Source organism: uncultured Tateyamaria sp. (assembly GCF_947487805.1).
Taxonomy (GTDB): Bacteria; Pseudomonadota; Alphaproteobacteria; order Rhodobacterales; family Rhodobacteraceae; genus Tateyamaria.
In genome coordinates, this window is record NZ_CANKXW010000009.1 from 1 (window position 1) to 55,579 (window position 55,579).

56 protein-coding genes and 2 pseudogenes (1 of these 58 cut by a window edge) are annotated in these 55,579 nt (G+C 63.1%); 28 read left to right on the top strand and 30 right to left on the bottom strand.

Features of this window, described 5'->3' with window-relative positions:
• Positions 1 to 169: 169 nt before the first annotated feature.
• A pseudogene (locus tag Q0949_RS17735) lies at positions 170 to 324 on the top strand (transposase); the annotation flags it as partial.
• On the opposite strand, the gene Q0949_RS17740 reads toward Q0949_RS17735, so the two are convergent.
• The 8 genes and pseudogenes from Q0949_RS17740 to Q0949_RS17775 all read right to left on the bottom strand — a co-directional run bounded on the left by Q0949_RS17740 (position 282) and on the right by Q0949_RS17775 (position 6,179).
• Positions 282 to 542 (bottom strand): hypothetical protein, encoded by a 261-nt coding sequence (locus tag Q0949_RS17740; protein WP_299375432.1) that lies wholly within the window; start codon positions 540 to 542, stop codon positions 282 to 284. The pseudogene Q0949_RS17735 and the gene Q0949_RS17740 overlap by 43 nt on opposite strands.
• 31 nt (positions 543 to 573) lie before the next feature.
• The gene (locus tag Q0949_RS17745) at positions 574 to 834 is read right to left on the bottom strand and encodes a hypothetical protein (RefSeq protein ID WP_299375435.1); all 261 of its coding nucleotides are present in this window, start codon (positions 832 to 834) and stop codon (positions 574 to 576) included.
• Positions 835 to 883: 49 nt separating this feature from the next.
• Positions 884 to 2,005: an alanine/ornithine racemase family PLP-dependent enzyme gene (locus tag Q0949_RS17750; protein ID WP_299375439.1), complete on the bottom strand. Its 1,122-nt coding sequence runs from the start codon at positions 2,003 to 2,005 to the stop codon at positions 884 to 886.
• A complete protein-coding gene (locus Q0949_RS17755) occupies positions 2,002 to 3,192 on the bottom strand; it encodes a DUF1611 domain-containing protein (RefSeq protein ID WP_299375442.1) in 1,191 nt (396 codons plus the stop codon). The genes Q0949_RS17750 and Q0949_RS17755 overlap by 4 nt, the downstream gene beginning before the upstream one ends.
• Positions 3,193 to 3,261: 69 nt before the next feature.
• Entirely contained in the window at positions 3,262 to 4,014 is a 753-nt protein-coding gene (locus Q0949_RS17760) for a hypothetical protein (protein ID WP_299375445.1), read from the bottom strand.
• A gap of 64 nt (positions 4,015 to 4,078) precedes the next feature.
• Positions 4,079 to 4,432 (bottom strand): hypothetical protein, encoded by a 354-nt coding sequence (locus Q0949_RS17765; RefSeq protein WP_299375448.1) that lies wholly within the window; start codon positions 4,430 to 4,432, stop codon positions 4,079 to 4,081.
• A 389-nt stretch (positions 4,433 to 4,821) separates the two neighbouring features.
• Positions 4,822 to 5,160 (bottom strand): annotated as a pseudogene (locus tag Q0949_RS17770) (2OG-Fe(II) oxygenase); the annotation flags it as partial.
• A gap of 158 nt (positions 5,161 to 5,318) precedes the next feature.
• Positions 5,319 to 6,179 carry a LysR family transcriptional regulator gene (locus tag Q0949_RS17775; RefSeq protein ID WP_299375451.1) on the bottom strand — a complete coding sequence of 287 codons (861 nt, stop codon included), beginning with the start codon at positions 6,177 to 6,179 and terminating at the stop codon, positions 5,319 to 5,321.
• Between the two features lie 163 nt (positions 6,180 to 6,342).
• Between Q0949_RS17775 and Q0949_RS17780 the strand changes: the two genes are divergently transcribed.
• Genes Q0949_RS17780 through atzF form a run of 5 tightly spaced genes read left to right on the top strand, consistent with a single transcriptional unit; the run spans position 6,343 to position 13,295 of the window.
• Positions 6,343 to 7,965 (top strand): ABC transporter substrate-binding protein, encoded by a 1,623-nt coding sequence (locus tag Q0949_RS17780; RefSeq protein ID WP_299375454.1) that lies wholly within the window; start codon positions 6,343 to 6,345, stop codon positions 7,963 to 7,965.
• Between the two features lie 17 nt (positions 7,966 to 7,982).
• A complete protein-coding gene (locus tag Q0949_RS17785) occupies positions 7,983 to 8,984 on the top strand; it encodes an ABC transporter permease (RefSeq protein ID WP_299375457.1) in 1,002 nt (333 codons plus the stop codon).
• Positions 8,984 to 9,865, top strand: a complete 882-nt coding sequence (locus tag Q0949_RS17790; RefSeq protein WP_299375460.1) for an ABC transporter permease — start codon at positions 8,984 to 8,986, stop codon at positions 9,863 to 9,865. Before Q0949_RS17785 ends, Q0949_RS17790 begins: the two co-directional genes overlap by 1 nt.
• 3 nt (positions 9,866 to 9,868) lie before the next feature.
• Positions 9,869 to 11,497 carry an ABC transporter ATP-binding protein gene (locus tag Q0949_RS17795; protein ID WP_299375463.1) on the top strand — a complete coding sequence of 543 codons (1,629 nt, stop codon included), beginning with the start codon at positions 9,869 to 9,871 and terminating at the stop codon, positions 11,495 to 11,497.
• A gap of 19 nt (positions 11,498 to 11,516) precedes the next feature.
• On the top strand, positions 11,517 to 13,295 hold the full coding sequence (gene atzF, locus Q0949_RS17800) for an allophanate hydrolase (RefSeq protein WP_299375466.1): 1,779 nt from the start codon (positions 11,517 to 11,519) through the stop codon (positions 13,293 to 13,295).
• A gap of 52 nt (positions 13,296 to 13,347) precedes the next feature.
• Here atzF and Q0949_RS17805 read toward each other — a convergent pair whose 3' ends face one another.
• Complete coding sequence (locus tag Q0949_RS17805; protein ID WP_299375469.1) at positions 13,348 to 13,944, bottom strand: hypothetical protein; 597 nt, start codon at positions 13,942 to 13,944, stop codon at positions 13,348 to 13,350.
• Between the two features lie 77 nt (positions 13,945 to 14,021).
• Between Q0949_RS17805 and Q0949_RS17810 the strand changes: the two genes are divergently transcribed.
• Positions 14,022 to 14,546 (top strand): Crp/Fnr family transcriptional regulator, encoded by a 525-nt coding sequence (locus Q0949_RS17810; RefSeq protein ID WP_299375472.1) that lies wholly within the window; start codon positions 14,022 to 14,024, stop codon positions 14,544 to 14,546.
• 58 nt (positions 14,547 to 14,604) lie between these two features.
• Here the strand turns inward: Q0949_RS17810 and Q0949_RS17815 are convergent, their stop codons facing one another.
• Positions 14,605 to 15,351 (bottom strand): hypothetical protein, encoded by a 747-nt coding sequence (locus tag Q0949_RS17815; RefSeq protein ID WP_299375475.1) that lies wholly within the window; start codon positions 15,349 to 15,351, stop codon positions 14,605 to 14,607.
• Between the two features lie 120 nt (positions 15,352 to 15,471).
• Here Q0949_RS17815 and Q0949_RS17820 point away from each other — a divergent pair, with 120 nt between their 5' ends.
• The 4 genes from Q0949_RS17820 to Q0949_RS17835 all read left to right on the top strand — a co-directional run bounded on the left by Q0949_RS17820 (position 15,472) and on the right by Q0949_RS17835 (position 17,674).
• Positions 15,472 to 16,035 carry a MarR family winged helix-turn-helix transcriptional regulator gene (locus Q0949_RS17820; protein WP_299375478.1) on the top strand — a complete coding sequence of 188 codons (564 nt, stop codon included), beginning with the start codon at positions 15,472 to 15,474 and terminating at the stop codon, positions 16,033 to 16,035.
• 203 nt (positions 16,036 to 16,238) lie between these two features.
• Positions 16,239 to 16,610, top strand: coding sequence for a hypothetical protein (locus Q0949_RS17825; RefSeq protein ID WP_299375481.1), 372 nt, complete (start codon positions 16,239 to 16,241; stop codon positions 16,608 to 16,610).
• Entirely contained in the window at positions 16,607 to 17,173 is a 567-nt protein-coding gene (locus Q0949_RS17830; protein ID WP_299375484.1) for a TetR/AcrR family transcriptional regulator, read from the top strand. Before Q0949_RS17825 ends, Q0949_RS17830 begins: the two co-directional genes overlap by 4 nt.
• A gap of 78 nt (positions 17,174 to 17,251) precedes the next feature.
• Complete coding sequence (locus Q0949_RS17835; protein ID WP_299375486.1) at positions 17,252 to 17,674, top strand: hypothetical protein; 423 nt, start codon at positions 17,252 to 17,254, stop codon at positions 17,672 to 17,674.
• A gap of 94 nt (positions 17,675 to 17,768) precedes the next feature.
• Here Q0949_RS17835 and Q0949_RS17840 read toward each other — a convergent pair whose 3' ends face one another.
• The 3 genes from Q0949_RS17840 to Q0949_RS17850 all read right to left on the bottom strand — a co-directional run bounded on the left by Q0949_RS17840 (position 17,769) and on the right by Q0949_RS17850 (position 20,299).
• The gene (locus tag Q0949_RS17840; RefSeq protein WP_299375489.1) at positions 17,769 to 18,614 is read right to left on the bottom strand and encodes an enoyl-CoA hydratase/isomerase family protein; all 846 of its coding nucleotides are present in this window, start codon (positions 18,612 to 18,614) and stop codon (positions 17,769 to 17,771) included.
• A gap of 92 nt (positions 18,615 to 18,706) precedes the next feature.
• A complete protein-coding gene (locus Q0949_RS17845) occupies positions 18,707 to 19,495 on the bottom strand; it encodes an SDR family NAD(P)-dependent oxidoreductase (protein WP_299375492.1) in 789 nt (262 codons plus the stop codon).
• Positions 19,496 to 19,519: 24 nt separating this feature from the next.
• The gene (locus Q0949_RS17850; protein WP_299375495.1) at positions 19,520 to 20,299 is read right to left on the bottom strand and encodes a CmcJ/NvfI family oxidoreductase; all 780 of its coding nucleotides are present in this window, start codon (positions 20,297 to 20,299) and stop codon (positions 19,520 to 19,522) included.
• Positions 20,300 to 20,395: 96 nt separating this feature from the next.
• On the opposite strand from Q0949_RS17850, the gene Q0949_RS17855 reads away from it, so the two are divergent.
• The 6 genes from Q0949_RS17855 to Q0949_RS17880 all read left to right on the top strand — a co-directional run bounded on the left by Q0949_RS17855 (position 20,396) and on the right by Q0949_RS17880 (position 27,531).
• Positions 20,396 to 21,307: a LysR family transcriptional regulator gene (locus tag Q0949_RS17855; RefSeq protein ID WP_299375498.1), complete on the top strand. Its 912-nt coding sequence runs from the start codon at positions 20,396 to 20,398 to the stop codon at positions 21,305 to 21,307.
• A gap of 118 nt (positions 21,308 to 21,425) precedes the next feature.
• A complete protein-coding gene (locus tag Q0949_RS17860; RefSeq protein ID WP_299375501.1) occupies positions 21,426 to 22,328 on the top strand; it encodes a 2OG-Fe(II) oxygenase in 903 nt (300 codons plus the stop codon).
• A 120-nt stretch (positions 22,329 to 22,448) separates the two neighbouring features.
• Positions 22,449 to 23,954 carry a trimethylamine methyltransferase family protein gene (locus Q0949_RS17865; RefSeq protein ID WP_299375503.1) on the top strand — a complete coding sequence of 502 codons (1,506 nt, stop codon included), beginning with the start codon at positions 22,449 to 22,451 and terminating at the stop codon, positions 23,952 to 23,954.
• A gap of 7 nt (positions 23,955 to 23,961) precedes the next feature.
• Positions 23,962 to 24,405 carry an SRPBCC family protein gene (locus Q0949_RS17870; RefSeq protein WP_299375506.1) on the top strand — a complete coding sequence of 148 codons (444 nt, stop codon included), beginning with the start codon at positions 23,962 to 23,964 and terminating at the stop codon, positions 24,403 to 24,405.
• Complete coding sequence (locus Q0949_RS17875) at positions 24,398 to 25,102, top strand: hypothetical protein (RefSeq protein ID WP_299375508.1); 705 nt, start codon at positions 24,398 to 24,400, stop codon at positions 25,100 to 25,102. The genes Q0949_RS17870 and Q0949_RS17875 overlap by 8 nt, the downstream gene beginning before the upstream one ends.
• Positions 25,102 to 27,531, top strand: a complete 2,430-nt coding sequence (locus tag Q0949_RS17880) for an FAD-dependent oxidoreductase (RefSeq protein ID WP_299375511.1) — start codon at positions 25,102 to 25,104, stop codon at positions 27,529 to 27,531. Before Q0949_RS17875 ends, Q0949_RS17880 begins: the two co-directional genes overlap by 1 nt.
• A 7-nt stretch (positions 27,532 to 27,538) precedes the next feature.
• Here the strand turns inward: Q0949_RS17880 and Q0949_RS17885 are convergent, their stop codons facing one another.
• Positions 27,539 to 28,462: a LysR family transcriptional regulator gene (locus tag Q0949_RS17885; RefSeq protein WP_299375514.1), complete on the bottom strand. Its 924-nt coding sequence runs from the start codon at positions 28,460 to 28,462 to the stop codon at positions 27,539 to 27,541.
• A gap of 97 nt (positions 28,463 to 28,559) precedes the next feature.
• Between Q0949_RS17885 and Q0949_RS17890 the strand changes: the two genes are divergently transcribed.
• Positions 28,560 to 29,840: an aminotransferase class III-fold pyridoxal phosphate-dependent enzyme gene (locus tag Q0949_RS17890; RefSeq protein WP_299375517.1), complete on the top strand. Its 1,281-nt coding sequence runs from the start codon at positions 28,560 to 28,562 to the stop codon at positions 29,838 to 29,840.
• Positions 29,841 to 29,895: 55 nt separating this feature from the next.
• Here Q0949_RS17890 and Q0949_RS17895 read toward each other — a convergent pair whose 3' ends face one another.
• From Q0949_RS17895 to Q0949_RS17905, 3 genes are all read right to left on the bottom strand, one after another.
• The gene (locus Q0949_RS17895) at positions 29,896 to 31,332 is read right to left on the bottom strand and encodes an NAD-dependent succinate-semialdehyde dehydrogenase (RefSeq protein ID WP_299375519.1); all 1,437 of its coding nucleotides are present in this window, start codon (positions 31,330 to 31,332) and stop codon (positions 29,896 to 29,898) included.
• 106 nt (positions 31,333 to 31,438) lie between these two features.
• Positions 31,439 to 32,392 (bottom strand): LysR substrate-binding domain-containing protein, encoded by a 954-nt coding sequence (locus Q0949_RS17900; protein ID WP_299375521.1) that lies wholly within the window; start codon positions 32,390 to 32,392, stop codon positions 31,439 to 31,441.
• Positions 32,393 to 32,396: 4 nt separating this feature from the next.
• Positions 32,397 to 33,164, bottom strand: coding sequence for an aspartate dehydrogenase (locus Q0949_RS17905; protein ID WP_299375523.1), 768 nt, complete (start codon positions 33,162 to 33,164; stop codon positions 32,397 to 32,399).
• A 155-nt stretch (positions 33,165 to 33,319) separates the two neighbouring features.
• Here Q0949_RS17905 and Q0949_RS17910 point away from each other — a divergent pair, with 155 nt between their 5' ends.
• The 6 genes from Q0949_RS17910 (at position 33,320) to Q0949_RS17935 (ending at position 38,223) form a co-directional block, all read left to right on the top strand.
• On the top strand, positions 33,320 to 34,273 hold the full coding sequence (locus tag Q0949_RS17910) for a dihydrodipicolinate synthase family protein (protein WP_299375524.1): 954 nt from the start codon (positions 33,320 to 33,322) through the stop codon (positions 34,271 to 34,273).
• Between the two features lie 126 nt (positions 34,274 to 34,399).
• Complete coding sequence (locus tag Q0949_RS17915) at positions 34,400 to 34,942, top strand: 3-hydroxyanthranilate 3,4-dioxygenase (RefSeq protein WP_299375527.1); 543 nt, start codon at positions 34,400 to 34,402, stop codon at positions 34,940 to 34,942.
• A gap of 28 nt (positions 34,943 to 34,970) precedes the next feature.
• On the top strand, positions 34,971 to 35,957 hold the full coding sequence (locus Q0949_RS17920; protein ID WP_299375529.1) for a TRAP transporter substrate-binding protein: 987 nt from the start codon (positions 34,971 to 34,973) through the stop codon (positions 35,955 to 35,957).
• A gap of 68 nt (positions 35,958 to 36,025) precedes the next feature.
• Positions 36,026 to 36,565, top strand: a complete 540-nt coding sequence (locus tag Q0949_RS17925; protein WP_299375532.1) for a TRAP transporter small permease subunit — start codon at positions 36,026 to 36,028, stop codon at positions 36,563 to 36,565.
• Positions 36,562 to 37,821 carry a TRAP transporter large permease gene (locus tag Q0949_RS17930; protein ID WP_299375535.1) on the top strand — a complete coding sequence of 420 codons (1,260 nt, stop codon included), beginning with the start codon at positions 36,562 to 36,564 and terminating at the stop codon, positions 37,819 to 37,821. The genes Q0949_RS17925 and Q0949_RS17930 overlap by 4 nt, the downstream gene beginning before the upstream one ends.
• A 9-nt stretch (positions 37,822 to 37,830) precedes the next feature.
• Positions 37,831 to 38,223, top strand: a complete 393-nt coding sequence (locus Q0949_RS17935) for a hypothetical protein (RefSeq protein ID WP_299375537.1) — start codon at positions 37,831 to 37,833, stop codon at positions 38,221 to 38,223.
• A gap of 162 nt (positions 38,224 to 38,385) precedes the next feature.
• Here the strand turns inward: Q0949_RS17935 and glnT are convergent, their stop codons facing one another.
• The 11 genes from glnT to Q0949_RS17990 form a co-directional block, all read right to left on the bottom strand.
• On the bottom strand, positions 38,386 to 39,720 hold the full coding sequence (gene glnT, locus Q0949_RS17940) for a type III glutamate--ammonia ligase (protein ID WP_299375540.1): 1,335 nt from the start codon (positions 39,718 to 39,720) through the stop codon (positions 38,386 to 38,388).
• Positions 39,721 to 39,786: 66 nt separating this feature from the next.
• Positions 39,787 to 41,130 (bottom strand): FMN-binding glutamate synthase family protein, encoded by a 1,344-nt coding sequence (locus tag Q0949_RS17945; protein WP_299375543.1) that lies wholly within the window; start codon positions 41,128 to 41,130, stop codon positions 39,787 to 39,789.
• A gap of 10 nt (positions 41,131 to 41,140) precedes the next feature.
• Complete coding sequence (locus tag Q0949_RS17950) at positions 41,141 to 41,818, bottom strand: GXGXG domain-containing protein (RefSeq protein ID WP_299375545.1); 678 nt, start codon at positions 41,816 to 41,818, stop codon at positions 41,141 to 41,143.
• Between the two features lies 1 nt (position 41,819).
• Complete coding sequence (locus Q0949_RS17955; RefSeq protein ID WP_299375548.1) at positions 41,820 to 42,743, bottom strand: glutamine amidotransferase family protein; 924 nt, start codon at positions 42,741 to 42,743, stop codon at positions 41,820 to 41,822.
• Between the two features lie 103 nt (positions 42,744 to 42,846).
• Entirely contained in the window at positions 42,847 to 43,476 is a 630-nt protein-coding gene (locus Q0949_RS17960; protein WP_299375551.1) for an XRE family transcriptional regulator, read from the bottom strand.
• Between the two features lie 97 nt (positions 43,477 to 43,573).
• Positions 43,574 to 44,851, bottom strand: a complete 1,278-nt coding sequence (locus tag Q0949_RS17965) for an NADH:flavin oxidoreductase/NADH oxidase family protein (RefSeq protein ID WP_299375554.1) — start codon at positions 44,849 to 44,851, stop codon at positions 43,574 to 43,576.
• A gap of 82 nt (positions 44,852 to 44,933) precedes the next feature.
• Positions 44,934 to 45,569, bottom strand: a complete 636-nt coding sequence (locus tag Q0949_RS17970; RefSeq protein ID WP_299375557.1) for an aspartate/glutamate racemase family protein — start codon at positions 45,567 to 45,569, stop codon at positions 44,934 to 44,936.
• Complete coding sequence (locus Q0949_RS17975) at positions 45,566 to 46,405, bottom strand: ABC transporter permease (RefSeq protein WP_299375560.1); 840 nt, start codon at positions 46,403 to 46,405, stop codon at positions 45,566 to 45,568. Before Q0949_RS17975 ends, Q0949_RS17970 begins: the two co-directional genes overlap by 4 nt.
• Positions 46,406 to 47,227, bottom strand: a complete 822-nt coding sequence (locus tag Q0949_RS17980) for an ABC transporter permease (RefSeq protein WP_299376033.1) — start codon at positions 47,225 to 47,227, stop codon at positions 46,406 to 46,408. It abuts the gene before it with no gap.
• Positions 47,228 to 47,317: 90 nt separating this feature from the next.
• Complete coding sequence (locus tag Q0949_RS17985) at positions 47,318 to 48,577, bottom strand: PotD/PotF family extracellular solute-binding protein (protein WP_299375563.1); 1,260 nt, start codon at positions 48,575 to 48,577, stop codon at positions 47,318 to 47,320.
• 24 nt (positions 48,578 to 48,601) lie between these two features.
• Complete coding sequence (locus Q0949_RS17990; protein WP_299375566.1) at positions 48,602 to 49,588, bottom strand: ABC transporter ATP-binding protein; 987 nt, start codon at positions 49,586 to 49,588, stop codon at positions 48,602 to 48,604.
• A gap of 233 nt (positions 49,589 to 49,821) precedes the next feature.
• On the opposite strand from Q0949_RS17990, the gene Q0949_RS17995 reads away from it, so the two are divergent.
• The 4 genes from Q0949_RS17995 (at position 49,822) to Q0949_RS18010 (ending at position 52,829) form a co-directional block, all read left to right on the top strand.
• Positions 49,822 to 50,520 (top strand): GntR family transcriptional regulator, encoded by a 699-nt coding sequence (locus Q0949_RS17995; protein ID WP_299375614.1) that lies wholly within the window; start codon positions 49,822 to 49,824, stop codon positions 50,518 to 50,520.
• Positions 50,517 to 51,347 (top strand): GNAT family N-acetyltransferase, encoded by an 831-nt coding sequence (locus Q0949_RS18000; RefSeq protein WP_299375636.1) that lies wholly within the window; start codon positions 50,517 to 50,519, stop codon positions 51,345 to 51,347. Before Q0949_RS17995 ends, Q0949_RS18000 begins: the two co-directional genes overlap by 4 nt.
• A 71-nt stretch (positions 51,348 to 51,418) precedes the next feature.
• Entirely contained in the window at positions 51,419 to 52,201 is a 783-nt protein-coding gene (locus Q0949_RS18005; RefSeq protein ID WP_299375639.1) for an AraC family transcriptional regulator, read from the top strand.
• Between the two features lie 103 nt (positions 52,202 to 52,304).
• Positions 52,305 to 52,829: a YbhB/YbcL family Raf kinase inhibitor-like protein gene (locus tag Q0949_RS18010; protein WP_299375642.1), complete on the top strand. Its 525-nt coding sequence runs from the start codon at positions 52,305 to 52,307 to the stop codon at positions 52,827 to 52,829.
• An 18-nt stretch (positions 52,830 to 52,847) separates the two neighbouring features.
• Here the strand turns inward: Q0949_RS18010 and Q0949_RS18015 are convergent, their stop codons facing one another.
• Positions 52,848 to 54,086, bottom strand: coding sequence for an L-rhamnose isomerase (locus tag Q0949_RS18015; RefSeq protein WP_299375645.1), 1,239 nt, complete (start codon positions 54,084 to 54,086; stop codon positions 52,848 to 52,850).
• Between the two features lie 9 nt (positions 54,087 to 54,095).
• Positions 54,096 to 55,579 carry the 3' portion of a bifunctional rhamnulose-1-phosphate aldolase/short-chain dehydrogenase gene (locus Q0949_RS18020; protein WP_299375647.1) on the bottom strand. 619 nt of this gene lie beyond the right edge of the window, so 1,484 of the gene's 2,103 nt are visible here — the last part of the coding sequence; its start codon lies beyond the right edge, outside the window; its stop codon occupies positions 54,096 to 54,098.

Here is a 55,579-nt window from a genome sequence, read left to right on the forward strand (position 1 = left end):
TTTCAGTCCCATAGTTCGTCTCCTTTGTTGCAGTAAATGCTATCAAAGGAGCGGCATCAAACCGCGACAGGTCCAGTACAGTCCGCGATCTGTGAATCTAACCTCTGACCTGCTCCCCTTGGAGTCCTCGAATTTTGGTCAGCCTGTTCTCCAACTGAGGAGACAGACGATGAAGAGAAGCCGTTTCAGCGCAGTACAGATCATTGGCATTCTGAAGGAGCACCAGGCTGGGCTGGGGCGAAGGAGCTGTGCCGCAAGCATGGGATCAGCGATGCGACCTTCTACAAGTGGCGATCCAAGTATGGCGGCATGGAAGTGTCCGAGCCACTGTTTGGGTCTTCGCTAATCACATAGGCATCAGCACCGGCGCATTCCTCGGAAAGTGCTTCCCGTTCGGCTCTGTTTTGGGCTTCTGCTGCTGTTGAATACTGAAATTGCTTGCCACTCTTCAGGTTTGCTTGCCCGTGACGCCCGGGCGTCTGTTCCACATATGTCTGACAGATATAGTGAACTTTTGCTGTACTCTTGTCTGCGTCCGTCATGGGAAATCCCTCGAGGTGTGTGCAGTTACTCTCAGGTTGGAACGTTTGGGCGAACAGTATTTTTTCGCTTTTTGGCGGCTTTGGATGAACCTGATCTAGACCCGCACGACGGCATCGCCTGTGTTTTGGCTTCTCGTTCGAGGCGCGCCTTGCGCAGACGGTTGTTCTTGGTTTGCCGTTGTTCCGCCTCTGCTTCTACCATTTTTTTAACGATGCGGGTGGTCTTGTCCATCGGGGTTTCGGCACTGGGACCTTGTGCTTTGAAAACGCTTGCTTTTGTTAGCTTTGCCAAGTGTCAATCTCCTCTTTGATTTTGTAGCGGCGCGTAGGACTGTCGTCGTTCAAACCAAAGCCAAGCGGTTGTTTGGTCGTCGGGCATCGCGCGGTTTTGGCCTGGGTAGGTCATTGTGTGTGTTTATCTGAGTGTCTGGCGCTGCCATGGCGCGCATCAACGCGCTGTAATTCATCTGAAACCGCATTTCTGACCCCACGCGGAGCGTCGGATCTTTCGTTCCAATGACAAGATGATCGCTTGTTGCACCGACAAAAGTATGTCCCGGTGGCATTGTCAGCCCAGTCGCGTCCGTGTCTTGATGCCCAAGCGCAAAGATCAGGCGCATGGTTCCTGTGGTGTCAGAAACGAGGTGAATCCTTGCGAGGGCTGGGTCGGTTTGATCGACCAGTGGACCGACAGACTTGGCATCCGTCTCGATCACTTCAGCGACGAGCGTGACTGCATCACGGTAAAGACCATCGATACGATTCCCAGTGACTGGATCAACACCCAGCAGTATTGCCTCCCCAATACGTAGATCGTTGATGCGACCCGTAGAAGAGCCATTGAGAGCCCAGGGCAGAGTTGTGGAGTTGCCGCCAGATACTGTCTGAAGGTACGGGCCACATTGCTCTTCAACATCATTGGCAAGATCAGACAGGACCTGCATCTTTGCTGGTGTTGGGGCAATGCCACTCAGACAGGCAAAGTTGGCCCCAATTCCCTTCAGCGCCACCCCGGGTAACGCCACGACGCGCTGCGCCATGCAGGCAACTTCTTGTGGCATGATCCCTTCGCGCAGATCACCCATTTCGACCGTCAGGATAATACCGTGGACCGTCTTGTATCGAAGGGCCGCTGCTGCAAGCGCCGAGATCACAACCATCTCGGTGTTGTAGCTTGCCTCGCAGATTTGCACGACTACATCGGCTTGGCTCAGCATTGGTGTTCTGATCAACGTGATCGGACAAGTCATTCCCGCCTGACGCAGCCGCTGCACGTTACTCAAACGCGCATCAGCTAGGCCTGCTGCACCACCGTTGAACATCGCGCGCGCGATCGCCGGATGTCCACACACGGCTTTGCTCACTGCGGTCACCTGGATGTTGCGCGTTTTCAAGCGCTCAACAACCACTCGCGTGTTGTGACGTATCTTCCACAAATCAACATCAACGCGGGGACAGTTCAAACCGCGACCTTGGGTATGTCTTGCTGCAGGCTGGGATAGGCCGTAACAACCATCGCCAGTAAATGTGCCTGTGGTCGGCTGAGCGCGTCAGTGACGGGCAGCCCAAGTATTTCGCTTTGTGCCGCAATCGTGCTTGTGATCTCGGCTTCGGACATCCCCTCATGATTGAGCGTCATGCCAATGACCTTGGTGTCAGAGAAGGCTTCAATCAGTGCAATCTCACTTACTGGGGTGGGCATCGGCATGTCGGGAAAGTCACAGCGATGGGCGCGTTTCGGAGCATGCTGCAGAATGACGGCGTCCGGTTGGCTACCGCGCATGATAAAGGCTGATGTGCAGAAAGCCGGATGGCTGAGGGCACCTTGGCCTTCGATCAAGATCACGTCCGGCTGCTCTGCCTCTGAGGCCGCTACAATCGCGCCCTCAAGTTCGCCGCAGCAGAATTGAGGCGGTACGGCGTCCATCGCCACACCATATTTTGCGCCCTGCATCAGGCCGGTCTGGCCTGTACCTACCAGCACGGTCTTGATGCCTTTTGCGTTCAGGGCACGGGCCAGGACCGTCGCGGTGGTCCGCTTCCCGATGGCGCAATCCGTCCCAAGCACGGCGATGCGCAGCGCATGGACAAGAGCGACGCTGCCATCGAACAGGCGCATGTCCTTGCTAAGTTTGGGTTTGCGGATGTCGCGGATGCTGAGCCCTTTTGCAGTTGCCGCTTGCACAATTTCGGTATCTTCACTCAGATATTCATGCAGGCCGCTGACGATGTTCATGCCACGCGCGATCGCATCCAGTACGACTGCACGATCAACAGTCGAAAGCCGCCCTGTAGAGGGGGCCATTCCATAGATGAAAGTGTCAGGACTGGGAGTTGCCTGGGCGACAGCGGCTTCCAGATTCCCGAAGATGGGTATGTCGTTGATCTTGTCATCAAGAACCAGTCCGGCGTTCTCGCCCCTGTGGGTGCTATCGATGACCGAGACAATCCTGTAGGCCTCAGAATGACGCACAAGGCCATTGGCGGTCTTGCCATCAATTTTGGCAAAGTTGCCCTCGCAATAAACAACTGCTGTCGGCAGTGCGGCGACCTGAGACAATTGTGTCGGCGTGTCACCGGTCAAGGGCGGTACTTGCGCTCCTCCCACTGGGTGACGAATGGTATTTGCCGTCGGATGTTCGGATTTCACGCTGTTATCCTTTTGTGATCAACTTGCCTTCGCCAGTGGGTCTGGCGACCGGGATATTGTGTGATGGGTCTAGTTCTTCAGAACGCAAAGCCCCTTGGACTTTTGGAAGTTCCGGTTGCATTCCCACCGGTTTCCAGATCTGTCGAGATGGGCGTTTTCGGGGATATCGACTGCGTCGCAACCGGAACCGGAGGCTTTGTATCCCCTCTGGCACTTCCATCCCTCGCCGTAGGCTGCATCATCAAAATATGCGAAGTCTGGAATAACGACGGCCTCACAGCGACCATCCTGTTGAAAGAACCCACGTTCACATGTCCAGGGTTGGCCATAACCTGCCGTGTTCAGATAGCCGTTGATCGGAACAGCAATGGCAGTACAAAGGTCATCCACCTGCTCATATCCGCGGTCACATTCCCATCCGGGCCCATAGGTCTTGTCCACCAGATAGCCGTTTTGTGGCACGACGATCTCTTGGCAAGTATCACCAACTTTCAGAAATCCACGCAGGCAGTGCCAGCGTTCGCCAGAAGGGTCGAGGAAACCATCATCCGGCACAACCACGGCGACACAGTCCGTCCCATCGACCATGCGATAGCCATGTAGGCACTCCCATCCGGAACCATAAGTGCGGTTCGTTTCAAATGCATTTTCCGGTGCCACAACGGCTGTGCAAGTGGCGCCGGTAGGCCGATACCCGACGTTGCATTCCCAGCCGTCACCATAGCTCCTCGCGCTGGCGTTTTCCGGCAAGGTTTGGGAAAGCACGGGCATAGCCAAAAGAACCGAGGCGAAAATGGGCCATACGAAAATGACCCAAAGCATTCGGGCGTCCGCCCACATAGGGGTCCCGCAAACTGCTTGTGACGATTGCGGCGAAGCTTTTGAACTATGATCCATCTAGCTCAAGCCCCGCAAGACACGCGTCTGCGAGGTCACGGTCTGGCGTATCTGAACCGGGGTGGGTCGCCCAACCGGTTTCCATCATTGCATTGCGGCGGCTAAAGCCAGAGAGTTCCTGGAGAGTTGCGAGCTTCGCAGTGCGTTCTGGATCAGCGGCTGAAACGTCGAGACACACCGGCACCATCGCCAAAGTCACTTCATCACTTGCCAAGTTCTGTGCCATGGATTGGGCACTGCCACTTGTTGTCCAACCACCCCAGGTGAAGCCGAGGATAGATACCGCTATCGCACCACCCAAAGCACCGTAGATGCTGGGTTTCGTCCAGTCAGGAAAAGTCATTTTTGTTCCTTTGACGGAGAAAGCGCCGCCTCACTGTTTGTTGCGCTGACAAGACATTTTGTCAGAGCCGGGTCGAAGCCGTTTTGCTGACAGCGCCCTGTCCATGCCCAGTCGCAAATCGCGAAGTTTCCTGCCACCAATGCGCTTGACGCTTGCACACGGACGATGCGGTCGCGCGCCAACAGATTTGGCAACCCTCCCAGGTGTCAAAGCCCTGTTCAGGCATATGACAATCGAATTTTGATGATAGACAATTGCAGTTGGTTCTGGCAGGCCACGCGCCTTTGCCGAAGAAGACCACAACTTTGTCTAGGTTAGATAGTCGTTCAGCGCCTCAATTACAATGCTCGCTGACGTGGTCTCTGAACCAACACTACCGATGACTTTCGTCACTTTGGGCTTTTTGTGCCGCCTTCAGCGACATGGGGGGCATGCGCCAGGACGCTCAGCGAACGCCGAATGCCCCGTTTGATCGGCGTCACCTGATGCAGCACAATGCTCGGAAACACACTCACTGATCCCGGCGCCGAATGGGCCAAGGGGATGCGAGCACTTGGCCTGATTTCCAAGTCACCTCCGGGATAGGTGTCCGGATTGCTCAATTGAAGCACGAGTGTGAGCTTTCTTTTGTCGGCAGTATCGCGCAGATCATCGGTCAGCTTCCGATATCCGTGGACCTTCCCGCTCTTTGTCCGTGCTTCGCGGACCAGTTCCGTCTCTCTTTGGTTCCAAAATTACCAGGTAAAGCGTCTCCAAATCTACGGGCACCTCAAACCCATGAAAAAGCAAGATGTGCACAGTGTGGCATTACCAAAACAAGCGTTGACACTTCTGGATGAACTTCGCCGGACCGATGCCATGACGTCTGGCGCCGGAGGCCCGCAAGCTAGAGCGCAGTCGCGACCTGATTTGCGAATTTAAGCGCCGCGACGGGCAATGTCCTGCCACGCAAGTGGCCGAGAAAAAGTTCGCCACCTGCAACATCCCTGCCCGACAGCGGTACGAACGCCATATCCGGCCGGGCAAGTGCGTTCAGCCCCACCGGAATCTGGAACCCGATACCCTGCCCATAGGCTGCGAAGTGCCGCACCATGTCGAAGCTGTCGGTCTCGAGAACGGGTTCGAGCTTTCGACCCAGCCGTGCGGATGCCTGATCCAGCAGAACCCGCACCCCGAACTGTGAAGCAGGCAGGGCGAGATCATATTCCAGACACTCGCGGAGGCGCAGACTCTTCCTGCCCGCGAGTGGATGCGACGCGGACATCACCGCCATGACCGGTTGGTGCACGGCATGCAGGACTTCGAAATTCACCATATGCGCAGGTTCGAAAACCAGGGCGAGGTCACTGTCGAAATTGACCAGATCCCGTTCGGCCTGAATACGATCACGGACGTTCACGGTGAACGTCACATCGGGAAACTCTGCGCGATACTTTGAAATCTCGCGCGGCAGAAAGTATGGCAGCAAGGCTTGCGAGCAGGCGATCCTGACATGGCCCCGGCGGATGCCCGAAAGATCAGCGACGTGGCTGTGAACACGTGCCAAATCCTGCCGTTGAAGTCGGATGTGGTGAAGAAGGAGTTCCCCGGCCGGGTTCAGGCGCATGCCACGCGGCAGGCGCTCAAAGACTTCTGAGCCAAATTCCTCTTCGAATGCCTGAATGCGTCTGTTCAGGGCGGAGGCCGTGATGTTGGTATCTTCCGCGGCTTTGCGGATCGAACCCGAGCGATGCACCGCTTCGATCATGTCGTAGATCACAAGATGTCGCATGATGTCACACCGGCCCAAGCGAGGGAAACTTCGAAGTGATGCAAAAAATGCATCGGTATGCTTCATTCTTAACATTTGTTTGCATCGCTTGAAAGCGGCAGTTTGGCGCAAATCCCTTCTCGCTCGCAAAGGACTTGCCATGACAGACGCTTCCCGCAGAACTTTCCTGAAACTCTCTGGCGGCACGCTTGGTGCGGCCATGTTGCCCTTCCTCAAGGTGATGCCAGCGCAGGCCCAATCAAGCAGCAGGATCGTTGTGGTGTCAGGGCAGACCATCAACAGCCTTGATCTGCATCGCACCGGGACAAACCGGGCTTCCTATCAGGTTGCGGTGAACTGTTATGACCGCTTGGTCAGCTTTGGCACCAAGGACGCGCCGGGCGGCGGCCTGTCCTATGATTACGACGTGATCGAACCCGAATTGGCCGAAAGCTGGACGATTTCGGATGACGGCCTGACCATGACCTTCAAAATCAAATCCGACGCGACCTTTTGGGACGGGCGCAAGGTGACAGCCGCTGATGTGAAGTGGTCGTTTGACCGTGCGGTATCCGCTGGCGGCTTTCCGACGGTCCAGATGAAAGCGGGCGGCCTGGTGCGCCCTGACCAATTCGAAGCGGTCGATGACGAGACATTTGTCATCACACTCGACAAGCCCTCGAAGCTGACTTTGCCGGACCTTGCCGTGCCGGTGCCGTTCATCATCAATTCCGAAGTGGCCAAGGCCAACGCGACCGACGAAGACCCGTGGGCGATGGAATACCTCCACACGACGCCGGCGGGGTCGGGCGCCTTCAAGGTTGTGCGTTGGGACCAGGGCCAGCAACTGGTTTACGAACGCAATGACGCGTGGGTTGGCGGCCCCTTGCCGAGCTTTGAGCAAGTAATCGTCCGTGAGGTGCCCAGCCCGGCCACCCGCCGTGCGCTGGTCGAACGCGGTGACGTGCAGATGTCGTTCAACATTCCGAACAAGGATGCCTCGGAACTGGACGCGATGGACGGCGTGGATGTCTATTCCACACCGATCGAAAACTGCATCCACTGCCTCTGCCCGAACTTCAATTTCGAACCGTTTCAGGACGCCAACGTGCGCAAGGCGCTTGCCTATGCCATCCCGTACGAGGCCATCTTCCAGACCGCCGCTTATGGTCGGGGTGCGCCGATGTGGGGTGGAGAGGCCGAGATCGCCGATATCGCCTGGCCCCGCAAATCGCCCTACATGACCGACATGACCAAGGCCAAGGAGCACATGGCGGCGTCCGGTTTTGCCTCCGGCTTTGAAGTGCCTTTGTCGATCAGCCTTGGTCTGGCCGACTGGATGGAGCCAACGGCGCTGCTCATGCAGGAGGCCTTTGCCGAGATCGGGATCAAGACCGAGATCGAGAAGATCCCCGGCGCGAACTGGCGGTCCGCGGCCTTGGTCGAGAAACGCCTGCCGTTGCATCTTGAGAACTTTGGTGGCTGGCTGAATACGCCGGATTACTACTTCTTCTGGGCGTACAAACACGGGCACCTGTTCAACTCGTCGAACTACCTGAACGAGGAAATAGAACAGCTTGTGGACAGCACGCTCCACATCCCGATGGACGACCCGGCCTATGCGCCCAACATCAAGCGGATGTTTGAAATCGCGTTTGAAGACCTGCCGCGCATCCCGCTTTGGCAGCCTGCTCTCAACGTCGCGATGAATGGCGCTGCGGGGTATGAGTTCTGGTTCCACCGCCAGCTCGATGTGCGTCCGCTGACCACCGCCACCGCTTGATGAGCGCGCGCTCGAAAATGATCCTGGGCCGCGTGGCCCAGGCGATCCCCGTTGTGATGGGCGTCGTCGTGATCTCGTTTCTGCTCACACGCGCTTTGCCCGGGGATCCTGCCGCTTACTTTGCAGGTCCGGCGGCGGATGAAGCGTCGATCGCGGAAATCCGTGAGGCGCTTGGCCTCGACAAACCCCTGTTTCAACAGTTTTTCCTGTATGTCGGCGATCTGGCGCGGGGTGACCTCGGCACCTCGCTGACAACGGGCCAGACGGTCATGTCCGATCTTGCGGCCCGTTTGCCAGCCTCTCTGGAATTGACACTTGTTGCGTTGCTTTTGTCCTGCGCCATTGCCATTCCACTGGGAGTTCTCGCCGCAACCCGGCCCGGAACGTGGGTGGACCACATGTGCCGTGTGCTGGTGACGGCCGGTGTCTCGATGCCGACATTCTTCACCGGGATCGTGCTGATCTATGTGTTCTATTACCTCGCCGGGCTCGCGCCATCACCGTTGGGGCGGCTCGACTTCATCTATCTTTCGCCGCCGCATGTCACCGGGTTTTACCTGATCGACGCCGCGCTTGCAGGCGATTGGGAGACCTGGTTCGGCGCACTCAAGCAGCTGATCTTGCCCGCAACGACACTTGCCCTTTTTACTCTGGCCCCCATCGCCCGCATGACGCGCGCCGCGATGCTGTCTGCACTGTCATCTGACTTTATCCGCACCGCCCGCGCCGCTGGCCTTGGCAGCCGCAAGGTTCTTTATGGCTACGCCTTTCGCAACGCGCTCCTGCCTGTGGTCACCACGCTCGGTATGGTCTTTTCCTTCACGCTCGGCGCGAATGTCCTGGTCGAGAAGGTCTTTGCCTGGCCCGGCATCGGGTCTTACGCGGTCGAGGCACTGGTGGTCTCGGATTATGCCGCCGTGCAGGGCTTTGTTCTGGCCATGGCGCTCCTGTTCGTGGCGCTCAACCTTGTCATCGACATCGCTTACGCGCTGATCGATCCACGCATCGGATTGAACTGATGGTCGATATGACAACCTCGCAACCTGCGCGCAAAGGCGACACGACGCTCGGGCACATCGCCTATGTCCTCAAGGACAACCCGGTCACGATGCTGGCCTTTGCCATGCTCGCCTTCTTTCTGGGATGCGCGGTCTTCGGCCCTGCGCTGGTGCCCTATGACCCGCTCGCGACGAATGCCTCCCGAGCGCTCGAAGCGCCAAGTTGGGATCACTGGTTTGGCACCGACAATCTCGGGCGCGACGTATTCAGCCGGGTCATCGTGGCAACGCGCCTCGATTTGACGATTTCGGTCGCAGCTGTGGCGCTGAGCTTTGTCATCGGCTCGGTCCTCGGGTCCATCGCGGGATACTGGGGTGGGTGGATCGATGCCGTGCTGAACCGGTGCCTCGACACGATCATGGCGTTCCCGCTGTTCGTTCTGGCCATGGGGGTCGTTGCAGCCCTTGGCAACACGGTCGAAAATATCATCTACGCCACCGCGATCATCAACATCCCCTTCTACGCGCGCCTTGTGCGGGCAGAGGTCAACATCCGTCGAAACGCGGGCTTTGCGCAGGCCGCCAAACTGGCGGGCAACAGCGATCTGCGCGTGCTCGCCGTACATATCTTTCCAAACGCCCTGCCGCCGATGATGGTGCAGGTCTCGCTCAACCTTGGCTGGGCCATCCTGAACGCGGCGGGTCTCAGCTTTATTGGCCTTGGCGTGCGCCCTCCCACCCCTGAATGGGGGATCATGGTGGCCGAAGGCGCGAACTTCATCGTCTCGGGCGAATGGTGGCTCGCCGTCTTCCCCGGTCTGTGGCTGATGCTGGCGGTCTTTACCTTCAATCTTCTCGGCGACGGTCTGCGCGACATCGTCGATCCCCGCAAGAGGACCTGAGTGATGCTATCGATCAAGGACCTCTCTGTCGCGTTCAAAACCCGAAAAGGGGAGGTGAACGCCGTGCGTGGTATCTCCCTCGAAGTCGGCAAGGGCGAAACGCTCGGGATTGTCGGTGAAAGCGGATCGGGCAAATCCGTAACGTCCTACGCGCTCATGCGCATCCTCGATGCGGGCGGTGACATCCGCAGCGGCGATGTCACCTATGGCGGGATCGACCTGCGCGCCGCATCCGAGCGGGACATGCGCGACATTCGCGGACGCGAGATTTCGATGATCTTCCAGAACCCGCGCGCAGCCTTGAACCCGATCCGGCGCGTCGGCCATCAGGTCGAAGACGTGCTGATCCGACATGCCCAAGCCACCCGGCAGGACGCCAGAGCCAAAGCCATTGCAGCGCTGGAGGCGGTCAGGATCAACGACGCCGCCGCACGCTACGAGGCCTATCCGTTCGAACTCTCTGGCGGCATGTGCCAACGGATCGTCATCGCCATTGCGCTGGCCTGCAAACCGCAACTGCTCATCGCGGACGAGCCAACCACCGGGCTCGACATCACCACGCAAAAAGCGGTCATGGACCTTGTCGGCGAGCTGGCAAAAGAACGCGGCATGGGGATGATCCTGATCACGCATGATCTGGGCCTCGCATCGCAGTACTGCGACCGTATTGTCGTGATGAAAGACGGCCTGATCGTAGAAGAAGGAGAGCCAGGCACACTCTTCACGGCTCCGCAACACGCCTACACACGCAAATTGGTGGACGCGACCCCGCGTCTTGGCGCGTCGATCCGCAACCTTTTGCCACCCGAAGTGCGCAGCCCGGAACCCGAACACAGGGTTCATACACGCCCGCTTCTGGAAGTGCGTGATCTCGTGAAAACCTATCCGGGCAAAGCCGGGCCGGTTCAGGCCGTCAAGGGCATTTCGTTCGACATCAAGGCCGGACAGTCGCTGGGCCTTGTCGGTGAAAGCGGCAGCGGAAAATCCACGACATCGGAAATGGTCGTACGGCTCCAGGACCCGACCTCCGGCGCTATCCTCTTTGACGGTCACGATATCGCGTCGACCCCGTCCGCCCGGTTCATGCGCCATGCCGTGCGCCGGGACATACAAATGGTCTTTCAGGACGCGACAGACAGCCTGAACCCACGCGGCACGGCGGCATCCGCCATCGCGGAGCCGCTTGCCCGAATTGACCGGATGCGCGGCGCAAAACTGTCCACGCGCGTGTCCGAACTCGCCGATCTCGTCGGGTTGCCGCAGCCTCTGCTCAGCCGGTTTCCGCACCAGCTCTCCGGCGGTCAGAAAGCCCGCGTCGGCATCGCGCGCGCCATCGCGCTGGAGCCGAAGCTTCTGATCCTTGACGAGCCGACCGCCGCGCTTGACGTCTCGATCCAGGCGCTTGTTCTCAACCTGTTGGTCGACCTGCGCGCGCAGATGGGGATGTCGTACCTGTTCGTCAGCCATGACCTCAATGTCGTTCGCCTTTTGTGTGATGAGGTCCTCGTCATGAAACAGGGTGAAATCGTCGATCGCGGTCCAACCGCGACAGTGATGGACAATCCCAGCCATCTCTACACCCGCGCTTTGATCGAAGCGGCCCCGCAGCCGCCCGAACCCGTTGCCGCCTGAATCCGGAAAGACAAAGACCATGACCAAAGCCAATCCTCTGACCCTCGACGCTCTCCGCGACGCCTATGACACGGGTGCCACCCCTTCGGACATCGTGCGCGAGGTGTACCGGCGCATCGACGCCGTGGGTGATCCGGACATCTTCATTCACCTTCGTCCGATGGAAGACGTGCTTGCCGACGCCGGGGCCCTGCCTGCACGCTCGGACGCGCTGCCTCTTTGGGGTGTGCCCTTCGTCGCAAAGGACAACATCGATGTTGCCGGTATCCCGACAACCGCCGCCTGTCCTGCTTATGCGTTTACGCCGGCAAGGGACGCGTTTGTTGTCGCACAACTGCGGGCAGCCGGCGCTTTGGTCATCGGCAAGACGAACCTCGACCAGTTCGCGACCGGCCTTGTCGGTGTGCGGTCCCCTTATGGTGTTCCAAAGAACGCGATTGATCCCGAAATTGTACCGGGCGGATCATCCAGCGGCTCGGGCGTCGCGGTCGGGCACGGCTTTGTCACGTTTTCACTCGGCACGGACACGGCAGGCTCCGGCCGCGTTCCGGCCGCGCTCAACAACATTGTCGGGTTGAAACCATCTCTGGGCGCATTGTCCGCAACCGGCGTCGTGCCCGCATGCCGTACGCTCGATACCATTTCGATCTTTGCCGGGACGGTCACCGACGCTTTTGCCGCGTTCCAGGTGGCCTGCGCAGAGGACCCCGAAGATGCCTATTCCAAGGGACTTTGCGCAGGCCACCTGAGCGTCCCGCCCTCCAGTTTCAGGGTCGGAGTGCCTGATGCGGCCTCTCGCATCTTCTTTGGCGACACCGTGCAGGCGGCGAGTTTCGAAGCCAACCTGAAGCGGTTGCAAGCGCTGGGCGGAACGGTCGTCGAACTCGACTTTTCGCCGCTCTACGCGGTGGCGGACATGCTCTATGAAGGGGCATGGGTGGCCGAGCGCTATACGGTCGTCGAAGATCTCATGCGCAACACGCCGGATGCCTTGCATCCCACGACGGCAAAGATCATCGGCGCTGCGGAACACCTGTCCGCTGCGGACGCCTTCCGGGGCATCTACAGGCTGAAAGAGTTAGAACGCGCCGCGAACGCGCTGATGGCGCAGGTCGATCTGCTGTGTGTTCCGACGATCCCGACGTTCTATTCGGTTGCCGACCTCGAAGCCGATCCGGTCACGCCGAACTCCAATCTGGGGACCTATACGAATTTCGTGAACCTGTTGGACATGTGCGGCATCGCCGTGCCATCCGCACCGCGCAGTGACGGGCGGCCCGGCTCCATCACATTGCTTGCACCCAGCGGCCAAGACGCCCAGATCGCCAGCCTTGCGGTAGCCTTCGCCGGAGAGAGCGCCGCGAATGCACCGATAGACACCACCGAAACGGAAATCGCGATTGCGGTCTGCGGGGCCCACATGTCCGGCATGGCGCTCAACCACGAATTGACCTCCCGCGGTGGCCGCTTGCTGCACGCAACGCACACATCACCCCGCTATCGTCTGTACGCCCTAGCAGGTGGGCCGCCGCAACGTCCGGGCCTACTGCGGATTGAAAAAGGCGCAAAGATTGAAATCGAAGTCTGGGCCCTGCCGAAACCCAGCGTGGGCGCATTCCTCGAAGGTATTCCAGCGCCTTTGTCGATTGGCACAATCGAACTTCAAGACGGCTCCAAGGCACACGGTTTTCTGGTTGAAACGGCCGGGGTACAAGGTGCGGAAGATATCACACACCTTGGCAGCTGGCGGACCTTCCAGAACCTTGGGCAAAAGGTTGTGAATGAACACGCGAACTGATCGCGCGCGCCACCGGATAACGCGCGGCGAGAATACACGATCGCAACAGTGGTCAGTCGCATCCGTTGTGCTTGCGCCACATCGCGGGGTCATGCCCCACCGGCACCGCCGCACATGGATCGTCTGTATATCCGCGCAAGACAGCGTACCGGCTGACCTGCGCGTCAGACAGCAAAGGCAGGGTGCGCAGATGGGCGCGCAGATGCACAAGGCGCAGAGTTGCCCGCGTATCACCTGTCTTTGCCACCAGCCGCTCCAGCGTTTCGGCATCCGGCGCGCCTTGCTGGAACGCGGCATCCAGCGCCTGTTCTGACGCGACGAAAGCCGCGCCCGCGCGGATCGCCTCCGCTTGCATGTGCCCGCGTATCTCCTCGATCTGGGCGCGTTGATCGGCGCTCAGCCCAATCTGGTCGGCCAGTTCAAGCAGATGCGTCGGCCCCGGTACACCGTTCAGCTCGGCCGCCCGCGCCAATCCCCATCCGCCACCGCGGGCAATTTCCGCGAGGTCCTGTTCCGACAGGGATTTGATGGCGCGCGTTTCCTCGCCCGCATAGGCGGACCGTTCCGTGCCGTGGTCGTCGGTATGCGCTTGCGCCATGGCAGAGACCGGCAAAAGAAAGACGAAAGCGGCGACGCGTATGATGTCCATCAATATAACCCTCGATTTGCGATGTGTTCGCATGGATCTATTGCACAGTGTGGCACCACGTGAGCATGATAGAGATCATGTCAGCCCCCTATATCAGACCTTTCGAAAACGCCCCGGTTCAGTTGCTGAACGAGGGCGCGACCCTGTTTCGCCGGGATGATACCGTCAAAAAGGCCTTTCTGGTGCGCGAGGGCCATGTCTTTTTGCGCCGGGCGTTGAGTGATGGCGGGCTTCTCACCCTCCACGTCGCGACCGAGGGGGCGTTGGTGGCCGAAGCCTCGCTCTTTGCCGATCGATATCACTGTGATGCGGTCACGGATGTGCGGACAAAGGTTGCTGTCCTGCCGCGTGAAAAACTTCTGGCGCAGTTGGCAAATACAACGTCTTCGGCGCTCAGCGCATTTGAGCGCACGGCCAAGGAGTTACAGACCACACGCATGCGGATCGAGATCATGCGCCTCAAAAAGGTAACCGACCGATTGGACGCTTACCTTGATGTCTTCGGTCCACCGGCGGTCGGGGCATGGGTGCGCGTCGCGGACTGGATTGGCGTCTCACCACCCGCACTTTACCGCGAGCTTGCGCGCAGACGGCTGGATTGACTCCCCTGCGCCCAGTCCACGGGATCGTGCGGGCGGTTGTCCACCCGCAGATGCCCCATCACTCCACGGAGCCGGGAAGCGACAGATCGCCCGACGCAATGTCAAAGATATCCGTGACACACAAAAGGGGCGCATGAACGCTGTCGTTCACGCGCAGCGCCGCGGTGACACCGTCAAAGCTGACCCCCGCGGCACCACCAGCCACGGCGGCGTTGATTGTCACTTCCGCGCCATCGAAAACGGGCGTGAACCCGGGGCTGTCCAGCAGGATGGGCAGACCGGGCCACGTCGCGGGCATATCGGGTGTCGTTCCTTCGGGAATGTCCTTGACCGCAAGTGCGCCGGGGCCGCACGCGTCCGTCGGCGCCAGAACAACCCAGTGACTGTGCCAGATGCCGCCGTCATTGGCCGTGTCCCCGTCGCGGTTTTCGTCGAACAAGGGTGTATCGTCGAAATCCGGATGGCTGGTCGCCGCCATCGCAAGAATGCCGGCACCTTTGTCAAAGCCAACGACCGCAGGATCGAGGGTGGTGGGCCAAACATAGGACCAGACAGGCGCACCCCCAACCGCACCCATTGCCGTGGGCGTATCCGCCCCGGCCACACCATTGGTGGTCATGTGAAAGGTCACCGTCGTGCCGGATCCGTGCACATGTGCCGCAAGGATGTCGAAGGCCGCCACCTTCGATGTGTCGGCCGCTGACCGGACCGCACCGGGCTGGTGGATCGCGTGATGATCGTGATCGCCATCGGCAAGCACTGTCGTGGCGCAGGTGGCGAGAAACAGGGTGAGAACGCGAGACATGTAATTTCCTTTCGAGTCGCTACTATCTCAAGACATGGACCGATGCGAGTGGTCAGCGCAAGGAAAAAGTTTCGACTCGATATCTTTTCTTTCTTGTGAGGCTGTGCTTATGTGCAGGCCATGACCCGCAAACCGACAGACAAACCAACCGTGACATCGGACAGATTACTGGCGCTGATCGACCGCATGTCGCGGCTGTCGAACTCCGAACTCCGGGGGCCAGACCTGAACCCGGCGCAACGCGCGGCGCTGGTGTACCTGAAGATCTCCAACCGGTTCTCGCGCAAGCCGTCCCTGGTCGCCGAATATCTGAGCGCAACACGTGGCACTGTCTCGCAAACACTCAAGGCACTGGAACGCAAGGGCATGGTCGAGGTGCACAAGGATGCCTCGGACGGGCGAAGCATCTCCTACGGCCTCACCCGCAAGGGCCATGAGGCGCTCTTGGAACATGATGCCGACGGCGGACTTGATGCGATGATACCGCCTGACGCCGCAGCGCGGCTCGAAGCCGACCTCTCGGCCATCCTGTCGCAGGCCCTGTCGGCGCGGGGGCACCGCAGTTTCGGGCTGTGCAGGACCTGCAAACACCACATCCATGTGAATGGGGATCGCCGCTGCGCGTTGCTTGACGTACCGCTTGACGACACGGACAGCGCATTGATCTGCGCCGAGCATGCCTGAACGACGCGGCACGGATTTCGGTCTGGCCGACGGCCTCTGGGGCAAAACAGGCGTTTGACACAAACAGCCCCGATACTGCGACCAAACCCTTGAAAATCCACGCCTTGTGCGCAGCCGTAACGGCTTGCGTACCTTTTTGTACGTTTTTCTTGCCGTCAAACATACAAAAAGGTATGTAAACAGCCAACACAGGAGAATCGCAGATGGAAACCACGTTGTTCGTCGCCGCGGCGGGGCTCGCCGCTCTCTGGCTCGCTGTCCATGTCGTGGTCGGCGGGCGGCAGATCGCGCGGCCCCTGATCGCAGCACCCGAATTGTCTGCCACGGTACGACACACACACTACCTCTGCTGGCATCTCACAACCGCGACCATCGTCTGCATGGCCGCGTTCTTTGCAACGGCTGCGCTTACCGGGATCGCCGCATATGCGATGGCGGCAACTGTGCTGGCCCTTGTCTTTTCCATCGTCGGGGTGGGTTTGGTGTTCGCGCTGGGCGAAACCCACGCCCGTCTGCCGCAGGGTTGGCTGTTTTTACCCGTGGCGGGCTTTGGTCTGGCGGGGCTTGCGCTGTGAAAAAGCGTCGGTTCACCGAAGAGGACTGGATCGCGCTCGGGCTGGCAGAACTGGCTGCGAACGGCTGCGACGCGGTCAAGCTGGAGGCGATCTGCAAGGCGGCGGGCCTCACGCGTGGTTCGTTCTACCACCACTTCAAAGATCACGAGACCTTTCTGACAGCCCTTGCACGGCATTGGCTGAAAACCCAAACCGCCGACGTGGCGGCGTCCGTGGATGCAACGGCCCCGGCACAGGACCAAAGTGCCGCCCTGACGCAAGCCGCGATGAAGATCGACTACAGGCTTGAGCTTGGGATCCGCGAATTGGGCCGGCGGTTGCCTGCCGTGAACGCGATCATACGCGCGGCGGACACAACACGCCTTTCGGTTGTCAGCCGCATTTACCAGAACCGCTACGGCCTTGATGCGGCCGTTGCAGATCAGTTCGCCTTTATCGAATACGCCGCCTTCAGCGGGATCATCCTGCTCGACCCGGATATTCCCGCGGATCGGCAAAACCAGTTGGCCGATCTGTTCGAAGAAACCGTTGCCCGTGCGCTGGCCGCACAGATCAACAGATGAGGCAGGTCATGGCCCAGCTGCGGTTGCCGAAATGCGCGCGCAACCGGGCCCGGCCAAATTGGATTAATCAAGATGCAGATGAGTGTTGTTTCATCCCCATGGCCGCTTCTGTCCCGGCTCGTATTCTACACCGTGGCCGCGTTCTACGCCTACGGGGCTTTGGTCCACATCCTGAACATGGCGTCCCTGACGGGCTTTGCGTGGCCGGCGGCACCGCTCAAATGGCAATTCCTCGACATCGTGTACCTCGTGCTGGATGTGACCGTGGTCGCGGGCCTCCTGCGCGGCGCTTGGGTCGGCATCGCCGCATTCTATTGCGCGGCGCTCAGCCAGATCGCGCTTTATACCCTTTTCCGGGGTTGGGTTCTGGATGTGCCAGAGCCGTTTCAACGCTCCGGCGACGACCTTGCCTATCTTGACGGGCTGGTCGCCTTTCACATCGTCACATGTGTGGCCATGGGCGTGGCCATTGCGGCAAGGCCAAGCGGTACGCCGCGTTGACGCAACGGGCGACCCCCATACCGCGAACAGGGTCCGCCACCTGCAAAACGCAGGCAGCGGACGAGGGCATCAACGTGCCAGCAGGCAGACGCCTTCAGGTGATGTCTTGCACATCCATCACCAGTTTTTCCCAGTTCCGCTGGTTTTCCATGTCGTGCTCAAGGCCCTGTTCGTCCGCGATGGCAAAGCGTTTGACGGCGGGCGTCTTGCTCGTGGCCTGATAAAGCCAATAGGCCTCGGCCCTCAGGGCTTCGTTGATGGGTTTGTCGATGGACTCGTACACCATCTGCTTGCAGGCATTGATCGAGTCCGCCGGGAATTTGGCAATGCGTTGCGCCAGCGTGTCGACATAGGCGTCGATCTCGTCCGCCTCCAGCGCTTTGTTGATGGTCCCCATCGCTTCGGCCTCATCGGCATCGAAATCGCGCGCGCTCAGGATGATTTCCAACGCGCGACCCAGCCCGGTCTGGCGCGCCATGCGGGACGCGCCACCACCACAGGGCAGGATCCCCATACCGACTTCCATCTGCATGAATTTGAACTTGCCCCGCACGGCAAAGCGCATGTCGAGCGCCAGTGCCAGTTCGTGGCCACCCCCGCGGGCAAACCCCTCGAGCTTGGCAATCGTCGCCTGCGGCACTTTGCTGATCCGCTCACAAACGCTTTGCAGGTCCAGCAGCTGCGCCTCGTCGCGTGACACCGGTTCTGTCGACATGTCTTTCAGCAACTCGGTGTCATAGTGGCAGACCCAAACCTCGGGGTTGGCCGACTGAAAGATCACCACCTTGGTGTCGCGGTCCCGTTCCAGACGCATGGCGAGGCTGTTGAGATCGGCGAGCATTTCCTGGCCCTGCACGTTCACGGTGCCGAAATCAAAGGTCACGGTTGCGATTCCGTCCGCGACGGTCACGTCAAAGGTTTGAAAGTTCTCATATTTCATCTTGGCAGTCCTTTCTTGGTTCCGGACAGCGCACGCTGCCGGAGGTTGGGGTTTCGGAGGGTGGAGGTGCGCCCAGCCGGGCGCGGGGTGGATCAACTGAGGGCGGCTACGGCATCCTCGATGCCCTGCATCACCTCAGCGGCATGTTCGGGGTCCAGCGCCGCCGCGTGCGGTTGGGCGAACTGACCGCTGTCATTGTCGAAATACCGGCCCGACGCGTCGGCAAAGGATGTGCCAAGCGCGGCCTCCCGGAGGATATTTGCACCGATGGACAGGTCATTGCCCGCAATGCCGTACCCTTCCCTGACCATCTTGGAGGCCAGCAGGGAACCGGGATTGACCGCAACGACCACCGGCCCATCGCCAAGCTCGCGCGCCAATGCGCGGCTCCAGATGGTGATGGCCAGCTTGCTCTGGGCATAGGCCGCGTTGTCCGTCAACCGAACGTCGCCCCGCATCGCGGCCATATCAACCGGGGCCTGTGCCGCCGAGGACAGGTTCACGATCCGCCCGTCCGCCGGGATGATCGGCAACAGCGCGCGGGTCAGTGCATAGGGCGCAAAAGTGTTCACCATGAACCGCAGGTCATGACCGGCTTCGGTTGTCGTCAGGGGCGCCTTCAGCACGCCCGCATTGTTGATCAACACGTCGATGCGGTCATGCCTCGCGCGCAGCTCGGCGGCCATGGCATGTACATCGGCCATGCGCGACAGATCGGCGGCATAGGTCTCGACCGCGCCACCGACCTGCGCCGCCGCTGCCTCGAGCCTGGCGGCGCTGCGCCCGTGCAGCAGGACCCTGTGCCCTTCCTTCGCCAGCATTTGCGCTGTCAAAAGGCCAATGCCATCCGTCGATCCGGTGATGAGAATTGTCTTGGTCATGCGGGTCTCTTTCGATTGTGTGTGTCAGGCCAACCGCACAAGCGTGCGGCTTTCGATGCTTTTGCGGATGGATGCGATCGTCGGGTCTTCGACCATGTCCAGCGCGGAATGCGCGACGGAGGGCCGCCCCCGATTGTCATAGATGTTGAAATACGCGACCTCGTCCGGCGTCATCCGCGATATGTAGATCCACTGGTGATCCGGGTTCCCGGCCAGTCCCATGATCTGACCCACACGATCGGGATAGATCAGGTCCAAAAGGATCCAGTCCTCGGGCGCCACGCTGGACGGACGGACAAATCCCAGTGGGGCCGAGTTGATCGGCGCACCAACCGGCCGCCAGATGTTGATAAAGGCGTAATGCCCGCCGCGCCATTTTGCGGCGGTCTCCGCGCCCAGGATGTCGATCAGCCGCTGTTCTGCGCCATCCGTGCTGTAATCGCTATGCACGTTACGCGCTGGTTTGCGCACGGCATCGGGATCGTCCACGCGGATCGTGTGGTCAAATATGATGACCTCGCGCGCCGCCAAGGTCTCTCGCAGCAGCGCGGTCAGCTCCGCATCATACGCCCCCTGCCAATCGCCCTGTCCGTCAAACGATACGGCCGTCGGCGCATGTGCAAACCCGACGCTGTCGGCGGCAAAGGACACCTGAGCGTCGCTTGCGCGCATATCCGCCACCGTCACCTCTGTCGGAGCCAGGTCCGGCGCGATCAGGTTGCCCACGATACCGCCCGCATCCAGCTCAAATGCCTGACGCTCTGGTTTGTGTACGAGGTAATTGACTGTGGCTGTTCGGGTCATGTCCGTCTCCATCCTGTGTTGGGATTGGAAATATACCTCTATACGGATATATAAACGGGCATGATCTGAATTCAGTTTTCCGGAAAAGCATACAATATGGATATCCAAAGCCTCCGCCTCTTTGTGCTGGCCACCGAAACCCTGAACATCAGCGCGGCGGGGCGCACCCTTGGCATGGCACCTGCCGTCGCCAGCGCGCGGCTGGCCAAATTGGAAACCTTGCTGGGTGCCGAACTGCTGCACCGGTCGACGCGCAAGGTGTCGGTGTCGCTCGAAGGGCAGGATTTTCTGCCCTATGCCCGCGAGATGATCGCGCAGGAAGAGGCCGCGCTCGCCGCCTTTGGCAAAGGCAAGGCCGAGATCGCGGGAACGTTGCGCTTTGCCGCGCCCAGCACCTTTGCGCAGCTCTATATCGCGCCGATCCTGCCCGCATTCATGGATCGCTATCCCGATCTCACGCTCGACCTGCACCTGTCGGATTCCCAGTTCGACCTCATCGAGGGCAGCTATGATCTGGCGCTGCGCAACTCGATCCTCGAAGACAGCAGCCTGACCGCGCGCAAGCTGGCCGACGACACCCGCATCCTCTGCGCGGCACCTTCGTACCTCAAGGCAAACGGTGCGCCTGTCGACCCCTCCGACCTCACGGCGCATCGCCTCATCGCCTTCCGGGACCTCGAACCCCGACAGCTGATTTCCGCAGATGGGACGCAGGCAAGTTTTGCCCCGCGCGCGGCCGCGCACCGATTGGTCGTAAATGACGGTCTGACCCAGATGCGCGTGACCGCCGGCGGTGCGGGGATCTCGATCAACTCCCTCTGGGCGGTGCAGCGTGAATTGTCCGACGGATCGCTCGTGCGCGTCCTGCCGGACTACACGCTCGCGGACAATCCGGCCCTCTGGTTGATCTATCCCAAAAGCAACGTGGTCTCGGCCAAGGTCCGTGTCTTCATGGATTACCTGATCCAGCATATCGGCAAATCCGCCACCTGGGCGCAGGCCAGCTGATTTATATCGAAAAAGCGAATTCTGTTATTCTAACAGCCTCGTTTATGCGGGTTTCGCGCGGCATTACCTCTGGTCTCAGCGGCGATATGCCTGACCAGAGGAAAGTTGGAAAACGGACATGACACAGACATCACTTGAACGCGCCCGCGCAGTCGAACGGCCCTCACGCGACGCGATGCTGCAACGGGCTCCCGCGGTGCAAAGGTTCTGGCACGAAAACGAGGCCCTGTTTCAGGACGCGTGGACCGCGTGGGACGCAGAGCATGGCGCGCCCCTTGACGCGACACTTTATGATCCTCGCCTGAGGGCCGCGATTGCGGATGCCTGGAAAGATCCTACAACCGAGGGCGCAGTCAAAGCGCTCTGGCAAGAGGTGTTCCCCGGCGTGTACAAGACGCAGTTTTTTGACCCTGACCGTCTGTCGGTGCTGCGCGATTACATGGACAAGGTCGCGGATGCGGGCATTCCGCTGCGGCCCCCTTATGGCATCTCCCTGAACCGGGGCGGCGCGATGCTCGATCCGCGGTCCGAGGGGCACCTGGCGGCGCCGACCTTCCAGGCCTTTTATCGGGACCTGATGGACCGCTACATGCGCCCGGTGTCGCGGCTCCTGTTCCCTGATGTGACCGGGTACGACACGCAGACCTTCGGTTTTTCGATCCAGTGGCAGGCGGACAAGGACACATCGCTGCGCCCCCATTCGGATGCGTCGTCTGTCACGCTGAACATCAACCTGAACCTGCCGGGCGAAGGTTTTTCGGGCTCCGGCGTCAGCTTTATCGATCCGGTGTCGCGTCGCGTGGACAAACTCTACTTTGAGCCTGGCACGGCGCTGATCCACCATGGCAGCGTCCCGCACGCGTCCGAGCCAATCACCGAAGGGCAGCGCTCGAACTTTGTGCTGTGGCTCTATGGGGAAAACGGCCAAATCCCGCACCCCGGCAGCGCCCCGGTACAGATCGAGGCGCGCGAACGCTGGTCGGTTCCAACGGATCCATCCGACGGCTTCGCGCCGTTCTGACGCGACATACCTTACCCGGCAAACCGCCGGGTATGGTGAAATCTGCTCATCAATTGGTCCGTTTTATTGAGTTCTTGATAGGTAAGTCTTGCGCTTTAATCCATCTCCAGAGGTGAGACAGTGGCGCGACGCAATCGATCAAGGCAGGACGGGGCAGGCGGTGAGGCAGCGGGTGCGCTCTATCACGATGGCGGCAGCCTGCGCCCGCTGTCGCCCGCCGACCTGTCGGCCATCGTGGATCATGCTTTTGACATCCTCGCCACCATCGGCATGGCGGGCCTGCCTGCGGCGGGGCAGGCGCGCGCCATGGCCGCCGGGGCGCAGCTCCGCCCCGATGGCCGCCTGTGCTTTCCCAGGGACATGGTCCGTGCCGCCCTGGACCGCGCACCAAGGGCCGTGATCCTGCCGGGGTTCGCGCCCGGACGGGATCTCCACATCGGCGGCCAGCGCGTGCATATCGGCACGGGCGGGGCCGCGGTGCAGGTGCTGGACGCCGCGGACGGGTCCTATCGCGACAGCACCCTGGCCGATCTCTATGACCTGATGCGCGTCGTGGATGCCTCGCCCCATATTCACTACGGCGTGCGCCCCGTCGTGGCACGTGACGTGGCCGACCCGTTTGCGCTGGATGTGAACACGGCCTTTGCCTGCATGAAAGCCACCGACAAACCCATCGGCATCAGCTTTTGCGACCCGTCCCACGTCGCGCCGATCATCGGCATGTTCGACACGGCGCTGGGCGGCCCCGGTGCATTTCGGAACAGGCCGTTCTGTATGGCGATTGTCGTGCATGTCGTCCCGCCGCTGACCTTTGCCGCCGACGGGGTCGAGATCCTCGAAAAGGTGGTGCGCGCCGGGATGATCCCGCAAATTTGTTCCGCCGGGCAGGCAGGGGCCACCAGTCCCGTGACGCTGGCAGGCGCGCTCGCACAGGGGCTTGCGGAATCGCTGGCCGGGCTGGTCGTGGTGGATGGGATCGCGCCGGGCGCGCCCTGCATCTACGCCCTGATGCCCTTCATCTCGGATCTGCGCACCGGGGCCATGACCGGCGGCGGGGGCGAGGCGGCCATCGCCAATGCCGCCGCCGCACAGATCCTCGCCCACCTGGGCCTGCCCTCCACCGTGTCGGCGGGCATGACGGATGCCAAGCTCGCGGACGCGCAGGCGGGCTACGAAAAGGGCTATACCGTCGCCATGGCCGGGCATGCCGGGGCCAACATGATCAACCTGTCCGTAGGCATGCTGGGGTCGATCATGGTCGCCAGCCCCGAGGCGATGGTCATCGACGACGACATGTGCGGCGCCATCCTCCGCTCGGTCCGGGGCATCGAGGTTTCGGCTGCCACGCTGGACCTCGCCGCCACCGACCGCGTCGTGACCCAGGCCGGGCACTATCTGGGCGAGGCGGAAACGCTCAAACGGATGAAATCCGATTTCCACTATCCCGCACTTGCCGACCGTCAAAGCGTCACCGACTGGGTCGAGGCAGGCCGCCTGTCAATCTGGGATCACGCCCGCACCCGCGTCGCACAGATCCGCGCCGCGCCCCCGCCAACCCACCTGAGTGCAGCGGCCGAGGCCCGCATCCGTGCCGCATTCCCCATCCAACTGCCCCCAGACCAATGAGCCGCCCATGCACGTCTTTCGATCCATGATCCTTGACCACCCCATCGATACCGTGTGGGCCGCGGCGCGCGCCTTCGACGGCGTGGCGCACTGGAACCCCGGCGTGGTGGCGGCCACGCTGGAACACGGCGCGCCAACGGCGACGGGCACCATCCGCACCCTCACCGCCGCAGACGGGTCGGTCTTTCGCGAAACCCTGCTGGCCCATTCGGATGCCGACCGGTCCTATACCTACGACATCCTCGCCAGCGCGCTGCCCGTGGCCAACTATGTCTCGACCCACCGCTTTGTGCCGATCACGCATACAAACCAGACACTTGGCATCTGGTACAGCGACTTTGACTGCGCCCCCGGCGATGCCGACGCCATGGAACAGGTCGTGGGCGATGCCATCTACATCGGCGGCATGACCGGCCTGAATACCTATCTCAAGGAGACGCAGAATGGTTGACACCCTCGCCCCCCGTGCCGTCATCGGCGTGATGACACCCGCCATGAACACTGTAGTCCAGCCCGAGCTGGAGCTCCTGCGCCCCGCAGGCGTGACCAACCAGATGCAGCGGTTCCGACTGGGCGGCGACGCCATCTCCGTCGACCTGCCCGACGAGGCGGCCAAGCTGATGGACTGTGCCCCCGCGGCCATCGCCGTGGGCCTGACCACTGACGCAGGGCCGGGTGGCCCGGCGCGGCTCAAGGCCCGCTGCACAGAGATCGCGGCACAGGTCGGCGTGCCGGTGCTGGGCGCATCGCATGCAAATTACGCGGCCCTGCGCGCCCTTGGGGCCACACGTGTCGGCATCGTCACCCCCTTTGATGCAAGGACCGACGCAGTCGTGCAGGCCAACACCGAGGCGGCGGGGTTCAACGTCGTGGCGATCAAGGGGACTGAGGCACCGTCGCTGCCCGCGATCTGCGAAACGCCGCTGGACCAGATCCGCGACGTGTTCGCCCAAGTGGCCGCCACCCGGTGCGATGTCATCCTTCAGGTCGGCACCGCGCTGCCGGTCATCGCGCTGCTGGCCGAACTGGAGGCGACCCACGGCACGCCCATCGTCGCCTGCAACGCCGCCGTCTACTGGCAGGCCCTGCGCCGGGTCGGCATCACCGACCCCGTGCCCGGTTTTGGCCGCCTGTTGGAGGCGCACTGATGCAGTCCCCGTTTCCGACCCAGGCCCAGGTTGTGATCATCGGCGGCGGCGCGGTCGGCGCGGCCATCCTCTATCATCTGGCCAAGGCGGGCATCACCGACACCGTCCTGCTGGAAAAGAACGAACTGACCGCCGGGTCGACATGGCACGCGGCGGGCAACATTCCGACCTATGCCAATTCGTGGCTGGGGATGCGCGCGGGCAACTATGCCTGGCAGCTTTACAAGGAGCTGGCCAAGGAACCCGCCGCCCCGATCACCTACCGCCACACCTCTGCCATCTGGCCCGCGCATACCCCCGAACGGATGCAGCTTTTTCAACACCTCTGCGGCGTATCCCGGTCTGCCGGGTTCGACCTGCGCATGCTCACCCCGTCCGAGATCGAGGACATGCACCCCCACTGGCGGGCGGACGCGACCGTGCTGGGCGGCATTCTTGATCCCTACGAGGGCGACATCGACCCCAGCCAGCTGACCCACGCGCTTGCCACCCATGCCCGCGCCATGGGGGCCGAGGTCCGGCGCTTTACCCCCGTCACCGGTCTCGCGCAGCGCGCCACCGGCGCGTGGGAGGTCGAAACCCCCACAGGCACGATCCTCGCCGGGACCGTGATCAACGCCGCAGGCTCCAGCGGCGCGCGGATTGCCGCGATGGCGGGGCTGCACGTGCCCGTGGTCACGCTCGAACACCAGTACATGGTGACCAGCCCGCTCGCCCGGTTGGAAGAGGACACGCGCGTCTTTCCCCTGATCCGCGACCCCGACATCCGCTTCTACCTGCGCCGCGAACGCAATGCGCTGCTTCTGGGCTCTTACGCCCACGCGGGCCGTCCGGTCTGGCAGAACGGCGTGCCGCAGGATTTTGACCACCAGCTCTTTGCCGACGATATCGACGGCATGATGGCGGTTTTCGAGGCCGCCGCCTCCCATGTTCCCCTGCTGGCCGAGGCGGGTGCCCAGCGGTTCGTGAATGGCCCCATTCCTTACGCGCCCGACGCCTTGCCCCTCGTGGGCCCCGCAGGCGGAGTGGCGAATTTCTACCACGCCACGGGCGTGCAGATCGGGATCACCCATTCCGCGGCCATCGGCAAGGCCATGGCCGAATGGCTGACCGAGGGCGAAACCGAATGGGATCTCTCGGCCTGGGATCCCCGCCGGTTCGGACGCTGGGCGACCCAAGACTACGCCGCCGCCCGCGCCTCCCAGCACTATGACCTGCAATATGCCATTCCCTATCCGCACCGGATCATGCGCTCGGGCCGCCCCGTGCAGCAGACGCCGCTCTATGACAGGCTGGTGGGGCAGGGGGCCGTGATGGGCCAGATCGGCGGCTGGGAACGCGCGTTCTGGTTCAAACGGGATGGCACAGGCGACCCCGACACGCTCAGCTTTGATCACGAGCCATGGCAGGACGCCGTGCGCCTTGAATGCGAAACCGTGCGCGACGCGGTGGGCATCATGGACCACGGCGGGTTCACCAAGTTCACGCTCCACGGGCCAGAGGCCGCGCAGGCGCTCTCGGCCATGATCTGCGGCGCACTGCCGCCCGTGGGCCGGGTGCGCCTGTCCTACATGCTGACGCCCAAGGGCCGCATCTGGTCCGAGGCAACCATCGCCCGACTGGCCGAGGACCATTTCCTGCTTTGCGGCCCGACCCTCGCCGTGCACCGCGACTTTGACTGGCTGTCCGCCGGGGTGCAGGGCAGGCAGGCCACGCTGCGCCAGGGCCACACGCATGACGGCGCGCTGATGGTCATGGGCCCGAAATCCCGCGCGGTGCTACAGGGCCTCACGGACGCCGATCTGAGCGCCGAGGCCGCGCCATGGATGTCCGTGGCGCAGATCGACGTCGCGGGCGTGCCCGTCACCGCGCTACGGGTCAGCTATGTGGGTGAGCTGGGCTGGGAATTGCATGTCGCCTCCGAACATCTCGCAACGCTCTACGCCGCGATCCGCGCAGCCGGAGAGGCGCACGGCATCTGCGATTTCGGCTCCTACGCCCTGAACGCGATGCGCATCGAAAAAGGCTATCACGGCTGGGGCGCGGATTTCGGCACGGAATACACCCTGTTCGACGCAGGGCTGGGCCGGTTCGCCAATATGGGCAAGGGCGCGTTCACGGGCCGCGACGCGGTGGCCAAACAGGCCGAAACCCCCGCCGACTGGACCTTTGTGGGCCTCGACATCGATCCCACAGGCCCCCTGCCGCTGCCCTCCGACCCGATCCTCAAGGACGATCATGTCATCGGCTACATCACCTCCTGCACCGACGGCTACCGGCTGAAAAAACGCGTGGCCCTGGCCTATGTCGAGACCGGCACACTCGCGATGGACGAGGTGGCGCATGTGCAGTCTTTCGGAACGCGGAAAGCGGCCCGCCGTCACAGCCCGCACCAATACGACCCGGACAACGCACGCCTGCGCGGCTAAGGCCGCACTACCCGAACCCGCCGTTCTGCTGCGCCCACGCGGCGAGGGCTGCACCGACATCATGGATTGGCCCGCTGGCCTTGTCCTCGGCGCGCATCAGGGCCTGCCACGGCACCTCGATGCCCTCTGCGCCGACCTGCGCGCCCACGATGCGCCCCGCCGCAATGGCCGGGCGCACCGCCCAACCCGCCAGCGCGCTGCACCCCTGGCCCGCGGCCACCAGCTCGATGATGGCCTCCGGCATCTCCACGGTGGTGGTCCAGCGCGGGTACCGCTCTGACGGGCGGAACAGGCGCGCAAACTCGCGGTCCGGCTCCGGCGTCAGAGTGTAGGTGATGAAATCCTCGCCCTCGATATCCTCGGCCGTCACAAACGGCCGCCCGGCCAGCGGATGATCGGGCGGAAAGATGAACACCAGCGCGTCGTCAAACAGATGCACCCGGTGCGTGCCCACGGGCTGCGCCGCCCCGGAGGTCACGATGATATCCGCATGACGGCTGGTCAACGCGCGCAACGCATCATCGGTCACGCTCGCCATGACCTGCAATTCGATCCCCGGCAGATGGTCGCGCAGATACAGGTTGAACCGCGGCAACCACCCAAACGCGCTATACGCCTCGACTGCGATGCGCACCACATGTTCCACGCCCCGGTCCATGCGCCGCACATCCCGTTCCGCCCGGTCGATATCGGTCAACACCCGCGCCGCAACCTCCGCCATGTATGCGGCGGCGGGCGTCATCCGCAGCCGCTTGTGGATGCGTGTGAACAGCACAAGATCCAGCCGCCGTTCCGCCTCTTTGATCCGATGCGACAGCGCGGACGAGGTCACGCCCAACGCCTCCGCTGCATCGCTCACCCGGCCATGTTCCGCAATCGCGCGGATCATCTTGAGGTGGCGCAAATCAAGAAGCGGACCCTGGGCCATCATTCACCTGAGCGAAATTCACAAAAACACCTGAGTTTCTTTATTGCCTTTCATCTTCGGTCAAGCCGAAAGTTGATCCACCCAACCAGCGGAGACTGCCATGACACACGCGACCCAAGCCCACTGGCGCGCCCGCGCGAACAAGGTGCTGCCCGCTGGTGGCTTTGGCAATTTCGATCCCGGCGTGGTGCTGAAACGCGGGCGCGGATCGCGGGTCTGGGACGAGGACGGCAAGGAATATGTCGACTTCCTCATCGGCTCGGGGCCGATGCTGGTGGGCCACGGCCACGCGGAAGTCATCGAGGCGGTGCAGGCGCAACTCTCTGATGGCATGACCTTTTTCACGTCCAACGCGGCGGGGATCGAACTGGCCGAGGTGATCTGCGACGCGGTGCCCTGCGCCGATCAGCTGCGCTATGTCTCGACCGGGACCGAGGCGGACATGTACGCCATGCGGCTGGCGCGCGCCCATACCGGGCGCGACCTCATCCTCAAGTTCGAGGGCGGCTATCACGGCATGTCCGGCGCCGGATTGATGAGCATGTCACCGCACGGGGGCGCAAATTTTCCGCAGGCGGTGCCGGATTCCGCAGGTATTTTGGACAGCACCCGCGCATCCGTCATCGTGGCGCCCTTCAACGACACCGACTTTGCCCGGCAGATCATCACCGAATATGCCGACCGCCTCGCCGGTGTGATCGTCGAGCCGTTGCAGCGGCTGATCCCCCTGGTCGCGGGCTTTCTCGATGCCTTGCGCGCCGAAACTGCGCGCCACGGGATCGTGCTGATCTTTGACGAGGTCGTCACCGGCTTTCGCCTCGCCTATGGCGGCGGGCAGGAGCTCTATGGCGTGACGCCCGACCTGTGCACGCTCGGCAAGGTGATCGGCGGCGGTTTTCCCCTTGCCGCGATTGCCGGGCGTGCCGAGATCATGGCCCATTTCGATGTGCACAAGGTCGGGCAGGACCGGTTCACCTTCCAGATCGGCACGCTCAGCGGCAATCCCGTGGCCGCCACCGCCGGGCTGGCGACGCTGAACATCCTCAATCGCGCCGGCACCTATGACAGCTTGCGGGCGACCGGACGCCGGCTGATGGCCGCGCTGGAAAACGGGGCGCGCAGGGCCCGTCTGCCTGCAACCGTCGTGGGCGATCCGGTGCTGTTTGACATCGTGTTTGCCCGGGGGCCGGTGCGCGACTATCGCGACACGCTGCGGGCGGATGCGACCCTGCAAGGCGCGTTCAACGCGGCCCTGCGCGCGGATGGCATTCTCAAGGCGCCCATGAAATTCTACGCGTCCCTTGCCCATGACGACGCCGATCTGGACTGGGCCGAGGACGCGATCACCCGCGCCATGACCGCCTGCGCGCAACACCTTTAGGCGGAACAGCCCAGCCATCAGGATGAAAACGTCACCGGGCCAGGTCTTGCGATCTTCAGACGATGGTCATGCTGTGCGACACGTTCTTGACGTTCATGTAATTGTGCAGCCCCTCGGTGCCACCTTCGCGCCCATAACCGCTTGATTTCACGCCACCAAAAGGCGTTTCGGGCAGTGACGCCTCCAGCGTGTTGAACGACAGGTTCCCGGCCTCAAGCTCGGATGTCATGCGGTCGATATCTGCCGCCCGGTCGGAAAATCCGTAAGCGGCCAGCCCATAAGGCACAGCGTTGGCCTGCGCGATGGCGGCGTCCAGCGACGGGACCGGGTTGATTACCGCAACCGGGCCAAAGGGTTCCTCGCGCATGATGCGCGCGCTGTCCGGCACATGGGCCAGCACTGTGGGCGCCATGAAATAGCCGGTCTCGCCGATGCGTCCGCCGCCCGTGCACAGCCGCGCGCCCTCGGCGCAGGCGTCCTCGACCAGGTCCAGCAGCGCAGGCATCCGCCGGTCGTTTGCAACAGGCCCCATCTCGGTGCCATTCGCCATGCCGTCCCCCACGACAGTGGCCTCGGCCTGGGCCGTGAAAATCTCGAGAAACCGGTCAAACAGGCCTGCGTGGACAAAGAACCGCGTGGGCGAGGTACAGACCTGCCCGGCATTGCGGTACTTGCGGATGGCACAGCTGCGGGCGGCGGCCTCCACGTCGGTGTCCTTGCACACGATCACCGGCGCGTGCCCGCCCAGTTCCATCAGCACCCGCGTCATGTGCTGCGAGGCCAGCGTCGTCAGGTGCTGGCCCACGGCGGTCGACCCGGTGAACGCCACCAGCCGCACAGGCTCCTGCGCGATCAGGTGCCCCGAGATCTCCGCCGGGTCGCCAAAGACGAGGTTCAGCACGCCGGGCGGCAGCCCCGCATCGTGAAAGGCCTGCGCGATGTGCATGGCCCCGGCGGGCGTTTCCTCTGCGGCCTTGAGGATGATCGCACAGCCCGACGCCAGCGCACCCGCCACCTTGCGGCAGGGCTGGCTCATCGGGAAATTCCACGGCGACAGGCCCAGAACCACGCCCACCGGCTCGTGATGCACCATGTACCGCACCCCCGGCGCCGAGGGGATCACCCGCCCATAGGTGCGCACCGCCTCGCCCGCGTCCCACTCCAGGAACTCGCAGCCCCGGATCACCTCCAGCCGCGCCTGTGCCAAGGGTTTGCCATGCTCTGCGGTGATGTCGCGCGCGATCTCCTCCTGCCGGTCGCGCAGCAGTGCGGCGGCCCGCAGCATGATATCGGCCCGGTCGCGCGGGGGCGTGCGCCGCCACCGGGCAAAGCCCCGCTCCGCCGCCGCCAGCGCATCGTCCAGATCCGCGATCCCGGCATGGGCAACCCGCCCGATCTGCACCTCGGTGGCAGGGTTGATCACGGGCAGGTGGCGTGCCGTGTCGCGCCAGCCCCCGTCGATATAAAGCCGCGTGTCCGGATAGCTCTGCATATGGCCTCCCCGCCCTGATCTGCCTGACCGCCCAAGGGAACATCCGCCCGGCCATCCGTTCAATGGAATTGAACAAATACCGGTATCCGATTGCGTGATACCTGCCTCAAACCCCAGGCTGCACCGTCTCTGCCGCAGCCCGCAACGCGGCCAGAAAGGTCGCACCCGCAGGCGACAGGCTCTGCGCGCCGCGATGCGACACACCCACAGGCCCCGCTCCAAACGGCACCGTCCAGTCCAGCGCGCAAAGCAGCCCGCTCTCGATGTCCAGCGCGGCCACATGCGCCGGCATCAGCCCCACGAAATCATGCGACCGCAACAGCGACCGGTTGGCCAGATATGACACCGATTCAATCGCCAGACCGGGCACGTACTGCCCCTGCTGAATGAAATACTGATCCGCCTGCCGCCGCAGCGTCGTCTCCATCGGCGGCAGGATCCAGCCAAACCCGCCCAGATCGTCAAAGGAGACGTCCCGCGCGCCCGCCAGCGGATGGCCCGTGCCCACCACGGCCAGCACCCGTTCGTCGAAAAACCGCTCCTGCACGATCCGCGCCCGGTGCCGGTGACTGGGCAGCCGCCCGACAACCATGTCGATCTCGCCCGACAACAGCGCGGGCATCAGAACCTCGTTGGTGCCCTCCACGATCTTGACCGTCACCTTGGGCCGGTCCGCGATCAACCGCGCCACCGCCAGCGGCAACAACCCCGGCGACGCCGCCAGCAAGGTGCCCACCACAACCCGCCCGCTGTTGCCCTCGCTCAGATCGTCCAACTCCTGCGCGGCATTCGACACCTGCGCAAAGATCAGCTTGCCATGGCGCACCAGCGCGGCCCCGAACACCGTCGGCACCACGCCCCGGTTGGTCCGCTCGAACAGCTTGACCTCGAAATCCAGCTCGAGGTCCTGGATCATCTTGGTCGCCGCAGGCTGCGAAATGCCCAGATCCCGCGCGGCGTTCTGGATGCTGCCATGCCGGTCCACCGCCACCAGCAACCGCAACTGCCGCAGCTTCAGCCGCGTCAACGCCCGGTCCAGAATGCGCGCGGCCCGCGTCACCGGCTCAGACCGTGATCGCGGCGCGCCGCCGGGTGATGGCGGCAACCACGCTCATCGCGGCCAGCGCCGAACTGCGCGGATTGTCGGGCAGGGCAACGCCCTCGATGCGAAAGCTGAACGTGCCAAAGACCCCGTGGGCCGTCACCTCGTGAATATTCGCCGTCACGCCCGGATCGGCGATCAGCCGTACGCGCGTGTCATCAAACCCGCAGCCCGCCAGCGCCACGGCAGCGGCCACATTCGCATTCTTGGGATAGTGCACCGCCGCCGCACGCGCGCTGCCCTCGAAATGGGTGGCCGGTGCCTCAAGGGCCGCCAGATCCAGCACCGCCTCGGCAGGGGACCCGGCCCAGCCGCGCGGCGGCTTGCGCCCGGTATAGACCACCTCGCGCAGCCCGCCGACCCGCGCCGCACTCAGGCAATCCAGCGCGCCAATCGCCCCGCTCGCCAGATGCAGCTGCGCGCCGCCGTCTGTCGCGGCCCGCGTCAACGCATCCTCCAGCGCCGGATCGGCCAGCGCCCCCACCGAGACCGTCACCAGATCGATGCCGCGCGCCAGAATGGCGGGCCCGTGCTGCGCCAATGCGCCATGGCCCGCGCACTCCACCATCAGCGTTACATCCGCAGGCAGGGATGCCACATCCGTCACTTGGGCCGCCCCGCCATCCCGCACCGTTCGCACCAGATGCACCGCCGGGCCCAGCCCCTGATCGGCCAGCGCCTGCGCCACATACTGCCCGATGGCCCCCGTCCCGATGATCCCGATCGTCATGCGCCGCTCCTGTCGCCCAGACCGCAGATATCCGAAATCACAGGCGGTTTGGTATAGAAAATTGCTATACCCATTTCTGGCGAATACGATTGGATTTTACAATCCGCGCGCCCCTTAATGGCCCGCAACGCCCCTTTGATGCGAAAGCCGCGCCCATGAAATACGCCAAGCACGAGGCCAAGGCCCATTCCCGTGAAACCATGCGCGGCATCTGGGCTGCGGCGCTCAATCCCTTTGACACGGATGGCGCGCTGGACGAAGCCGGGCTGCGCCGCAACATCCGCCACTGGATCGACGATCTGCACATCCAGGGGCTGTTCGTGGCGGGCAAGCAGGGCGAATTCTGGTCCATGTCGGTCGCGGAACGCAAACGCAACATGACCATCGCCGCCGATGAATGCGCGGGCAAGGCGGGCACGATCATGTCGATCTCTGACCAGAACGTGGATACCCTTCTGGATCTGGGCCGCCATGCCCAGGACTGCGGCGCCGACTACGTGGTCGTGCACGCCCCCATGCTCAGCTTTTGCCACGACCGGGACGAGGTTTTGTTCAACTATTACAAATACATCTGCGACCGGCTCGACATCGGCATCGCAATGTGGAGCCACCCGGACAGCGGCTATCTCATGGCTCCCGAGACCTGCGCGCGCATTGCCGATCTGCCCAATATCATGGCCATCAAATACTCGGTCCCGCGCGAGATGTACGCGCGGCTGACGCAGATGGTCGGGGACAAGATCCTTGTGTCGACCTCGCTCGAGGATGACTGGCTCGACAATATCGAAACGCTGGGCTGGCAGCTTTATCTGTGTTCCTCGCCGCCCTACCAGATCCAGACCGCGCGTGATCTGCGGATGCACGAATATACCGAACTGGCCTTTGCCGGAAAATTCGACGCCGCCCGCCGTGTCCGCGACAGCCTTGACCCCGTGCGCGCCGCGATCAAGGGCACCAAGCCCCCGGGCAAGCCCACCGCCCATGGCAAGTACTGGCAGGACCTTCTGGGGCAGGTCGGCGGCCACGTGCGCCACCCGATGCTGCCCCTGACAGCGGCGGAAAAGGCCGCCACCAAAGCAGCCTTTGATCACTGCGGTCTGATTTTGTAGGCTGCGGGGAAAGGGGCCGCCGGATATTCCAATTCCAGATATCTACATTCGTGAAAACAGTTATTTCTTTGCTTCGGGCATCCATAAGCTCGACCCGTCACCGCGGGCCTGATGGGGGAGATCACCATGACGAAACTCAGCGCGTTTAACTTCCAGAAGTGGATTGACGAGCACCGCCACCTGCTCAAGCCGCCCGTCGGCAACCGACAGGTCTGGGAAGACGCGGACATGATGGTCACCGTTGTGGGCGGCCCGAACAAGCGCACCGACTATCACGACGACCCGGTCGAAGAGTTCTTTTATCAGCTCGAAGGCGACATGCTGCTCAAGATCTTTGACGGCAAGGAATTCTACGACGTCCCGATCCGCGAGGGCGAGATTTTCCTGCTGCCGCCCCATGTGCGCCATTCCCCGCAGCGCCCGCAGGAAGGCTCCATCGGCCTCGTCATCGAACCCAAGCGGCAACCGGGCCAGCTCGACGCGATCGAATGGTACTGCTTTGACTGCGGCACCCGCGTGCACCGCGCCGAGATGCAGCTCGAATCCATCGTCCGCGACCTGCCACCCGTCTACGAGGCATTCTATGCCTCGCAAGACGCCCGCACCTGTCCGAATTGCGGCACCATCCACCCGGGCAAGGAACCGCCCGAGGGCTGGGTGCAGCTTTGACCAACAAAAAACACCAGGGAGACCAGAAATGAAGTTCATGTCCAAAACGCTGGGCGGCGCGGCCGCTCTTGCACTGACCGTCCTGTCGGGCGTCGCAGCCCAGGCCGAAGAGTTCCGCCTCGGCCTCATCACCCCGCCGCCCCACATCTGGACCAAGGCCGCCGAGGCCTTTGGCGCCGACCTGAGTGCCGCCAGCGACGGCGCGCACACCGTCACCGTCTTTCCCGCCCGCCAGCTGGGCAACGAGGCCGAGATGCTGCAACAGCTGCAAACCGGCGCGCTCGACATGGCGTTCATGACCGTGGCCGAAGTGTCGAACCGTGCCCAGGATTTCGGCGCCTTCTACGCGCCCTTCCTCGCGGCCGACATCGACCACGCGGGCCGCATCCTGCGCAGCGACTTTGCCAACGGCATGCTCGATCAGCTCCCCGCCGAAGTGGGCGTCGTAGGCACCGGCTACGGCATGGCGGGGCTGCGCCAGATCGTGACCCGCGGCTCGGTCAGCTCGGCGGACGATCTTGCCGGGCTCAAACTGCGCATCACCCCGTTCGAGCCGATCCTCGACTTCTACAACGCGCTGGGGGCGGCACCCACGCCCATGCCCCTGCCTGCCGTCTACGAGGCGCTGGCCAACGGACAGGTCGACGCCATCGACATGGACGCAGAGCTGATCTGGGTCCTGAAATACTACGAACACGCCGACACCGTCGTGCAATCCAACCACATGATGTTTCCCATGGTCGGCCTCGTGTCGGCCCGCGTCTGGGCGGGTCTGTCGGCAGATGACCGTGCCATGATCGGCGACCTGATGGCCAAACACGTGGACAGCACCATCGACACCTATGTCGCCAAGGACCGCGACTGGCTGGCGCAGGTGCGCGACACCGGCAAAACCTATATCGAGGTCGACCAGGCATTCTTTGGCGACGCGGTTGACCAGTGGAACACGATCTGGGCCGAAAAATCCTCTGCCCTCGACGGGCTGCGCGCGGTTGCCGCCGACACGGCAAACTGATCTAAATCCAGCAACCGGCCGGGGGTGCACACCCGTGCACCCCCGGCTTTTGCGCGAAAGGACAGGCCATGATCGGGCGTATCTCTGCCGCATGGGCACGGATCGAACTGGCCTGCGCCGCGGCCCTCGCCGCCGCCATCACTCTGCTGATCCTGCTCAACGTCGTCACCCGCAGCTTTGGCACGGCCCTTTTCTGGGTCGACGAACTGGCCATCTACGCCATGGCGTGGATGACCTTCCTCGGCGCCTCCGCCGCACTGCATTTCGGCCACTCCGTCGCGGTCACGATCCTGACGGATGCCATGCCCGCCCCCCTGCGCCGCGCCACGGCCAAACTGGTGGACGTCATCGTGCTGATCTTTGCGCTGGCAATGATCTGGTTCTGCTGGCGCTGGTTCGCGCCTCTGGGCCTCGCCCAACAGGGCTTTGACATCAAGGCATTTCAGGGGGCCACGTTCAACTTCATCTACGCCGAACCCACAACCACCCTCGGCATAAAAAAGGCATGGGTCTGGTCCGTCATGTGGCTCTTTGCGCTGGGCGCGGCACTCCACGCCACCGCCAACCTGCTTGGCCAGGGTGCCGCCCCGCGAAAGGCCCCCGCATGACGCCCGTGGTCTTTGCCTTCAAACTGCTGATCTCGGTCCCTGTGGCCCTCGTGCTGTCGCTCACCGCGATCTGGTACATCTGGGAAAGCGACAACACCGTCCTCTACGACAGCTTTTCGCAAAAGATGTTCTCGGGCCTAGAAAACTACGGCCTGCTCGCCATCCCGCTCTTCATGCTCACCGGTGAAATGATGAACGAAGGCGGCATGACCAGCCGCCTCATCAACGCCGCCCGCGTCTTTGTCGGCGGGTTTCGCGGCGGGCTGGCCTATATCAACCTGCTGACCAACATGTTCATGGCCGCGATCATCGGATCGGCAACCGCCCAGATTGCCGTGATGTCCCGCGCCATGACGCCTGAGATGGAGAAAGAGGGCTACGACAAGGGCTTTGCCGCCGCCACCACCGCCGCAGGTGGACTGCTCGCCCCGGTCATCCCGCCCTCGATGATGTTTGTCATCTTTGGCGTGCTGGCGCAGGTGCCCATTGGCGACATGTTCCTTGCGGGCATCATTCCCGGCCTCTTGCTGGCCGCGTCCTTTGCCATCGTCATCACCCTCATCGGTTTCGCGCAAGGGTTCCCCAAAGGGCAATGGTTCACCCGTCGCGAAGCGCTCTCGGCCCTGCTGGCTTGCCTGCCCGCGACGCTGATCCCGCTGGCGATTGTGGGTGGCATCCTCTTTGGCATCGCCACGCCCACGGAATCCGCCGCCATCGCCTCGCTGATTGCCTTTCTCGTGGGCTGGCTGATCTACCGCGAACTTGATCCCCGCGCCCTGTTCGAGATCTTCAAGCGCACCGCCATCAACGCCTCGATGATCGTGTTCATGATCGCTGCGGCCAGCGTCTTTGGCTGGGTCATCATCTACGAGGCCCTGCCGCAGAAACTCGCGGCACTGATCACCTCGATCACCAGCGATCCGTTCCTGTTCCTGCTGATCGTCAACCTGATCCTGCTGCTGGTGGGCATGTTGATCGACGGCATCGCCGCCGTAATCCTGATCACGCCCATCCTACTGCCCATCGCCATGAACGACTACGACATCAGCCCCTATCAATTCGGCGTCGTGATGTGCCTCAACCTCGTTTTGGGCCTGCTGACGCCGCCCGTGGGCGTGGGCCTCTATATCGCCTCATCCATGAGCGGCGCGCGCCCCGGCCAGATCCTGAAATCGCTCTGGCCCTTTCTGGTGGCCGTGGCCGTGGTTCTGGTCCTGCTCAGCCGCTTTGCCGAACTTTCCACCGCGTTTCTGTAGGGGCAGGTCATGACCAAACCGCATTTCAGTTTCTGGATCATCGCCGGGCTTGGTCTGGTGTGGAACCTGATGGGGTGTCTGAACTTCATCACCCAGATGAACACCGATGCCGTGGCGCAGATGCCCGAGCTGTATCAGCTGATCATCGCCAGTCGCCCGTTTTGGGCCACGCTGGCCTTTGGGCTGGCCGTGTTCGGTGGGGCGGTTGGATGCATCCTGCTGTTGTTGCGCCGGCGCGTGGCCACATCCGCGCTTTTGGTGTCGCTGTTGGCCACCGGCATAACGATGATCCAGACGGTGTCCGTGGTCGGCATGGCCCCCAGCACGATCCTTGCGCTGTTGATTGGTGCTGCGCTGTTCTGGTACGCGACGATTGCCGCGCGGGTTGGTTGGCTGCGCTAGGAAGCGCGACCGCCCGCCATCTGCGTGAGGGTGCCAGACATCCGGTTAACACCCCCAGAACGCACCGCGCGCAGGGCCAAGTGTTTGATCCCGCGCGCAGATTTCAAAACGGTTACGATGTGGTAATCGCATCGCACAGCCTGTCCCCGCGGGGACAGAGGATCAGATATCCAGCGTGTTGTCCTTTTCCCATTGCGAGAAGTGCGACGTGAAGTCGTTCCATTCCTGCGTCTTCATCTTGACGTAGGAGGCCGAGAAGTCTTCGCCCATCGCCGCCTTCAATCCCTTGTCCTTGTCGTATTCGCGCAAGGCGTCCAGCATGTTCAGCGGCAGCTTGGGCGCGCCGCGCACCGTGTGCCCTTCGGCGTACATGTCGATGTCGTGGCGCTTGCCGGGATCGGCCTGCGTGCGGATACCGTCGAGACCCGCCGCGATGATCACCGCCTGCAACAGGTAGGGGTTCGTCGCCCCGTCCGGCAGACGCAGTTCGAACCGGCCGGGTCCGGGGACGCGCACCATGTGGGTGCGGTTGTTGCCCGTCCACGTCACCGTGTTGGGCGCCCATGTGGCCCCCGACATCGTGCGGGGCGCGTTGATGCGTTTGTAGCTGTTGACGGTCGGGTTGGTGATCGCGGCCAGCGCGCTCGCGTGCTTCATGATGCCGCCCAGGAAGTGGCGGCCCTTTTCGGACAGGCCAAGTTCTGCGGTCTGCGAACTGTCATTGGGTTCCATTGCAAAGACGTTGGTCTTCGCATCCGCCCCGGCCGCGTCCCAGACCGAGATGTGGGCGTGGCAGCCGTTGCCCGTCAGCCCTTGGACCGGCTTGGGCATGAAGGTGGCGCGGAAGCCGTGTTTCTCGGCCACTGACTTGGTCATGAACTTGAAGAAGGAATGCTTGTCCGCCGTGCGCAGGGCATCGTCAAACTCCCAGTTCATCTCGAACTGACCATTCGCGTCCTCGTGGTCGTTCTGATACGGACCCCAGCCCAGTTCCAGCATGTAATCGCAAATCTCGCGCACCACGTCATAGCGGCGCATCACCGCCTGCTGGTCATAGCAGGGCTTGGCCGCCGTATCGAACGGGTCGCTGATCTGGTCGCCTTCGGGCGTCAGCAGGAAGAACTCCGCCTCGATCCCGGTCTTGACGTGCAGCCCTTCGGCAGCAGCCTCGTCAATCAGGCGACGCAACACGTTGCGCGGCGCCTGGGCGACGTCCTCACCCTCCATCACGCAGTTGCCCGCAACCCACGCGACCTCGGACTTCCACGGCAGCTGGATCACCGAGGACGGGTCCGGCACGGCCAGCATGTCGGGATGCGCAGGCGTCATGTCGAGCCATGTGGCAAAGCCCGCGAACCCCGCGCCATCCTCCTGCATATCCGCGATGGCCTGGGCCGGCACCAGTTTCGCACGCTGACCGCCAAAGAGGTCGGTGAAGGAGATCATGAAGTATTTGACGCCGTTGTCTTGGGCGAACTTTGCGAGGTCAGTTGTCATGTCGTTTTCCCTGTCGTTGGAAAGGCGAGGGCGCGTGCCGTGATGACCGCGCCCTTCGTTAGGAGTTCAGTAAGAGGTACCGGGCTTGCCGGGGTACCAGTCGGTCCCGGCGAGCGGGATTTTCGCCATGGCCGCAGCCTCAAGCGTCAGCGCGCAGAGGTCTTCGGGCTCGAGGTTGTGCAGGTGGTTCTTGCCGCAGGCCCGCGCGATGGTCTGCGCCTCGAGCGTCATCACCTTGAGATAGTTGTTGAGCCGCCGCCCGCCCTCGATCGGATCGAACCGCGCCATCAGCTCGGGGTCCTGCGTGGTGATGCCGGCGGGATCCTGCCCCTCGTGCCAGTCGTCATAGGCCCCCGCGGTGGTGCCGAGCGCATTGTACTCGGCCTCCCACTTGGGATCATTGTCACCCAGCGCAATCAGGGCCGCCGTGCCGATGGCCACGGCGTCTGCGCCAAGGGCCATGGCCTTGGCAACATCCGCACCCGTACGGATGCCGCCCGACACGACCAGCTGCACCTCGCGGTGCATGTCGAGGTCCTGCAATGCGCGCACGGCTTCGCGGATACAGGCGAGGATGGGCTGGCCAACATGTTCGATGAACACGTCCTGCGTGGCCGCCGTGCCGCCCTGCATCCCGTCGAGCACGACAACATCCGCGCCCGCCTTGACCGCCAGCGTCGTGTCAAAATAGGGCCGCGCGCCGCCAACCTTGATATAGATCGGCTTTTCCCAATTGGTGATCTCGCGCAGCTCGAGGATCTTGATCTCCAGATCATCCGGGCCGGTCCAGTCAGGGTGACGACAGGCCGAGCGCTGGTCTATCCCCTTGGGAAGATTGCGCATTTCCGCCACGCGATCGGAGATCTTCTGCCCCAGAAGCATGCCCCCGCCACCGGGCTTGGCCCCCTGGCCCACGACAATCTCGATGGCATCCGCGCGGCGCAGGTCGTCCGGATTCATGCCGTAGCGCGAGGGCAGATACTGATAGACCAGCTTGCTTGAATGGCCGCGCTCTTCGGGCGTCATGCCGCCGTCGCCGGTGGTGGTCGAGGTGCCCGCAAGGGTCGCGCCGCGCCCCAGCGCCTCTTTGGCGCCGCCCGACAGCGCGCCGAATGACATGCCCGCGATGGTGACGGGGATATCAAGCTGGATCGGGTTCTTGGCAAAACGTGTGCCCAGGGTAACGTTCGTTTCACACTTTTCCCGGTATCCTTCGAGCGGATAGCGCGACATCGACGCGCCCAGGAACAGGAGGTCGTCAAAATGGGGCAGCTTGCGTTTGGCCCCGCCGCCACGGATGTCATAGATGCCCGTCGCCGCCGCCCGCCGGATTTCGGCGTTGATCGGGTTGCTGAAGGTCGCCGATTGGATCGGCAAGGTGCGCGGTGCGCCCTTTTGCTCGTCTTTCATGGTCGGGCTCTCAATACGCGTTGTCGATGTTGAAGTTGTAGAGCTGCCGGGCCGAACCGTAGCGTCTGAACTCGGACGCCTTGGCGTCGCATTGCCCGCGTTCCAGCAACTCTTCGAGAATGGCGACATGTTCGGGCCGCATCTCTTTTTCAATGCAGTCGGCACCGAGCGATTTGACCGATCCGCGCACAAAAAGCCGCGCCTCGTAGATGGAATCGCCCAGGGCATCGCCCGCATCGCCGCAGACCACGAGGTTGCCCGACTGCGCCATGAAGGCCGACATGTGCCCGATATTGCCGTGCACGATGATGTCGATCCCCTTCATCGAGATGCCGCAGCGCGAGGAGGCATTGCCCTTGATCACCAGCGTGCCGCCATGGCCGGTGGCCCCGGCATATTGGCTGGCGTCGCCTTCGACGACGACCATGCCGGACATCATGTTTTCCGCCGTGCCCGGTCCGACGGAGCCGTGCACATGCACGGTCGCCTGCTTGTTCATGCCCGCGCAGTAGTAGCCCGTCGAGCCCTTGATGTTGACCTCGATCGGCGCATCGAGGCCCACGGCGATGGCGTGGCTGCCCTTGGGGTTGATGATCTGCCAGTGGGTCTGGTTGGTGTGTGCGGATTGGGCGTGGAGGGTGGCGTTGAGGGCGCGCAGGCCCTCGGCCTCGAGGTCGAATGTCTGCATGTTACGCGGCCTTTGCCGTGGGGCTGTGGGTGTGGGACCAGAAGTAGACGGTGGCGGGCTCGGGCTCCCAGACTTTGGCGTTTTCGATGCCCGGCAGGTTCACCAGCGCGCGGTATTCCGACCCGAACGCCACAAATTGATCGGTTTCAGCCATGACGGCGGGTTTGCAGGCGATGGGATCGCGCACCACGCCGAACCCGTCCCTGGTGCCGACAACGAAGGTGAAGAACCCGTCGAGATCATCGAGGCTGGAGGTCAGCGCCTCGCCCAGTGTCGCGCCCGTCTGCATCTTCCATGTGAGGTAGGCAGCACCCACCTCGGTGTCGTTTTCGGTCTCGATATGCACGCCAAGGCGGCGCAGCTTGCGGCGCAGCGAGTTGTGGTTCGACAGCGAGCCGTTGTGCACAAGGCACTGGTCGATGCCGGTGTTGAACGGGTGCGCGCCCATGGTGGTGACGGCGGATTCGGTGGCCATGCGGGTGTGCCCGATGCCGTGGGTGCCGGACATTTTGCGGATATCAAAGCGTTCTGCCACATCTTTGGGCAGTCCGACCTCCTTGTAGATTTCGAGGGTTGAGCCATGGCTCATCACCCGCACATTGGGGCGGATTTCCAGGAGGACCTGGCGGGCGGTGGCGACCTGATCGGCTTGCAGCGACAGCACCGCGTGGGTGTCCTTGGTGGTCATGGTGACCTTGCCCCTGATCCGTTTGCGCAGGTCGTTGTCGAGCGTGTCAAAGTCGGTATCGGGCGTGTTCGACTGCACCGTCAGCTTGGCGTTACCCGTTGTTTCCTCGCCATAAATCGCGATCCCCGCACTGTCGGGCCCACGGTCCGTCATGGTGATCAACATATCCGTCAACAGGGTGCCAAGCTCCGGTTGCAACCCCGCGTCCTTGAGAAACAGTCCGACAATCCCGCACATGGCGCAGGTCCTCCTTTGGGGTGTGCATGATACGCGCCGGAGGTTAGCACCGATACGCGTGCCTCTCAACCAGTGGGAAACAAATTTTCATTTTAGGGCGTGTTCAGGCGGTTTGCGGGTAGCTGATGATCGACAGGTATCGCGCGGGCAGGGTGACAAGTTTGGCGGGCCCGTGCGGTGCGTCGGCGTCGAAGAACAGCGTGTCGCCGGGGCGCAGGGGGTAGATGTCGTCGCCGTGGCGGTAGTCGACGGCCCCTTCCAGCATGTAGATCGTTTCGATCCCGCCGTGCTGAAAGGCGGGAAAGATGTCCGATTCCGCGGTGAGGGTGATCAGGTAGGGTTCCACGATCACGCCGGAGGCATTGGCGCCGAGATGGCCCAGCAGGTTGTACTGGTGGTTGGCGCGGGTGCCCGCGCGGTCGATGGAGACACCTTCGCCTGATTTGGTGTGCACGGCCTGGCGGCTTTCCTCGAAGCGGCGGAAAAAACTGGTGAGCGGCACGGACAGCGCGTTGGCCAGCAGTTGCAGCGTGGTGAGCGAGGGCGAGGTGTTGCCGTTCTCGATCTTGGAAAGCATGCCGATGGACAGCCCCGTCAGCTGTGCCAGTTCGGCGACGGTGGTGCCTTGCTGGCGGCGATAGGCACGGACCTCGCGGCCGATGGCCACCTCGAGCACTTTCTCGCGCTCGCCGTCGCGGGTGCTGTGTGGATCCTGGGTGAGCTTGCTGGCCATGGGTCTTTGCGATTTGGGGCGGGGTGTCTGACCCCTATGCCAGAATTTCCCACGGGTGTGCAAAGATTGACTGGGGGTGAAATCGGCGCACGCGCGGTCAGCGGACGAATTTGCGGCGCAGGCCCTTCATGGTCGTGCGGTTCAGATACCACAGGAACCAGAGGATGGCGGCGTTGCGGCCCGAACTGTCGGGGGCCAGACCGCGCGACATGCGGGTCATCTGCCAGCCGTGGTATTCCACCCGCGACACCGTGTTCACGAGGTTCACCAGCCAGTTCCTGGCGTTCACGCCAAGGCGGCCGCGGCCGATGGTCAGGCCGTCCTCTTGGATGCCGATGGGGCCGTCGTCGCCCGAAAGCAGCGCGTTGACCGCATCCGGGTGCACACAGAGCGGGCGGGCGAGGCCGATGCCGTCGATGCCGTGGTCGCGCACGGCCTCTTCCATGGCGGCGCGGGTGCGGAACCCGCCCGTGACGACCAGCGGTACGGACACGGCGGCGCGCACGGCGCGGGCGTAGTGCAGGAAATAGGCCTCGCGCTTGCGGGTGCTGTCGCGGCGGGTGTCCGCGTCGTCGCCGGTGACAAAGCTCATCTGTTCATAGCTGCCGCCCGACAGTTCGATCAGGTCGATGCCGTCGGATTCGAGCAGGCGCGCCACTGCGCAGCTTTCTTCGATGGTGAAGCCGCCCTTTTGGAAGTCGGACGAGTTGAGTTTGACCGCCACGGGAAATTGCGGCCCGACCTCGGTGCGGATCGCCGCATAGACCGCACGCAGGAACCGTGCCCGGTTTTCGATCGATCCGCCCCAGTCATCGCTGCGGCGGTTGGTGATGGGCGACAGGAACTGGCTGATCAGATAGCCGTGGGCGGCGTGGATCTGGACCCCGTCAAAGCCTGCGGCCTGCGCTGTGCGCGCGGCGGTGGCATAGCGGCGGATGGCGTCGTCGATGTCGTCCGTGGTCATCGCCTTGGGTTTGCCAAAAAGACCGAGGATTTGCAGTTTCTCGGCGGATGGCGACAGGGGCCGCGTATTGACGACGATGGGGCACTGGCGACCGGGGTGGGAAATCTGCATCCAGATCTGCCCGCCCGCTGATTTCCCGGCAGCGGCCCAGGCGCGCAGCATGTCCATGTCGCGGTCGTCTTCGATCACCACGTTGCCGGGCCGTTCCAGATAGCGCCGGTCGACCATCACGTTGCCGGTGATTTGCAGCCCCACGCCGCCCTGTGCCCACCGGTCATAGAGCGTGACATGGGCCGCGTTCGGCGCGTCGTCCGGGCCGGCGAAGGCCTCGGTCATCGCACTTTTGCAAAACCGGTTCTTGATCGTTGCGCCGCAGGGCAGGACGATGGGGTCGGAGAGCGGTGAGGGCACGGGGGCCTCCGGTCAGGGTGGCGGTGTCAGGCAGAGTGGAGGAGCGCGCGGGCAAAGTCCATCGGTGCCGGGACGGGCCGGATCAGAACTGGCTGGCAAAGGCGGCGGCGGCACGGACGCCGTCGATGACGCGGAGGGTTTTTGGCAGGTCGGGTGCGGCGAGGATATCGACCATGCCGCCGCAGCCCAGCACCACCGTTTCCACATCATCCTCGATCGCGGCCGTGCGCAGTTCGGCCAGCACCTGGCGGGTCGCGGTGGCGCCATCCTGTTCAAGCGCCAGCACCGGCACGCCGCTGGCGCGCACGCGGGCCAGTTGCCCGGCCAGCCCGTAGGCGGTGATATTGGCGCGCAGGATCGGCACGGAGATATCCAGTGTCGTCACCACCGAAAATCGGCCCCCTGCCACGGCGGCAAGGTGGTAGGCCGCCTGACCGATGCCGATGACCGGGCAGCGCGCCACGCGGCGTGCAGCATCCAGCGCGGTGTCGTCGAAACAGCCGATGATGATCGCCGTCGCCCCCTCGTCCGAGGCCCGTTGCACCAGTCGCAGCAGGGGCACTTCGGCCAGCGCACCATCCTCGGCCCCCTGGATCGCGGGCGGGCCGTCCTGTGAGGTCCAACCGTCAAAATGTACCGTGGGCACGGTGTCGCGCGCGGTGCGCAGCATGGCATCGGTCATCGACGCGGTGCTGTTGGGGTTGATCAGGACGATCATAGCATCCCCTTGCCCGCGTCCGATCCGGCGCGTGCCCTGCGGCGGGTGGAATAGAGCGCGAGGCACAGAAACAGGCCGATCATCAGCAGTGAGAACACGGTTGTCAGCGTACCAAGCGCATAGAGCACCGGGGTGGTCACGTTTGTCGTCATGCCGAAGATTTCGAGCGGCAGGGTGTTGTAGCTGCCTGCGGTCAGCAGGGTGCGGGCGAATTCGTCATAGCTGAGCGTGAAGCCGAAGAGCGCCACGCCGATGAGCGAGGGCCCGATGATGGGCAGTACCACGTGCCGCAGTGTTTGCCATGCGCTGGCGCCGAGGTCGCGGGCGGCCTCTTCGTAGGCTTTGTCGAAGCGGTTGAAGACGGCGAACATGATCAGGAGGCCGAAGGGGAGTGTCCATGTCAGTTGGGCGCCGAAGCCGGAGGTGGACCAGTGCACGTCGAGCCCCGATTGCGAGAAGATCAGGCCGACGCCCAGAGAGATCAGGATGGAGGGGATCACCAGCGATGTGATGATCAGGTAGAACAGGATGCCGGAGCCTTTGAACTTCTTGCGAAAGGCGAGCCCGCCCATGACCGACAGCACCACGGTGGTGACCATGACCATCAGTCCGAGCGTGACGCTGCGCCGGAAGCTGCCCCAGATGTCACCCACGGCCTGCTGTTCGAAGAGGTCGCGGAACCAGTGCAGCGAGGTGCCGCGCATCGGAAAGGTCAGCCCGCCGCCCGGCCCTTGAAACGACAGGATCGCGATGGTGATCGTGGGGCCATAGAGAAACAGCAGGAAGAGGCTGAAAAAGGTCGCGAGCACGTAGAAGGATCTGGGGCGCGGCTCCATCTAGAGTTCCTTTCGGATGTCGACAAAGCGCAGCAGGATGCCGATCACGATCAGCACGGTCAGCAGCAGCACCACCGCGGTGGCGGAGGCCGAGGGGTAGGCCAGCAGCGCGATGTCGTTGGAGATGAGCCGGCCCACATTGGCCGATTGCGAGCCGCTCATGAAGCGGACGGTGATGAAGTCGCCCATCACCAGCGTGACCACAAAGATGGTGCCGATCATGATGCCCGGTTTGGTCAGCGGGATGATCACGTTCCAGAGGATCTGTGCGCCGGATGCGCCTGCGTCGCGGGCGGCCTCGATCAGGCTTTTGTCGATGCGCATCATGGTGTTGAAGATCGGGACCACCATGAACAGCGTATAGAGGTGCACGAAGGCGAGGATCACGGCAAAGTCGCTGAAGAGCAGCCAGTCGAGCGGTTCATCGATCACCCCCCAGGAGATCAGCGTGGAATTGGCGATGCCGTTACGGCCCAGAAAGGGGATCCACGAAATCATGCGGATGATGTTGGAGGTCCAGAACGGGATGGTGCAGAGCAGAAAGAGCACGATCTGCCATGTCAGTGTCCGCACGTGGAAGGCGAGGAAATAGGCCACGGTGAACCCGATGGTGAGGGTGAAGGCCCATGTGATGGCCGCGTATTTGAACGTGTTGAAGAACACCCGGTAGGTGACGTTCGACCCGAAGAGGAATTCGTAATTCTCCCAGACAAAGGCCGGGATGATCGAAAACTCGGTCGCGCGCCAAAAGCTGACGACGACGATCATCACGATCGGCAGCACCAGGAAAAACAGCAGCACGGCCATGATGGGCCCGGCCATCAGCCATCCGACAAGGGTGTTGTTCTTGAGCACGTCAGGGCCCTCTAAGGGAGGGGATGGGCGCCGGAGCGCCCATCCGTAGGGTCGGTCTCAGGCCGCGATGAATTCGTTCCACTTGCGGACCATGTACTGGTTTTCGTCCATGACGGCGTTCCAGCAGGCAACGGCGCCCATCCGGTCTTCGAAGGATCCGCCGTCGCGGACCTCGCCCGCCTGGGCCAGCGCGTCGCCGGTGGGCGAGGTGATGACGTCCGTGGCTTCCTTGCCTTCGAACCAATAGCCCCACTCGTTTTCGGACATGTAGTTCTTGGACGTCTCGGGCACGGCGGAGTAGTAGCCCTGCCGCATGAGATACCCGCCGACCCAGCCGTCGAGATACCAGTTGATGTATTCATAGGCCGCATCGCGTTCGAGGCCGGTGAGCGCCGCCGACAGGCCGATGCCGCCACCCCAGGAGCGGTAGCCTTCTTCCAGCGGCTGGTAGACGCAAGGCACGCCCTTGGATTTGACCGCGGTGATGGCGGGCGACCACATGGACTGGATCACCACCTCGCCGGACGCCATCAGGTTGACGCTTTCGTCAAAGGACTTCCAGAAGGCGCGGAACTGGCCGTTTTTCTTGGCCTCGGTAAAGATCGCCATGGTCAGGTCGATTTCTTCGCGGGTCATGTTGCCCTTGTCAGGGTATTTGTATTCGCCCATCGACTCGACCACCATCGCCATGTCCATGATGCCGATCGAAGAGATGTCGAGGATCGATGCCTTGCCCTTGAATTCGGGGTTCAGCAGTTCGGACCAGTTGGAGATGGGCCGCCCGATCAGGTCGGGGCGGATGCCCAGCGTGTCGGCGTTGTAGATGGTGGGGATCAGGGTCATCCAACCGGATTCGTTGTCGACAAACCCCTTGCCATCGGGCCCTTCGACAAAGCCCACGGTGTGCGGCGCGGTGCCTTGGGCAATCGTGCTGTCCGGGGTCAGTTTGCCGTTGCGGAAGATGCCGACGATCTTGTCGTAATTCTTGATCTTGGACGTGTCCATCGCCTGGAGGTTGCCCGTGGGCCAGACCTTTTTGCAGATCCAGTATTCGATGTCTGCGATGTCAAAGCTGCCCGGTTGGGTGGCCGCGCGCTGCGTGACGCTGTCACTGTCGAGGGCGGTCATCTCGAGGGTAAAGCCGAGGTCCTCCTTGACCTTGTTGGCCACGTCGTTGAGGTTCGACACCCCGGTGCCGAACTGGCGCAGGGTCACGTCCTTGATGTTCTGGGCCCAGATCATGGGCGCGCCCAGTGTCGTCCCGGCGGCAAAGGCCGCGCCGCCCTTGAGCACGTTGCGTCGTGAAATCTTGGTCATTTTCTTTCTCTCCTTGTCAGGTGTTTAGGCCGTGAGTTTGTGCAGGTTCGTGTCCTCCCAGATCAGACCGACCTGATCGCCTGGGTTCATCGGGTGGCTGAAAAAGACGTCTTCGGGCACCAGCGCGCTGATGTCCTGATCGCCGGCGATGCGGGTCAGGACGGCGACGTGCGCGCCCTGGTATTCGACAGACGTCACATTGCCCTGCATCTGGCCCGGTTCGGAGCGCGTGAGACCGACCGCATCCGTGCGGATCGCGAAATGGCCCTGCGGCAGGGCGATCACGTTGTGACCCCCGATGAACCGGGCAACAAAGGCAGTGGTGGGGGCGTTGAAGACCTCGCGCGCGGGGCCTGCCTGTTCGATGACGGCGTTGTTCATCACCACGATTTCGTCGGCCAGCGCCAGTGCTTCGTCCTGTCCGTGGGTGACGTGCACAAAGCTGATGCCCAGTTCGCGTTGCAGGCGGCGCAACTCGCCCCGCATCCGGATGCGCAGGAACGGATCGAGCGCGGAGAGCGGTTCATCGAGCAGCAGCACCTGCGGGCGGGTGATCAGCGCGCGGGCCAGCGCCACGCGCTGTTGCTGGCCACCTGACAGCTGGTCGGGCAGGCGGTCGGTGTGCGTGCCAAGGTCCACGAGGTCCAGCATTTCGCCTGCTTTTTTCAGGCGGGATGCCTTGTCCTCGCCGCGCATCTTGAGGCTGAAGGCCACGTTGTCGATCACGGTAAGGTGCGGAAACAGCGCGTAATTCTGGAACATCATGGCTGTACCGCGCCTGGCCGGGGGCAGGGTGGAGATGTCCGACCCACCCAGCAGGATTGCCCCGTCCGACACCGCCTCGTGGCCCGCGATCATCCGCAGGGTCGAGGATTTGCCACAGCCCGAGGGCCCGAGCAGGCAGGCATAGCCGCCCGGTCGGAACGTGTGGTTGATGGCGTCGACCGCGACGGTCGCGCCGTAGCGTTTGGTCACGGATACCAGTTCCAGGTCTGTGGTTGGCGTGGTCATGCGGCCCTCTTGCGTTGGGGCCAGCAAAGGCGCGGGGCCGTGTCGCGGGCAATTCAAGACGCGCGTTTTGCCGTTCCCGTTGCGGGGTCTGCCCAATATTCAGCCTCTTTCGGCGAGGCGTGTTCAAAAATTGGACGCAAAAATGTATACAATCCTGAATTCGTCTGCACACAGATCTTGGGGTTGAGGCATACCATCGGCTCTGGCATGTGGGATCTGTAAGGATAGGCCCCATGTCGCACAGTACCGTTTCCACCTCTTCCCCGCCCGCCACGAGCGACACGATCGCCCATGCGCTGTCACTGGCCATTCACGAGCACAAGATCGCGCCGGGGACCAAGCTGGGTGAAGACGAGCTGGCCGAGATCTATGGCGTGTCGCGCACGGTGGTGCGGGCGGCCCTTCAGACCTTGTCGCATATCAAGCTGGTGGACATTCGCCGCAACCGGGGTGCATCGGTGGCCTCGCCCACCATCACCGAGGCGCATGAGGTGTTCGAGGCGCGCGAATTGCTGGAGCCGCGCACGGCGCGCAGTGCGGCGCTGCATGCGACGGCGGCGGATATTGCGCTGCTGGAGCGTCATATCAGCGACGAGCATCAGGCGCTGGCGGATGCGGATCCGGGCCGGGCGCTGTATCTGTCGGGCCTGTTTCACACCGAGATCGCGCGCATTGCCCAACAGGCGACCATCGCGGGGTTCATCGAGACGCTGATCGCGCGGTCGTCGCTGATCATTGCGCTGTATTGGCGGCGCGAATCCGCACTGTGCGAAAAGCACGCCCATCATGAGCTGGTGCACGCGCTGGCCGCGGGGCAGGCGCAGCAGGCCGAAGAGTTGATGCGCAGCCATCTGGTCGATCTGCACTCGGCGCTGGATCTGCGTGAGCGCAACAGTCGGACACTGTCGCTGCGGGATGCGTTGGCGCGATGACGGTGCGACCGATCACCTGTGCCGATCTGGACACCGTTCTGGGCTGGGTCCGCGCCGAGGGGTGGAACCCCGGTCTGGAGGATGCGCCGGCGTTTCATGCCGCCGATCCCGGCGGGTTCTTTGTCAAACGGGTGGACGGGGCGCCGGTGGCGGCGGTGTCGGTGGTGAACCACGATGACGATTTTGCCTTTCTCGGCCTGTACCTGTGCCTGCCTGCGTTTCGGGGGCAGGGGCATGGGATGGAGGTCTGGACGGCGGCGATGGCCCATGCGGGCGCGCGCCGGATCGGGCTGGATGGCGTGCCGGACCAGCAGGCGAACTATGCCCGGTCCGGGTTTGACAAACACGGGCGCACCATACGCTATGCAGGCCGGTTCGAGGCGGTGGCCGATGCGCGTGTGCGCGTCGCGGGGCCATCCGACCTGTCCGCCCTGTGCGCGCGCGACCGGGCACAGACCGGGATGGCGCGGACGCGGTTTGCCCGTGCGTGGTTCGCGCCGGCAGAGACGCGGCAGACGGTTGTGCTGGATGACGCGGGCCAGATCACCGGCAGTGCCACATTCCGGCGCTGTGCCGAGGGGGTCAAGATCGGCCCACTGTCGGCCCGCACGCCCGAGGATGCGTGTGCGCTGCTGGGGGCGTGCCCGTGGGGCGCGCAGACGCCGCCGTATTTCATTGACGTGGCGGATACGAATGCCGGGCTGACCGGGTTGCTGGGCGATATGGGCTGCGCGCCTGTGTTCGAGACCGCGCGCATGTTTCGCGGCGCGCCGCCCGACGCGGCCCCGGCGCCGTTCCAGGCGATTGCGACGATGGAGCTTGGCTAGGTCCGCGGGGTGGCCTGACAATGCAAGGCGGGGCGGGTAGAACGGCACCATTCCGGCCCGAGGACGTGCACGTGGACAGCAAGGTTTCGATCTATCCGATTTCGCAGGCGACCACGGCGACCTTTGCCGATCTCTATTTCCGCCTGACGTTCCTGTTTTTCATCCAGCGCGGCAGCAAGCAGGTCGACACGCCCGATCAGGGGCGGATGGTGGGCGAGACGGGTGATCTGATGATCTTTCCGCCGGGTCTGATGGTGACGATGGTGAACCGGCCGGTGCTGGGGCAGGATTACCGCGCGTTGGGCGTGAGCTTTCCTCATGACCTGATCGATGCGGTCTTTGGCGACCTGCCGACCCCGGCGGCGGCGCGCGGCATCCAGATCCTGCGTGCGCAGGCCCACCGGCCCGCCGATATCCTTGGGCTGATCCAGGACACGCTGGACGACACGCACCTGCCCGATGCGATCCGGCAGCACCGGTTGCTGGAGCCGCTGATCTGGTTGCGCGCGCAGGGCATCCACCTGCCCACGCGGGTCGAGGAGCAGCCGATCAGCCGGGTGCGCAGCCTGATCGAGACCGATCTGAGCCACCCGTGGATGGCGCAGGAGGTTGCGGCCCATTTCGCCATGTCAGAGGCGACCCTGCGGCGCTGGCTGTCGAAAACGGGGCAGGGATTTGCCAAGATCCTGCTGCACACAAGGCTGGAACACGGGCTGGCGCAATTGCAGACGACCGACGCGCAAGTGTCGCAGATCGCACTGGATTGCGGGTTCAAGACACCGTCGCATTTTTCGGACGCGTTCCGCAAAAGGTTCGGGATCAAGCCAAAAGACATCCGATCAGCGGCAGATTGATCGAAATCCGATAGTTCTTGCGTGGCAGCCGGAAGCGGGTCGGGACCGGGCCCGCCATATTGGTGGCATCGGGAAACGCAGATCCACAACAAAGGACTTTACCATGATCCGCAAAACGAGCCTTGCCACCCTGACCGCCCTGCTGCTTGCAGCCCCCGCCTGGGCCGATGGGTTCACCCTGACCAGCCCCGACATTGCTGAAGGCCAACAGCTGGCCGATGCGCAAGTCTTTGCCGGCTTTGGCTGCGAAGGGGGAAACGTTGCGCCGTCGCTGGAATGGTCCGGCGCGCCTGAAGGCACACAAAGCTATGCCGTGACCGTCTATGACCCGGATGCGCCGACCGGGTCGGGGTGGTGGCACTGGTTCGCGTTCAACATTCCGGGTGATGTCACATCGCTGCCGGGTGGCGGCGCGGTCGGCGGGGTCGAATTGGCCAACGACTATGGCGTGCGCGGGTTCGGCGGGGCCTGCCCGCCCCCCGGCGAAGTGCACCGCTATCAGTTCACCGTCCATGCGCTGGGCACGGTGCTGGAGATCGACGGATCGGTCAGCAATGCGCTGGCCGGGTTCATGGTCAACGCCAACAGCCTCGCGTCGTCGACCATCACGGCCGTCTACACCCGCTGAGGCACGCGTCGGGGCGTATTATCCGCGCCCCGACACGCTGGCCTGATAGCTGTCGAGTTCCCGGATCAGCGCCCGCCCCGACGGTGTTCCGTGCCGTTCGGCGAATTCGTCCCAGACGGCACCGAAGGGCATGTCCTTGAATTCCTCTGTCACCATCAGTCGCGTGGTATAATCAAGCGCGGTTTCCGCCGATTTCAGCATGTCCATCGGCATCAGCAGGGCGCGCAGCAGCGCCTTTTGCATGTTGCGGGTGCCGATCACCCAGGCGGCGGTGCGGCTGATCGTGGCGTCAAAGAAGTCGAGCCCGATATGGGTGCGCCCGAGCAGGTCCGCGCTGACCAGTTCCTGTGCCATTTGCAGGATGTCGTCGCTGAGCAGGATGACGTGATCGCTGTCCCAGCGCATCGGGCGCGAGACGTGCAGCAGGATTTCATCCAGTGACAGGGCCACGGCGCTGAGTTTGTCGGCGATGTTTTCGGTAGGGTGGAAATGGCCCATGTCGAGGCACAGCAGTGTGCCCTTGCGGATGGCGTAGCCCATGTAGAATTCGTGCGAGCCTATAGTGCAGGCCTCGACCCCGATCCCGAAGAGCTTGCTTTCGACCGCATCGCGCACATGCGCCTTGTCCTGTGGCTTGGTCAGCATCGCGTCCAGCGATGCCTCGAGCCGGGCGCGGGCGGCCATGCGGTCGATGGGGGTGTCCTTGTAGCCGTCGGGCACCCAGATGTTGTTGATGCACGCACTGCCCTGCGCGGCCCCCATTTGCGCGGCGATGTCGCGGCAGCGCCTGCCGTGTTCGATCCAGAAATCGCGGATGCCCTTGTCGGGGTGGCTGAGCGTGAGGTTGTCGTCGGCCTTGGCGTGGGCAAAGAAGGTGGGGTTGAAGTCGAGCCCGATGCCGTGCGCCTGGGCCCAGTCGACCCACGGGGCGAAGTGGCTGAACGCGATCTCGTCCCGGTCGGGGGAGGCGTCGGTGTCGAGGTACATCGCGTGCAGGTTCAGCCGGTGTTGGCCGGGTATCATGGCATAGGCGAATTCCAGATCCGCGCGCAATTCATCCGGCGTGCGGGCGCGGCCGGGGTGGTTGCCGGTGGCCTGAATGCCGCCGCCGGATGCGCCGCTGCGCGTCTCGAAGCCCACGACGTCGTCGCCTTGCCAGCAATGCATCGAAATGGGCACGGTGGCCAGCCTGTCGAGGGCGGCCTCGGTGTCCACGTTCCAGTCCGCAAAGGCGGATTTTGCACTTTGATATCCCATATCTGGTCCTTACCGCGTGAACGCCTGAACGTTGCCTGCGTCCACGTTGAGAATGTTGCCGGTGGACTTGGCCGAGGTGTCGGCGGCAAAGAAATAGCAGGCTTCGGCGATGTCTTCGGGCAGGACCGAGCGTTTGAGCAGGGACCGCTGGCGGTACATCTCTTCGAGGCCGTCCTTGTCGGTGCCATAGGTGCCCGCGCGCTGTTCGAGCCAGTCGCCTTCCCAGATTTTCGACCCGCGCAGGACCGCGTCGGGGTTGACGACATTGACGCGGATGCCGGCCTCGGCCCCTTCGAGGGCGAGGCAGCGGGCGAGGTGGATTTCGGCCGCCTTGGCCGTGCAATAGGCCGCTGCGTTAGGCGAGGCGGCGAGCCCGTTCTTGGAGGCGACGAAGACCAGCGCGCCGCCCATGTCCTGCACCCGCATCAGCTTGAACGCTGCGCGGCTGACGAGGAAATAGCCGGTGGACAGGATATCCATGTTCTTGTTCCAGAGCGCCAGCGAGGTGTCCTCGATCGGGGCCGAGGATGCGATGCCCGCGTTGGACACGAGGATGTCGATGCCACCAAATTCAACGGCTGCATCGGCAAAGGCGGAGGCGACGGCATCCTCTTGCGTGACGTTCATTGCGACGCTGCGCACCACGTCCGTGCCGTAGCGCGCCGTAAGGTTGGCCTGGGTCGAGGCCAGCGCGTCCTCGTTGATGTCGGCCAGCACCACGCAGGCCCCTTCGGACAGGTAGCGATCCGCCGTGGCCGCGCCGATGCCGCCCGCGCCGCCCGTGACCAGTGCGACGCGTCCGGCCAGCGATTTGGGTTTCGGCATCCGTTGCAGCTTGGCCTCTTCGAGGAGCCAGTATTCGATGTCGAACGCCTCTTGCTCGGGCAGGCCCTGATAGGTGCTGACCGCGGAGGCACCGCGCATCACGTTGATCGCGTTGACATAGAACTCGCCCGAGATGCGGGCCGTGGCCTTGTCCTTGGCGAAGGTGATCATGCCCACGCCGGGCACGAGGTACACGACCGCGTTGGGGTCGCGCAGGGCCGGGCTGTCGTCATGTTTGCAGCGGTCGTAATAGGCGGCGTAGTCCTGGCGGTAGGCGTCGATCTGGGCGGGCAGGCCGTCCAGCACGTCGTCGATATTGCCCTGTGCGGGGTCAAAGGGCACCACCAGCGGGCGGATCTTGGTACGCAGGAAGTGGTCGGGGCAGGACGTGCCAAGCGCTGCCAGCGGTGCCATGTCCCGCGCATTTACGAATTCCAGCACGGCGTCGCTGTCGTTGAAATGGCCGACCATGTGCTGGTTGCCGGAGACAAAGCCGCGGATCGCGGGCATCAGCCGGGCGGCGACGGCGCGGCGCTGGTCTGCGGGCAGGCTGTCATGCACCGGACCGCCAAATGCCGCGACGCCCTCGCTGCGTTCGGCCAGCCACCTGGTGGCGATATTGATCACGTCGATGGTCTGGTCATAGCAGTCGCGCGCCGTATCGGCCC

What these genes read in the sequence shown, in the direction of transcription:
- Q0949_RS17825 (WP_299375481.1), top strand. Translation starts at nt 16,239, where the DNA reads ATGGAAACCACGTTGTTCGTCGCCGCGGCGGGGCTCGCCGCTCTCTGG.
- Q0949_RS17895 (WP_299375519.1), bottom strand. Translation starts at nt 31,332, where the DNA reads ATGCAGAGCTATCCGGACACGCGGCTTTATATCGACGGGGGCTGGCGC.
- Q0949_RS18010 (WP_299375642.1), top strand. Translation starts at nt 52,305, where the DNA reads ATGATCCGCAAAACGAGCCTTGCCACCCTGACCGCCCTGCTGCTTGCA.
- Q0949_RS17765 (WP_299375448.1), bottom strand. Translation starts at nt 4,432, where the DNA reads ATGACTTTTCCTGACTGGACGAAACCCAGCATCTACGGTGCTTTGGGT.
- Q0949_RS17955 (WP_299375548.1), bottom strand. Translation starts at nt 42,743, where the DNA reads ATGTGCGGGATTGTCGGACTGTTTCTCAAGGACGCGGGGTTGCAACCG.
- Q0949_RS17795 (WP_299375463.1), top strand. Translation starts at nt 9,869, where the DNA reads ATGCTATCGATCAAGGACCTCTCTGTCGCGTTCAAAACCCGAAAAGGG.
- Q0949_RS17785 (WP_299375457.1), top strand. Translation starts at nt 7,983, where the DNA reads ATGATCCTGGGCCGCGTGGCCCAGGCGATCCCCGTTGTGATGGGCGTC.
- Q0949_RS17855 (WP_299375498.1), top strand. Translation starts at nt 20,396, where the DNA reads ATGGATATCCAAAGCCTCCGCCTCTTTGTGCTGGCCACCGAAACCCTG.
- Q0949_RS17890 (WP_299375517.1), top strand. Translation starts at nt 28,560, where the DNA reads ATGACACACGCGACCCAAGCCCACTGGCGCGCCCGCGCGAACAAGGTG.
- Q0949_RS17990 (WP_299375566.1), bottom strand. Translation starts at nt 49,588, where the DNA reads ATGACCACGCCAACCACAGACCTGGAACTGGTATCCGTGACCAAACGC.
- Q0949_RS17915 (WP_299375527.1), top strand. Translation starts at nt 34,400, where the DNA reads ATGACGAAACTCAGCGCGTTTAACTTCCAGAAGTGGATTGACGAGCAC.
- Q0949_RS17910 (WP_299375524.1), top strand. Translation starts at nt 33,320, where the DNA reads ATGAAATACGCCAAGCACGAGGCCAAGGCCCATTCCCGTGAAACCATG.
- Q0949_RS17840 (WP_299375489.1), bottom strand. Translation starts at nt 18,614, where the DNA reads ATGAAATATGAGAACTTTCAAACCTTTGACGTGACCGTCGCGGACGGA.
- Q0949_RS17790 (WP_299375460.1), top strand. Translation starts at nt 8,984, where the DNA reads ATGGTCGATATGACAACCTCGCAACCTGCGCGCAAAGGCGACACGACG.
- Q0949_RS17760 (WP_299375445.1), bottom strand. Translation starts at nt 4,014, where the DNA reads ATGCTTTGGGTCATTTTCGTATGGCCCATTTTCGCCTCGGTTCTTTTG.
- Q0949_RS17880 (WP_299375511.1), top strand. Translation starts at nt 25,102, where the DNA reads ATGCAGTCCCCGTTTCCGACCCAGGCCCAGGTTGTGATCATCGGCGGC.
- Q0949_RS17870 (WP_299375506.1), top strand. Translation starts at nt 23,962, where the DNA reads ATGCACGTCTTTCGATCCATGATCCTTGACCACCCCATCGATACCGTG.
- Q0949_RS17850 (WP_299375495.1), bottom strand. Translation starts at nt 20,299, where the DNA reads ATGACCCGAACAGCCACAGTCAATTACCTCGTACACAAACCAGAGCGT.
- Q0949_RS17985 (WP_299375563.1), bottom strand. Translation starts at nt 48,577, where the DNA reads ATGACCAAGATTTCACGACGCAACGTGCTCAAGGGCGGCGCGGCCTTT.
- Q0949_RS17945 (WP_299375543.1), bottom strand. Translation starts at nt 41,130, where the DNA reads ATGAAAGACGAGCAAAAGGGCGCACCGCGCACCTTGCCGATCCAATCG.
- Q0949_RS17860 (WP_299375501.1), top strand. Translation starts at nt 21,426, where the DNA reads ATGACACAGACATCACTTGAACGCGCCCGCGCAGTCGAACGGCCCTCA.
- Q0949_RS17975 (WP_299375560.1), bottom strand. Translation starts at nt 46,405, where the DNA reads ATGGAGCCGCGCCCCAGATCCTTCTACGTGCTCGCGACCTTTTTCAGC.
- Q0949_RS17740 (WP_299375432.1), bottom strand. Translation starts at nt 542, where the DNA reads ATGACGGACGCAGACAAGAGTACAGCAAAAGTTCACTATATCTGTCAG.
- Q0949_RS17805 (WP_299375469.1), bottom strand. Translation starts at nt 13,944, where the DNA reads ATGGACATCATACGCGTCGCCGCTTTCGTCTTTCTTTTGCCGGTCTCT.
- Q0949_RS17960 (WP_299375551.1), bottom strand. Translation starts at nt 43,476, where the DNA reads ATGGCCAGCAAGCTCACCCAGGATCCACACAGCACCCGCGACGGCGAG.
- Q0949_RS17810 (WP_299375472.1), top strand. Translation starts at nt 14,022, where the DNA reads ATGTCAGCCCCCTATATCAGACCTTTCGAAAACGCCCCGGTTCAGTTG.
- Q0949_RS17925 (WP_299375532.1), top strand. Translation starts at nt 36,026, where the DNA reads ATGATCGGGCGTATCTCTGCCGCATGGGCACGGATCGAACTGGCCTGC.
- Q0949_RS17905 (WP_299375523.1), bottom strand. Translation starts at nt 33,164, where the DNA reads ATGACGATCGGGATCATCGGGACGGGGGCCATCGGGCAGTATGTGGCG.
- Q0949_RS17950 (WP_299375545.1), bottom strand. Translation starts at nt 41,818, where the DNA reads ATGCAGACATTCGACCTCGAGGCCGAGGGCCTGCGCGCCCTCAACGCC.
- Q0949_RS17815 (WP_299375475.1), bottom strand. Translation starts at nt 15,351, where the DNA reads ATGTCTCGCGTTCTCACCCTGTTTCTCGCCACCTGCGCCACGACAGTG.
- glnT (WP_299375540.1), bottom strand. Translation starts at nt 39,720, where the DNA reads ATGACAACTGACCTCGCAAAGTTCGCCCAAGACAACGGCGTCAAATAC.
- Q0949_RS18015 (WP_299375645.1), bottom strand. Translation starts at nt 54,086, where the DNA reads ATGGGATATCAAAGTGCAAAATCCGCCTTTGCGGACTGGAACGTGGAC.
- Q0949_RS18000 (WP_299375636.1), top strand. Translation starts at nt 50,517, where the DNA reads ATGACGGTGCGACCGATCACCTGTGCCGATCTGGACACCGTTCTGGGC.
- Q0949_RS17780 (WP_299375454.1), top strand. Translation starts at nt 6,343, where the DNA reads ATGACAGACGCTTCCCGCAGAACTTTCCTGAAACTCTCTGGCGGCACG.
- Q0949_RS17835 (WP_299375486.1), top strand. Translation starts at nt 17,252, where the DNA reads ATGAGTGTTGTTTCATCCCCATGGCCGCTTCTGTCCCGGCTCGTATTC.
- Q0949_RS17935 (WP_299375537.1), top strand. Translation starts at nt 37,831, where the DNA reads ATGACCAAACCGCATTTCAGTTTCTGGATCATCGCCGGGCTTGGTCTG.
- Q0949_RS17995 (WP_299375614.1), top strand. Translation starts at nt 49,822, where the DNA reads ATGTCGCACAGTACCGTTTCCACCTCTTCCCCGCCCGCCACGAGCGAC.
- Q0949_RS17970 (WP_299375557.1), bottom strand. Translation starts at nt 45,569, where the DNA reads ATGATCGTCCTGATCAACCCCAACAGCACCGCGTCGATGACCGATGCC.
- Q0949_RS17875 (WP_299375508.1), top strand. Translation starts at nt 24,398, where the DNA reads ATGGTTGACACCCTCGCCCCCCGTGCCGTCATCGGCGTGATGACACCC.
- Q0949_RS17920 (WP_299375529.1), top strand. Translation starts at nt 34,971, where the DNA reads ATGAAGTTCATGTCCAAAACGCTGGGCGGCGCGGCCGCTCTTGCACTG.
- Q0949_RS17885 (WP_299375514.1), bottom strand. Translation starts at nt 28,462, where the DNA reads ATGATGGCCCAGGGTCCGCTTCTTGATTTGCGCCACCTCAAGATGATC.
- Q0949_RS17930 (WP_299375535.1), top strand. Translation starts at nt 36,562, where the DNA reads ATGACGCCCGTGGTCTTTGCCTTCAAACTGCTGATCTCGGTCCCTGTG.
- Q0949_RS17820 (WP_299375478.1), top strand. Translation starts at nt 15,472, where the DNA reads ATGACCCGCAAACCGACAGACAAACCAACCGTGACATCGGACAGATTA.
- Q0949_RS17845 (WP_299375492.1), bottom strand. Translation starts at nt 19,495, where the DNA reads ATGACCAAGACAATTCTCATCACCGGATCGACGGATGGCATTGGCCTT.
- Q0949_RS17775 (WP_299375451.1), bottom strand. Translation starts at nt 6,179, where the DNA reads ATGATCGAAGCGGTGCATCGCTCGGGTTCGATCCGCAAAGCCGCGGAA.
- Q0949_RS17980 (WP_299376033.1), bottom strand. Translation starts at nt 47,227, where the DNA reads ATGGCCGGGCCCATCATGGCCGTGCTGCTGTTTTTCCTGGTGCTGCCG.
- atzF (WP_299375466.1), top strand. Translation starts at nt 11,517, where the DNA reads ATGACCAAAGCCAATCCTCTGACCCTCGACGCTCTCCGCGACGCCTAT.